This is a genomic window from Thiobacillus sp., from assembly GCF_030696885.1.
Taxonomy (GTDB): Bacteria; Pseudomonadota; Gammaproteobacteria; order Burkholderiales; family Thiobacillaceae; genus Thiobacillus.
This window is the reverse complement of sequence record NZ_JAUYRI010000008.1, coordinates 1-54917: the sequence shown is the minus strand read 5'-3', so window position 1 is coordinate 54917 and position 54917 is coordinate 1. Positions and strand designations below refer to the sequence as shown.

Here is a 54917-nt window from a genome sequence, read left to right as displayed (position 1 = left end):
ACTCACCGCCCACCACGTCAGTGAAACGCAGATCGCCGCAGGCGACACGCGCGGCCTGTGGCACACGATGATGCACCGGCAGATCGAACGCGCGCGCAAACTGCTGCAGGCCGGCGCGCCGCTCGGCCGACAGCTCAAGGGACGCGTCGGACTGGAGCTGCGCGTCACCATCCGCGGAGGCGAGACCATACTGCGCAAGCTGCATACCGATCCCGGCTGCGTGTTCCACGACCGCCCAGTACTGACGAAAAAGGACTGGCTTTTCATGCTCGCGCGCGGAATCTATTGACCATGGATGTCCACCAGTACTGCCAGGATCGCGCCGCCGCCAGCGGCTCCAGTTTCTACTACAGCTTCGTCTTTTTGCCGCCGGACACACGGCGCGCGATCACCGCGTTCTACGCGCTGTGCCGCGAGCTCGACGACGTGGTGGACGAATGCCACGAGCGTCAGGTGGCCGAGGCCAAGCTGGACTGGTGGCGCGATGAAATCGCGCGCTTTGCGGCAGGCGCGCCGCAGCATCCGTCCACCCGCGCGCTCGCCGACACGCCGCAGGGGCGTGCCATTCCGGCCGCGCTGCTGCTCGAAATCGTCGACGGCATGGCGATGGATCTCGACGCCGCGCGTTATCCCGATTTCAAGTCGCTTCACCTCTACTGCTACCGCGTGGCGGGCGTGGTGGGCGAAGTGGCGGCATCGATCTTCGACGGCGTGCGCAACGCGGACGAGCGCGAGATTCGTCGCTACGCCCACGAACTGGGATTGGCATTCCAGCTCACCAACATCATCCGCGACGTCGGCGAGGATGCGCGGCGCGGCCGCATCTATCTGCCGCAGGACGAACTCGCGCGTTTCGGCGTCGACGAATCCGATCTGCTGAATGGCCGCGACACACCGGCATTCCAGGCGCTGATGCAGTTCCAGTACGAACGCGCCCAGATGCACTACGACAGCGCGCTGGCTGCCCTGCCCGTCCGCGCGCGCCGCGCGCAGCGCCCGGGCCTGGTGATGGCGGCGATTTATCGAACCTTACTCGACGAAATCCGGCGCGACCGTTTTCCGGTGCTGCGCGCGCGCGTGGCGCTCACGCCGCTGCGCAAGCTGTGGCTCGCCAGCCGGACCTGGCTGTTTCCATGACGCCGCATGTGGCGGTCGTCGGCGGCGGCTGGGCCGGCTGCGCCGCGGCGCTGACGCTCGCCGAAGCCGGGGTGGCCGTCACCGTGTTCGAAGCCAGCCGCACGCTGGGCGGCCGCGCGCGCGCCGTCGAACTCGAAGGCCAGGCCCTCGACAATGGTCAGCACATCCTGCTCGGCGCGTATGAGCAGACGCTGGAGCTGATCGAACGGCTGCGTCCCGCCGCGGCGCCGGCGGGCCTGTGGCGCCTGCCGCTCACGCTCGAGCAGCCGCCTGATTTCAGCCTCGCCTGTCCGCGCCTGCCGGCACCGCTGCATCTCGCCGCGGGATTGTTTGGCGCGCGCGGCTTGAGCTGGGGCGACAAACTGGCCGCTGCGCGCTGGGCGCACACCCAGATTCGCGGCACCGAGGACACCCTCGACGGCAGCGTCAGTCAGTTCACTGCCACGCAGCCGGAAAAACTCAACCGCCTGCTGTGGCATCCGCTGTGTGTGTCCGCGCTCAACACGCCGCCTGAGATCGCCAGCGCGCAGGTCTTCCGCAATGTGCTTCGCGCCGCCTTCGGCGGGCGCAACCGCCACAGCGACCTGTTGCTGCCGCGCCAGGATCTGACCGCGCTGTTTCCCGCACCGGCCGCCGCGCGCCTGACCGAACGCGGCGGCAGTGTTCGGCTGGGCTGCCGGGTGACCACGCTCGCGGCCGCGGCGGATGCCGTCACGCTGGGGACGCGCGATGAGTCGGCGGTTTTCAGCCATGCCATCCTCGCCGTTGCGCCGCAACATCTGCCCGCGCTGGCGGCGCAGGTGCCCGCGCTGGAGCCCATTGCCCAGCAGGTGGCCACGTACGACTACCAGCCGATCGCCACTGCCTACATCCAGTACGACCCGGCATTCCGCCTGGCCAAGCCGCTCTATGCGTTGTCGGATGGTCCGGCACAGTTCGTGTTCGACCGCGGCCAGAGCCACGGCCAGTCCGGGCTGCTGGCGCTGGTTGCCAGCGCGGCCACGCAGCTGCCGGCGGACTGGGTGGACCAGGCCACGGCACAGGTGCAGCGCATTGCCCAGCCCGGTGCCGCACGCTGGCGCAAAAGCATCGTCGAGAAACAGGCGACGTATTCCTGCGTGCCCGGCCTGCCGCGCCCTGCCGTCACCACCCCGCACCCGCGCCTGTTCCTGGCGGGCGACTACACGGCCGGGCAGTATCCCGCCACACTCGAAAGCGCAACACAGAGCGGAGTACAATCGGCCGCCTCGCTCCTTGAAACGCTATGAAAGACTATCTTCCCGCTCCTGATCTGCTCGCCGGCCGCGTCATCCTGGTCACCGGCGCCAGCACCGGGCTGGGCCGCGCCGCCAGTCTGGCATTTGCACGCCATGGCGCCACGGTCGCGCTGCTGGCGCGCAACGAAGCCGGGCTGGATGCGGTCTACGATGAAATCGTTGCGGCCGGCGGGCCCGAGCCGGCGATGTTTCCCTACGATCTGGCTGCCGCCGACGATCGCAGTCTGGACACCCTCGCCGGCACGCTCGCGCAGCATCTGAAGCGACTCGACGGCGTGCTGCACAGTGCGCACCAGTTCTACAGTCTGACCCCGCTGGAACTGCAGACGCTGGAACAGTGGCAGACGCTGATGCGGGTGAACCTGATCGCGCCTTTCGCCCTCACCCGAGCTTGTCTGCCACTGCTGCGACAGTCGCCCGACGCTTCGGTGGTGTTCACCGGCGAAACGCACGGCCATCGGCCCAGTGCCTATTGGGGCGGCTACGCGGTGGCGAAATCCGGTCTCGAAACCCTGACCCGCATCTGGGCAGACGAACTGGACGCCGAACGCACGCTGCGCATCAATACCTTGATTCCCGGCCAGGTGGCCACCACGCTGCGCACGCGCACCCACCCCGGACTGCCGGCCGATGCCGTGCCGACAGCGGACGACCTGATGCCGTGGTATCTCTACCTGATGGGCATCGACAGCCGCGCGGTGCGAGGACAGATTATCGAATGCCAGCCCTGAACCACGCCCAGGAAACCACCAGCCTGCACATTGGCCGCTACGAAGTCCTCGATGAAATCGGACAGGGCGCGATGGGCACGGTGCACCGCGCACGCGACCCGCTGATCGAGCGGACGGTGGCGATCAAGGTGGTGCCGATCGCGCAGTTGCAGCAGGAAGGCGCCGACGCAGAATCGCGATTTCTGCGCGAGGCGCAAAGCGCCGGCCGGCTCTCCCACCCCAACATCGTGACCATCTACGATGTGGGCGAAGCCGACGGGCTGGCCTACATCGCCATGGAATACCTGCCCGGCGTCACCCTGCGCGACATCATGAACCGCGGGCCGCTGCCGCTCGACCTGGCGCTCGACACCGCCGCGCAGATGGCCAGCGCACTGGCGTTTGCCCACGAGCACGGGGTCATCCACCGCGACATCAAACCTTCCAATGTCGTCGTCACCGGCCGTCACGGGCGCGTCAAACTGACCGACTTCGGCATCGCCCACCTCGCCAACAGCGACCGCACCCAGACCGGGCAGATGCTCGGTTCGCCACGCTACATGTCGCCGGAACAGGCCATGGGGCGCGACATCGATGGGCGCGCGGACATTTTTTCGCTCGGCGCGGTGCTGTATGAAATGATCACCGGCCAGTATGCGTTCGACGGCGAAAGCCTGGCCGGGATTGTGTACCGTGTCATCAACGACACGCCGCCGCCCGCCGAGCAGCTGCGTCCCGGCCTGCCGGCCTGGCTGAACGAGTTGCTGGCGTGCATGCTGGACAAGCAGCCGGAAAACCGGCCCGACGCCCGTACGCTGGTCAAGGCCTTGCACGCGCTGAGCGTCGCCGCACCGGCGCCGTTGCCGGTCGTCGTGCCCCCTCCGCAGCGCGTGCCGCGCCTGCTGGCGGCGCTGGCCTTCGGCACCCCGCTTGGCGTGCTGCTGCTGATCGGCGTGGGCATCATCCTGGTCGACTATTTTCTGCCTGCACCTCCGACGGATACGCCGGCGTCCATGGATGCACCCTCAACGCCGCAAACCAGCACGGACGCCCGGCGCGCGCCCGGCATCGCCGACACCCCGTCTCCCGCTGCGTCGAACCCGCCAGCAAAGGCGGACCCCTACCTTGAGGGGCTCGACAAGAAACAGGTCGAACTGCGGATCCGGCGCACCGAGCTGCTGCTGCAATACACCGACCAGCATCCCGACGTGGTGCAGGTGGACCGGCAGCTCGAGCAGTTGCGCAGCGAACGCCGCCGTCACCTGCGGCAACAGCAGGCCCGCTGATCCCTTACCAGTTGGTTTCGTGCTCGGCGGTGGCCGACACCCGGTGAATGCTGAGGTCGGCGCCGGTGAATTCCGCTTCCGGATCCAGACGCAGGCGGGTGACCTGCTTCAGCAGCCCGTACACCACCAGGCTGCCGACGACGGCCACCGCCACCCCGCCCAGCGTGCCCACGATCTGCGCCGCCAGGCTGACGCCACCCATACCGCCGAGCGCCTGGCTGCCAAAAATGCCGGCGGCGATGCCGCCCCAGGCGCCGCACAGACCATGCAGCGGCCACACACCGAGCACATCATCGATCTTCCAGCGGTTCTGCGTCACCATGAACATCCACACGAACAGCCCACCGGCAATCACGCCAGTGGCAAGCGCGCCGATCGGATGCATCAGGTCGGACCCCGCGCAAACGGCCACCAGTCCGGCCAGCGGGCCGTTGTGGATGAAGCCGGGGTCGTTGCGGCCGATCACCAGCGCGGCGAGCGTGCCACCCACCATCGCCATCAGCGAGTTGACCGCGACCAGGCCCGAGACCGCCTCGATCAGCTGCGCCGACATCACATTGAAGCCGAACCAGCCCACCGTCAGGATCCATGCGCCCAGCGCCAGGAACGGAATATTGGACGGCGGGTGCGCCGAGACCATACCGTCCTTGGTGTAGCGGCCACGCCGCGCACCCAGCAGCAGCACCGCAGGCAGCGCGATCCAGCCGCCCATCGCATGCACCACCACCGAGCCGGCAAAGTCGTGGAAACGCGCGCCGAAACTGGCTTCCAGCCAATCCTGTAAGCCGTAGTTGCCATTCCAGACGATGCCCTCGTAAAACGGGTACACCAGCCCCACCAGCGCAAACGTTGCCGCCAGTTGCGGGTTGAAGCGGGCGCGCTCGGCAATGCCGCCCGACACGATCGCCGGGATCGCCGCCGCGAAGGTCAGCAGGAAAAAGAACTTGACCAGGTCGTAGCCATTTTTTGCCGACAGCACCTCGGCACTGGAGAAGAAGCTGACGCCGTAGGCGACGCTATATCCGATGAAGAAATAGGCAATGGTCGATACGGAAAAGTCAGTGAGGATCTTGACCAGTGCGTTGACCTGGTTCTTCTTGCGTACCGTACCCAGTTCGAGAAAGGCAAACCCGGCGTGCATTGCCAGCACCATGATCCCGCCCAACAACACGAACAATACGTCACTGCCTGATTTCAGCGCTTCCATTTGCCGGCTCCCGATTGAATGCCGGCTGTTTAAAGCAAGCGGCATTCCTGCCGCTTAAGCGCTTGATTTATATGGGAAGGACTTCAGCACAACGCGGTGGAAGGCACCACATCGGTGCAGAACGCACCACACGGGTGCATTACTTGACGTCGTGTGGCTTCGCGTCGGACGGGTCGGATTCGATGCGATCCAGTTCGGCGTCCATGTCGGATTCCGACATCGGCGCGTAATCGGGCTCGGCTTCGGTATCGGGCTTGGGTTTGGTGATCATCGACGCGACGATGATGCCCAACTCGTACAGAATCCACATCGGGATGGCGAGCATGAACTGCGAAATCACGTCGGGTGGGGTGAAGATCGCGCCAATGACGAACGCGCCGACGACGACGTAGGGCCGGATCTCGCGCAGCTTGGCAATCGACACCATGCCCATCTTCACCAGCAGCACCACCGCGACCGGGACCTCGAAGGTGATGCCGAACGCCAGGAACAGGGTCATCACGAAGTCGAGGTACTTGCCGATGTCGGTCATCACCGCCACGCCTTCGGGCGCGACGCCGACGATAAAGCCGAACACCACCGGGAACACCAGGAAATAGGCGAACGCCATGCCGAGCAGAAACAGGATCACGCTGGTGATCACCAGCGGCACGCCGAGGCGTTTTTCGTGCTGGTAGAGGCCGGGGGCGATGAAGGCCCAGGCCTGGTAGAACACCCATGGCAGCGCCAGCAGGAAGGCGGTCATCATCGTGACCTTGATCGGCACGAAGAACGGCGTGGTGACCTCGGTGGCGATCATCTGGCCGCCCTGCGGCAGGGATTCCAGCATCGGCTTGGCCAGCAGCGCATAGAGGTCCTGCGCCCACGGGAACAGCAGCACGAACAGCACCACCACCGCGATCACCGCGCGCAGCAGGCGGTCCCGCATTTCGATCAGATGCGAGATGAAGGAATCTTCCGGTGAACTCATGGGGTTTTTCCGGCAGCGTCGCCGTGCGCTGTTTCCACGACCGCTGCCGGCGGGGCGGTGGCCGCATTCTGGTCAGGCTCGTCGAGCGGCAGGCTTTGCTGCGGCATCTGTTCGGCCTCCAGCCGCTGCAGCGCGGACTGGGTGACGGGGCGCTCGCCCTCGGTCGTGCCCATCGCCTTCACCACCTTGTCGACGTTGTTCACCTCGTCGCGCAGGTACTCGTCGACCACGGTCGCCTGCTGCTGGACATCGGCTTCCACCGACTCGACCGATTCCCTGAAGCTCTGGCCGGCCTTGCGCAACTCATCGAGTTGGATTTCGTTGCTGATGTCCGCTTTCACCGTCGACACGTAGCGCTGCATGCGGCCGTACAGGTGCCCCGCCGTGCGCGCGACCTTGGGCAGGCGTTCGGGGCCGATGACGATCAGCGCCACGACGCCGATGACCATGAGTTCGGTAAAGCCGATGTCGAACATTTTAGGGGCTAGGGGCTAGGAGCTAGGGGCTAGGATTTAGGGCTGGGGACCTGGGAAGGAAGCCGCGCGCAGCGCGCCCCTCCCTAACCCCTAAATCCTAGCTCCTAACCCCTAATCTCAGGAATTCTGTTTGTCCTTGACCTCGGCGTCGATGGTGCGGCCGTCCTGATCGGTTTTTTCGCCGATCTTCGGAGAATCGTCCTTCATGCCGTCCTTGAAGCCCTTGACTGCGCCGCCCAGATCGCCGCCGATGTTGCGCAGTTTCTTGGTGCCGAAAATCAGCAGCACCACGACCAGAACGATCAGCCAATGCCAGATGCTAAAAGCGCCCATGCTATTTCTCCTTTAAATTAAGTGCGCGGAACGGGATCGCCGCCGCCAAATACGTGAACGTGAATATGGAACACTTCCTGACCGCCGCCGCGCCCGGTGTTGATCAGCGTCTTGAAGCCGGCGTCCAGTCCCTGTTCCTTCGCCAGACGCGGCGCCAGCAGCAGCATCCTGCCGAGCAGGCCCTCGTGCGCCGGCGTGCAATCGGCCAGGGTCGCAATGTGCACTTTCGGAATGATCAGGAAATGCACCCGCGCAAACGGATGAATATCGTGAAACGCCAGCACCTCGTCGTCTTCGTAGACCTTGCCGCTGGGGATCTCGCCGGCGACGATTTTGCAGAAAATGCACTCACTCATGGCGATTCGCTTTCTCGACCAAACCAGACAATCCTTCGCGTCGCGCCAACTCGTTCAACACGTCGGCCGGTTTCAGTCCCTTGTGCACCAGCAATACCAGGGTATGAAACCACAAATCGGCGACTTCGTAGATGATCTTTTCGGGCTGGTCGTCCTTGGCCGCCAGTACCACCTCGGTCGCTTCCTCGCCGATCTTCTTCAGGATGGCATCGGTACCCCTGGCATAGAGCTTTGCCACATATGAACTGTCGGGCGACGCCTGCTTGCGTGCTTCCAGCGTTTCGGCGAGGCGGTCGAGAATGTCGCTCATTTCTGATAGATCTCGTCAGGGTTCTTCAGCACCGGGGCGGTCGTGATCCAGTGATCGCCGCCTTGATCATCCTTGGCCAGCTTCTGGAAAAAGCATGATCGCCGGCCTGTATGACAGGCAATGCCGCCCACCTGTTCAATTTTCAGCAGCACCACGTCGTTGTCGCAGTCCAGCCGAATTTCGCTGACGGTCTGCACATGCCCGGATTCCTCGCCCTTACGCCAGAGTTTGTTGCGCGACCGGGAGAAATACACGCCGCGGCCGGTGCGCGCGGTCTCTCCCAATGCCTCGCGGTTCATCCATGCCACCATCAGTATTTCGCCACTGACGGCATCCTGGGCGATCGCGGGCACCAGGCCATTCGCGTCCCATTTCACGGCGTCGAGCCAGTCGCTCACAGCCTGACCTCAATGCCATGCTGCTTCATGTAGCGCTTTGCTTCGTCGATGCCGTATTCGCCGAAGTGGAAAATGCTCGCCGCCAGCACCGCGTCGGCGCGGCCTTCCTTGACGCCGTCGACCAGATGCTGGAGATTGCCCACGCCGCCGCTGGCGATGATGGGAATGTCGACCGCGTCGGATATCGCGCGCGTCAGCTCCAGGTCGAAGCCGCTCTTGGTGCCGTCGCGGTCCATCGAGGTCAGCAGCAGTTCTCCCGCGCCGAGGCTTTCCATCTTCTTCGCCCACTCGATCGCATCCAGCCCGGTCGCCTTGCGACCGCCGTGGGTAAAGACCTCCCAGTGGTCGCCCACGCGCTTGGAATCGATGGCGACGACGATGCACTGGCTACCGTAGCGGTCGGACGCGTCTTTGACCAGTTGCGGATTCAATACCGCCGACGTGTTGATACTGACCTTGTCAGCACCGGCATTGAGCAGGCGCTGCACATCGCCCACCTCGCGCACGCCGCCGCCCACCGTCAACGGAATAAAGACCTCCGCCGCCACCGCTTCGATAATATGCAGGATCAGGTCGCGCTCGTCGCTTGACGCCGTGATGTCGAGGAAGGTCAGTTCGTCCGCGCCCGCCTCGTTGTAGCGGCGAGCGATTTCGACCGGGTCACCGGCGTCCTTCAGCTCGACGAAGTTGACGCCCTTGACCACGCGGCCATGGGTGACGTCGAGGCAGGGAATGATGCGTTTTGCGAGCATGAGGGGGTTAAACGCCGAACACGCCACCCGCCAGTTCGTCGGCAAGCTTTTGCGCTTCAGCAAAGTCGAGCGTGCCCTGGTAGATCGCACGACCGGTGATCGCGCCGATGATGCCGTCCTTGGCGACGGTGGAGAGCGCACGCACGTCGTCGAGGTTGGTGACGCCGCCGCTGGCAATGACCGGGATCGACAGCGCCTGCGCCAGGCGCTGCGTCGCGTCGACGTTCACCCCGCTCAGCATGCCGTCGCGGCCGATGTCGGTATAGATGACCGCCTCGACGCCATAGCCCTCGAAGCGCTTGGCGAGATCGATGACGTCGTGACCGGTGATCTTGGACCAGCCCTCGACCGCGATCTTGCCGTCCTTGGCGTCGAGCCCGACCATCACGTGGCCGGGGAAGGCATCGCAGGCCTCGTGCAGGAAGCCGGGGTTCTTCACCGCCGCAGTGCCGATGATGACGTAGCGCACGCCGTCGTCGAGGTAGCGCTCGATCGTGGCCAGATCGCGGATGCCGCCGCCAAGCTGCACCGGCATGTCGTCGCCCACCGCATCGACGATGGAGCGGATAGCCGCGTCGTTGACCGGCTTGCCGGCAAACGCGCCGTTGAGGTCGACCAGATGCAGACGGCGCGCACCCAGTTCCTTCCAACGGCGCGCGGTGGCTGCCGGGTCCTCGGAAAATACGGTGGCACTGTCCATTTCGCCTTGTTCCAGGCGTACGCAATGGCCGTCTTTAAGGTCGATCGCAGGAATAATTAACATGGCTAATCAGCAGGGTCGTACTGGTAAAAATTAGGCGCAGGCAGCGCCGGACATATCACAGGCGGTATCGGACGCACCCGGATTCCAGGTTACAAAATTGCCCAACAAGGTCAGCCCATCGTTCTGACTTTTTTCCGGATGAAACTGGACCGCGAAGATATTCCCCGTGGCCACCGCACAGGTGAACGGAAAGGGATAGTGCGAGAAGCCGGCGATCACGTCAGGTGCGGTCGGCTGCACGAAATAGCTGTGCACGAAATAGAAACGCGCGCCCTCCTCGATCCCCACCCACAGCGGATGCGGGGCCGCCTGATGGACGTTGTTCCAGCCCATGTGCGGCACTTTCAATTTCCTGCCCTGATTGTCGATCATCGCCTCGTGCGGGAAATGCTGAACCGTGCCGGGCAGGATGCCGAGGCAAGCGGTATCACCTTCCTCGCTGTGCTCGAACAGCACCTGCATGCCCATACATATCCCCAGAAAGGGCTTGGTGCGGGCGGCGTCGACGATCACCTGGCGCAGGCCGCGTGCGTCAATTTCGCGCAGGCAGTCGGGCGCCGCGCCCTGCCCCGGAAACACCACGCGGCCGGCGTCGGCGATCACCGCGGGGTCGGAGGTGACTACCACGCTGGCCGCCGGCGCGACATGCTCGATGGCCTTGGACACCGAACGCAGATTGCCCATGCCGTAGTCGATGACGGCAATGTCCGCCTTCAAAACGCAGCTCCCTTGAGCTGCGATGGGCTCACCGCGCAGCCGCTTTTAACTTGAGCTGCGCTCACAGCGCGCCCTTGGTCGAGGGCAGCACGTCGCCCATCCGCGCATCCGGCTCCACCGCCATCCGCAGCGCGCGGCCAAAGGCCTTGAAGATCGTCTCGGCCTGGTGGTGCGCATTGATGCCGCGCAGGTTGTCGATGTGCAGCGTGACCCCGGCATGGTTGATGAAACCGCGGAAGAATTCGAGGAACAGATCGACGTCGAACTCGCCGATGCGCGCACGCGTGTAATCGACGTGGTATTCCAGCCCCGGGCGTCCCGACAGGTCGATCACCACGCGCGACAAGGCCTCGTCGAGCGGCACGTAGGCATGGCCGTAGCGGCGGATGCCCTTCTTGTCGCCGAGCGCCTGCGCGAAGGCCTGACCGAAGGTGATTCCGGTGTCTTCCACCGTGTGGTGGGCGTCGATATGCAGATCGCCGCGCGCCTCGATGTCGAGGTCGATCAGCCCATGACGGGCAATCTGGTCGAGCATGTGATCGAGAAACGGCACGCCGGTGGCCAGCTTGGCGCTGCCGGTGCCGTCAAGATTGAGACTGACCGTGATCTGGGTCTCGAGGGTGTTGCGGGTAACTTGGGCGGTACGCATGGCGTCGGGAAATAAGGCTGTAAAGGGATTCTAGCAGGCCGCTCAGGTTTTCAGCACAGCGCTTTCAATGCGGCAAGCAGTGCATCGCATTGCGTATCGGTGCCGATGGTGATGCGCAAAAACGGCGCGATACGGTCCGGGCTCCTGAAATGGCGCACGATGATGCTGCGTTCGCGCAGCGCAGCGGCCAGTTCTGCGCCGTCGTGCGCCGGGTGGCGAGCGAAGATGAAGTTGGCCGCGGACGGCAGTACCTCGAAGCCGAGCGCTTCCATGTCGGCCACCAGCCGGGTGCGCGTCGCCACCACTTTGGCGCAGATCGATTCGAAGTAGCTGCGGTCCTCGATCGACGCCAGCGCGCCGGCCTGGGCAAAGCGGTCGAGCGGATAGGAGTTGAAGCTGTCCTTGACCCGGTTGAGCGCCTCGATCAGGTGCGCCTGGCCGATCGCGTAGCCGACGCGCAGGCCGGCCAGTGCGTGCGACTTCGACAGCGTGCGCGTCACCAGCAGCTGCGGATAGCGCGCCGCCAGGCCCACCGCCGATTCGCCGCCGAAGTCGATATAGGCCTCGTCGATCACCACCACCGAATCGGGATTACCAGCCAGCAGGCGCTCGATTTCCGCCAGCGCCAGCAGGCGCCCGGTCGGCGCGTTGGGATTGGGGAAGATGATCCCGCCGTTGGGCACGCGGTAATCGTCGATCCGGATCTCGAACGCGTCCGTCAGCGGAATCGTTCGGTGGGCAATCTCGTACAGCCCGCAGTACACCGGGTAGAAGCTGTAGCTGATGTCGGGGAACAGGATCGGCTGATCGTGCTTCAGCAATGCCATGAAGGCATGCGCCAGCACCTCGTCGGAACCGTTGCCGACGAACACCTGATCGGGCGTCACGCCGTGATAGGCGGCGATGCCGGCGCGCAACCGGTCGGAACCGGGATCGGGATACAGGCGCAGCGTGTCGGCGGCCTCGGCGCGCACGGCGTCGAGCACCTTCGGGCTCGGCCCGTAGGGATTCTCATTGGTGTTGAGCTTGACCAGATTGGCCAGCTTCGGCTGCTCGCCCGGTACATAGGGCGTCAGGCCGTGCACCACGGCGCTCCAGAACTTGCTCATCGGGACGGACGGCTCATTTGTGCGTCAGACGGTACTCGGCCGAGCGCGCGTGCGCCTGCAAGCCTTCGCCGTAAGCCAGCGTGGCGGCGATTTTCCCCAGCGTCTGCGCGCCGGCCTGCGACACGTGGATCAGGCTGCTGCGCTTTTGGAAGTCGTACACCCCCAGCGGCGACGAAAAGCGCGCAGTGCGCGAAGTCGGTAGCACGTGGTTGGGCCCGGCGCAGTAGTCGCCCAGCGCCTCGCAGGTGTTCTTTCCCATGAAGATCGCGCCGGCGTGGCGCAGCTTGGGGAGCAGCGCATCGGGGTCGGCCACCGACAGTTCCAGGTGCTCCGGCGCGATGGTGTTGGAAATCGCCGCCGCGTCGTCAAGGTCGCGTGTCTTGATCAGCGCGCCGCGATTGGTCAGCGAGGTACGGATCACCTCGCTGCGCGGCATCTCTTCGATCAGCTTGTCGATCGCGGCCGCCACCGCATCGAGATAGGCGGCGTCGGGCGACAGCAGGATCGACTGCGCCATTTCGTCATGCTCGGCCTGCGAGAACAAATCCATCGCCACCCATTCCGCAGGCGTGTTGCCGTCAGCGATCACCAGGATCTCGGACGGGCCCGCAATCATGTCGATGCCGACGGTGCCGAACACGCGGCGCTTGGCCGCCGCCACATAGGCGTTGCCGGGGCCGACGATCTTGTCGACCTGCGGCACGGTCTGGGTGCCATAGGCCAGCGCCGCCACTGCCTGCGCGCCGCCAATGGTGAACACGCGGTCCACCCCGGCGATCGCGGCGGCGGCCAGCACCAGTTGATTCTGCTCGCCACCGGGGGTCGGCACCACCATGATGAGTTCGCCGACACCCGCCACCTTGGCCGGAATCGCGTTCATCAGCACCGACGACGGATACGCGGCCTTGCCGCCCGGCACGTAGAGGCCAACGCGGTCGAGCGGGGTGATCTGCTGCCCCAGCACGGTGCCATCGTCCTCGGTGTAGGTCCACGATTCCTGAATCTGCTTTTGGTGATAGCGACGCACGCGATCCGCCGCTGCTTCCAACGCCTGGCGGGTGTCGGTGGGCAAATGGTCGAGTGCGGCCTGCAGTTGCGCCGCATCGAGTTCCAGGCTGGCCAGTGTTGCTGCCGGCAGACGGTCGAAACGCTCGGTGTATTCGAGCACCGCGGCGTCACCGCGCGTTTTCACGTCGTGCAGGATGGCCGCCACCGTCTGCTCGATGGCGGCATCGGCCGCGTCGTCGAATTGCAACAGGCGGGTGAGACGCGCCTGAAAGTCAGGCTGCGTGCTATCGAGGCGGGTGAGCGTAACCACAGGATTGCGTTTCCAAAAGACTGGCGAAGATTGTACCGTTTTTTGGCGTGCCACCGTGGCCGGCAGGGCATTCGCCAGGTAAATTCATACCTGTTCCGGAAATTAGACAAAGTCCAGATTGATGATTATCATGACACGCATGCATTACACCCGCGATAACATGGCCGGCCTTTTGCGCGGCCACGACATCAATCCGACTCATCAGCGGATCGAGATCGCGCACGCGCTGTTTTCGCGGCAGGAGCATCTGTCAGCCGACCAGGTGATGGCGATCGTCAACACGCGCCACTCCGAAACCTCCAAGGCCACGGTCTACAACACGCTCAAGCTGTTCCTGGAAAAAGGCCTGGTGCGCGAAGTCATCGTCGACCCCAGCAAGGTGTTCTACGACCCCAATACCAGTCCGCACCACCACCTGTATGAAGTCGACAGCGGCAAGCTGTCCGACATCGATGCCACCCAGGTGCAGATTTCCGGCCTGCCGCCGCTGCCGGCCGGCATGGTGACTGAAGGCATCGACCTGATCGTGCGCGTCCGCCGCACCGACTGAAGCGCCCCACCCGTCATGAAACGGGTCCACATCGCCCCCACCTTGCTTGACGCCCAGCTGGCCGCCGATGCGCTGACCAGCCTCGGCATCGTCACGCACATCTTCAACGCCAATGTGGCCGGCGCGCTGGGCGAAGTGCCCTTCATGCAGGCGCAGCCCGAGATCTGGGTGGATGACGATACACAAGAAACGCGCGCTCGCGAGGCACTGGCCGGATTGCGCGATGCGCCGCTGCGCGATGAAAAGGCCTGTCCGCACTGCGGCGAGACGAATCCCGGTAATTTCCTGAGCTGCTGGCAATGCGGCAGCGCCCTGCCGGACTGAGTCAAGTCGACTGCGGGTCGGACTGCTGCGCTTCGCGGTGCTGCTGATACTGGCGCGCAAAGATCCGTTCCAGTTCGTCGATCGCTTCGGCCGCTGCCACGCCGTGGATCAGATGACGCGTCATCTGTGCGGATGCTTCATGGAAAATCTGGTTGCGTTCCAGCATCGGATAGGTCTGCATCAGGCGCTGAATTGCCTTGACCACATTTTCCTGCTCCGGCCGCGGAATCGGCAGGGGCTCGGCAGGCGGAGCAGCAGCGGTGTCGGCCCCCTCCTTGCCCGCCAGAAACTCAGCGTAGTCGAGCAAGGCCTGCTGCCGCGATTCCGACAAGCTCCTGAAAATGGATACCAGGCGCTTGCTGTCGCGCATCAGCGGCCGCGACCCTTGAACGGACGCTTCATCGAAACGATGTCGACATTGCACTGCTGAAATTTGGTTTCGACAAAGCTGATGAAGGCGTCGAGCAGCTTGCTGCGGAATTTTTCCGGCGCGTAGACCATCGAGAGTTCACGCGTCAGTCGCGGATTCAGCGGCACCGCGACCAGCGTGCCGAGCTGGATTTCCTTGGTGACGGTGGAGGCCGACATGATGGCAACGCCCAGATTGGCTTCGACCGCGCCCTTGATGGCCTCACGACTGCCCAGCTCCATTTCGATATGCAGGTCGTCCGGGTTGACGCCGTTGTTCTTGAAGAAATCGTCGACCACCTCGCGCGTGCCCGAGCCGTGCTCGCGCGACACATAGGGCTGCTCGGCGATATCGGTCGCGTTGACGCTCGAATGCGACGCCAGCGCATGACCTGGCGCACAGATCATCACCAGCTCGTCCTCGCAGCAGGCCAGCGTGGTCAGGTTGGGATTGTGCGAAGGCGCTTCGATCAAACCGACATCGAGCGAATGGTCGGCCACTTTCGCCGCCACGGTTTCAGAGTTGGCCACGGTGAGCCGCGCCTGAACCTGGGGGAAGCGCTCCTTGAATTCACCCAGGATGCGCGGCAACTGGTACTCGGCGATGGTGGTGGACGCACCGATCATCAAGGGGCCGGTCACCTGCCCGGTCAGCTCGCCAACGCGCGCTTCCATTTCGCCGGTCAGCGCCAGGATGCGTTCGGCATAGCCGAGCACCAGATCGCCCGCGGGCGTCATCGAAATCTTGCCGTGACTGCGCTCGAACAGTCGGGTATTGAAATGCTCTTCCAGCTGCTTGACCTGAAAGGTCACGGCCGGTTGGGTCATGTACAGAATATCCGCGGCTTTGGTGAAACTGAGCTGCTTGGCGACGGTGTAGAATACTTGCAGTCTGCGGTCGGCCATAAATTCCCGTCCCTGGGTCAAAAAAGATTTTTATTGAACCACAAACCCGCCCGTGTTGAAACCTGTCAGACGCCAACCCGCTGTTTTGACTCGACATCCGTCAACACCCGCCCTACACACCGCTCGCCGCCTCCGCCGATCCTGATCCCTACGTGAACCGCGCGTTCTACATCGTCCTGGTAGCGCAATTCCTGTCCGCGCTGGCCGACAACGCCCTGTTGTTCGCCGCCATCGGCCTGCTCGTGTTCTTTGCCTCGCCAGAATGGTTTTCGCCGCTGCTGCAGACTGTCTTCGTCGTCGCCTACATCGTACTGGCCCCCCTGGTGGGGCCGTTTGCCGACGCGCAGCCCAAGGGTCGGGTGATGCTGATCGCCAACACGGTCAAGTTCGCCGGCTGCCTGATCATGCTGGCCGGGCTGCATCCGTTGCTGGCCTATGCCATCGTCGGCGTCGGCGCGGCGATGTATTCGCCGGCCAAGTATGGAATCCTCACCGAACTGCTACCGCCCGAAAGGCTGGTCGTCGCCAACAGCTGGGTGGAGGGCACCACGGTGGCCGCCATCGTGCTTGGCGCCATCATCGGCGGCGCGCTGATCAACCCGCAACTGGCCGAGGGCATCCTGGTCAACCTCGGGCTGGACAGCCGGCTGATCGCACCGAAGTTCGCCATTGTCTTCATCACCAGCCTGTATCTGGCCGCCGCCCTCGTCAACCTGTTCATTCCACGCCTGCCGATCGACCACAAGCTGCCCAATAGCTCGCCGCTGTTCATCCTGCGCGACTTCGGGCACAGCTTCGTCCTGCTGTGGCGCGATCCACTCGGCCAGGTGTCGCTCGCCGTCACCACGCTGTTCTGGGGCGTCGGCGCCACCCTGCGCCTGCTCATCATCGCGTGGGCGGCACTCAACCTGAAATATGGGCTCGACCAGGCGACCCAGCTCACCGCCGCCACCGCGTTCGGCATCGCGATCGGCTCGGTGCTGGCCGGCCGCTTCGTCAGCCTGCAACGGGCCGTCAGCGTGCTGCCGGCCGGCATCGTCCTGGGCTTCGTGCCGATTGCGCTGATCTGGGTCGAAAGCCTGTTCCCCGCACTGCTGCTGTTGCTGCTGGCGGGCATTCTGGCAGGCTATTTCGTGGTGCCGATGAACGCCCTGCTGCAGCATCGCGGCCACCTACTGATGGGCGCCGGACATTCCATCGCCCAGCAGAATTTCAATGAGAACATCAGCATTCTGGTGCTGACCGGCGCCTACGCCCTGATGGTGCGTGCCGAATGGCACATCCACACCATCATCTGGGTATTCGGCCTGTTCATCAGCAGCGTGATGAGCCTGATCTGGCTGCGCCACCGCAACGACGTGGTGCACTAAGTGTCGCGACACTAGACGCTGGCGCGTTGCGGCTCCGGATGCCGGCTCAGCGCAGCGGGGCGGCCGATATGGAAGCCCTGGGCGTGCGAGAAACCGAGCTGCCTCACCTTGGCAAGCAGGGATTCGGATTCGATGCCCTCGGCCACCAGACGGTAGCCCGCGTCCTTGATCATGCGCGCGAGGTCTTCGACAAAGACAGCCTGACGCCCCGATTCTTCCAGGCTGCGCACCATCGAAATGTCGAACTTCACCAGATCCACCGGCATGCTCGACAGGTAACGCAATGAAGAATAGCCGCTGCCGAAATCGTCGAGTGCGATGATGAATCCCGCCTTGCGCAGGCGGGCCAGATTGGCCGAGGCCTGGGCGATTTGCGTGATCAGCGAGGTTTCGGTCACTTCCAGCACCAGTTTGTGCGTGATCAGCAGGGGCGCGAACTGCATCAGCGCGTCGTTGACGCGCTGACTGACGATGCCGGGGCCAGAAACGTTGAGCGAGACGCCCGCGCCATCGGGTACAAGCCCCGCCTCCAGATCGGCCCGCACCCGTTCCAGTACGGCAAGGTCGAATTCGCACTCGAGCCCACGTAGCTCAACCACAGGGAAAATGCTGGATGGCATGACAAGCCCCTGTTCCCCGCGGATGCGCACCAGCGCTTCGTAGTAATCGAAGCGCGACGTGGACAGATCCAGCACCGGCTGATAATGCATTTCAAGCCGGCTAGGGTCCGACATCGCCTCGTAGACCGCGCTGGTTTCGGCGCTCGACACCACCGCCTCCAGGCCTTCGCCCATTTCTTCCGAATAGACCGCGATCTTGCCCTGCCCCGGACGCTTGGCGTAGTACATCGCGATATCGGCCTGCCGGTGCAGATGCTGCAAACCGTCCACACTGGCATCGGCCTCCTCAACGCAAGCGATGCCGACGCTGACGCGCACCGGCTCCTTGACCCCATAGGCGTTAAAGTCATAACGCAGCACGTCTTCGACGCAACGCTCCGCCACCTGCCTGGCGCGTTCGGGATCGGTGGCAAACAAGACCGTGGCGAATTCGTCGCCGCCCAGCCGGTAGAGCCGATCGCCTGCCCTCAGGGCGCCGCCCAGCGACAGCGCCAATCCCTCGATCACGCGATCGCCCACCTGATGTCCATAGGTGTCGTTGATCGGCTTGAAGTGATCGCAGTCGAACAGCAGGAAGGCCACGCCCTGCGGCGTGTCGCGATGGCTGCGCAGCATGGCGCGCCAGTCGTCGTCGAACGCACGACGGTTGAAGATGCCCGTCAGCGGATCCTGGTGTGCCAGCGTCCACAATTCCTTGTTCTTGTGCGCCAGACTGACATGCATGTCGTCGAGCTGGTGCTGATAGTCGTTCAGCGAATGGCGGACGTTTTCCAGTTCGGTCACGGCCAGCATGCCACGATAGCTGTCGTCGAGCAGCTGGCCCTGGCTGCGGCCGCGCCGCATCGAATCGATATGGCTCGACAGCCGCCGCAAGGGCTTGGCAACCACGTACACCAGCGCGACATACCCGATCAGCGAAATGGCCGCGATGATGAGCGCGATTTCATAGAACGAGCGGGTAACCAGCACCTCCAGCTCGCGCGTCTCGGGATTGCCGGTTGACTCGAAGCGCATGGCGGAAACCAGGGTGTCGACCGGGATGCGCACCCCGTCGCCGGCTTCCAGATGCAGGCTCGACAGATCCAGATAACGGAAGGTACGCAGCTGCCTGAGCTCGCGCTCGAAATCGAACTTGAGCCCGGCGTAGCCGCTCAGGTATTTCTTTCCGGCATCCTGGTGGAACGGAAAAAAGAAATACAGGTAATGACGGCCGCTTTCGCGCTGCAGAAAAGACGACAAGTCCTGCGGGTCGATCTGCGGCGGCATGCTGGCCTCTTTCTCCGGGAACGCCGACAGATTGCGCCCCTGCAAGTCGTAGAGGTCGACCGCCACCATGCCTTCGGGCAGCACCCCTGCAGCCAGCGCACGCGAATTGCGCCAGTAGCCGTAGTAAATCGGGTTGTCCAGTTGCTGGCGCGCCTCATCCCATTGCGTGAGTGCCGCCGCTGCGTCCCGGGCGTGCCGGCTCAGCAGCGACACGGCCTCTTCCAGTTCCTGATGGGCGAGCGTCTGGTCGGTCTGAGCGATCCGATCGCGCAGGCGCGTGGCATCGTTGAAAACGAAGCTCGCGAGCACGCCGAGCGAAACCACCAGCACGCACAGTAGCAGCAGCGCGTAGTGGGCAATCGGCCGCGGTGCAAGCCAGGCACGCATCGACGCCAGCGGCATGCGTCAGCGCCCCGTCACGGTCTGCAGCACAACTTCATGCAGATCGAATTCGAACTGGTTGTCGAAAAAGTGCGAGGCACCCGGAATCACGCTGACTGCGATGCCGCGCCCCTGCAGATGTTCTACCCAGCCGACCCCCATGCGGTCATCCAGGCTGCCCATGATGACCCGGGCCGGAACCGGGGACTGCGCCACCGCGTCGAGGATGCGCTGCCGGCTGATGCTCATGTAGGACAGCAGACTGGCGGGTGGGCTGACATATTTCTTGCAATGGCCGAACTCGATTTCGGCCAGGCGGGTGTCCCCACGCGCCACGCGTTCGCGCAAGGCCTGGGCGAAGCGTGCGCGTTGCGCCGCACTCTGCTTGGCTTCCACATCGGTCAGGCTGATCATCAGCAACTGCTTCACGACAGGCGACGGATTCCGGCCCAGGTAGGCAAGCAACTGCAGATTGCCGTAACTGTGGCCGATCAGCGTGATGCGCGAATGCCCCTTCGACATCAGCCAGCGTACCCAGAATGCAATTTCCTCCGCGTCTTCCTCGAGCGTATGCAAATGCAGCGCCTCGCAGGGCAGGCTCTTGTTGCGCCGCGACACCCCCAGCGACAATGTCGGCGCCAGCACCGTGTAGCCCCCGCTCGCGAGCGCATCCATAGTGCTGGCCACGGTGGGAAAATCGCGGGTTTGCAGAAAGCCATGCAGGATGAGCACCGCCGGCAGCTGCTTGCGGCCCGGATGATAGCTCGCGCCGACCACCATTCCGGAGGGCAGTTTCGCTTCGACCTCGCCGCCCGCGCGCGCGAACGCAGGCGCGCTCAGCACGAGCAGCGCCACAACGGCCAGCAGCGGAAGGGGGGTCCAAATCATGATCGTCGCGGCGGGCGCGTATTTTTATGCTTATTGGGTATATCGTCCGCAATGCCGCGAACTTGAACCCGCCGCCGCCCAGGCGCCGGGGCCTTAAATGCCCCGGACCCGGCTTCAGGCCTTGGCTGCGCCGCTGCCGCCCTGCGCCTTCACCACACTCATTGCGCCGGCGATCAGCGAGCTCAGATCGGCCATGTTGGACGGCACGATCAGGGTGTTGCCGGTCTTGGCGATGCCGGCAAAGGCTTCGACGTATTTTTCTGCCACTTTCAGATTCACCGCCTGCATGCCGCCGGGCAACTCGACCGCGCGCGCAACGCGGGCAATCGCCTCGGCATTGGCGGCGGCAATCGCCTTGATCGCCTCGGCTTCGCCCTGGGCGACGTTGATCGCCGCCTGCATCTCGCCCTCGGATTCCTGGATCGCCGCATTGCGCGCGCCGGTGGCAATGTTGATCTGTTCCTGCATGCGGCCTTCGGACGAGGCGATCAGCGCGCGCTTTTCGCGCTCGGCGGTGATCTGCCGCTGCATCGCATGCAGGATTTCCTTCGGCGGGGTGAGGTCCTTGATTTCGTAGCGCAGCACCTTGACGCCCCAGTTGGTCGACGCCTCGTTCAATGCCAGCACCACGCCGCGGTTGATGTCGTCGCGTTCCTCGAAGGTGCGGTCCATTTCCATGCGGCCGATCATCGAACGCAGCGTGGTCTGCGCCAGCTGCGAGATCGCATCGATGTAGTCGCTCGCCCCGTAGGACGCCATCTTGGGGTCGGTGACCTGGAAATACAGGATGCCGTCGACCGCCAGCTGCGTGTTGTCACGCGTGATGCAGACCTGGCTCGGCACATCGAGCGGAATTTCCTTCAGCGAATGCTTGTAGGCCACGGTGTCGATGAAGGGAATCACCAGATTGAGGCCGGGCGCGAGCACTGCATGGAACTTGCCGAGGCGTTCGACCACCCAGGCGTTCTGCTGCGGCACCACGCGAACGCCCTTGGCGACGACGATCAGAATGACGGCCAGAATGACCAGTGCGACGATATCCATTTGCTCTCCCTATTGTGTTTATGTTGTGCGCCGGCCGGCGCCTAGTTGCCCAGCACCAGCGTATTGCCCCGAACCGCGCGGATCATCAGCGGGCGCGTACTGTCGACGCGGTCCGATTCGGCTTCGGCATCCCACAGCGCGCCGCGGTATTTGACCTGGCCGCGACCCGCCTGCCAGGATTCGAGCTGCACCGTCTGGCCGATGTCCATGTTCTGCACATTGGATTCCGGATGGGCTGTCGACTGTTTCCAGCGGCGCAGCGCCAGCGTGCCCAGCACGGCAATCGCGCCCGCCGTCAGCAACTGCACCAGCACGCCGGCACCGAGCCAGGCGGCCAGACCGGCCGCCGCGGCAGCGAGGCCGTACACCAGCAGATAGAAGGTCCCGCTGGTGAGTTCAACCCCCACCAGTACCGCCGCCAGAATCCACCACGCTACAAACGCCTGCATCTCATCTCCCCAGAATCACCGGCCGGTTCGCCAGCTCGTCGGGATTATGCCCGGACGGCGGGAAATGTGCCGTCAGGATTGCGTCGATCTGCGCGATGCCGTCGAGCGCGCCGCGCTCGAAATCGCCCTGCCGGAATGCGGCTTCCATCGAGTGTGCCACCGCCTCCCAGTCAGCTGGATCCACCTTCGCGGCGATACCACGGTCGGCAACAATCTCGATGTCGTGGTCGGCCAGCAGCAGATAGATCAGCACGCCGCTGTTGTGTTCGGTGTCCCACACGCGCAGGTGGGAGAACACCTCGATCGCGCGTTCGCGGCCGCTGGTGCCGCGCCACGCCAGCGTGGCGGGCAGGCTGTTCTCGATGGCGAAACGGATCTCGCCGCGGTGGCCCGTTTCGCTGGATGCGACCGCAGCTTCGATCGCATCGAGCGTGGCCTGCGGAAACGCACGCCGCCACGCCCCCGGCGGCATGAACAGATGTTTGAGCACACGCCTGAAATTCACCATGATCCCGAAGCGCCTCCTCCGCCGAACCCCCCTCCGCCGCCGCCCCACGAACCACCACCGCCGCCGCCGCCGAATCCGCCGCCTCGCCCCATCCCGCCGCCGCTGGTCCAGCCGCCGCCCTGGCGGAATCCCGAAGCCACGGCCGCGAACACGAACCCGCCAATGATCAGCAACAGCGGACTGAACCCGAGCAGGAATGCGCCTATCGCCCCACTGCCGAGCGCAGCCAGGCCACCCGCGGCCGGGCGGCTCATCAGCACCGACAGCAGCCAGCCCACCACCACGCCGCCGATGACGAGCAGGCCAAACACCGCATCATCGCCTTCGCCCTGGCCTGATGCGGGCGGCGGCAGTGCCTCGCCTTCGATCAGCCGCATCAGTTGATCGACGCCGGCATCGATGCCGGCGGCATAGGACTCGTCACGAAAACGCGGCGCGATGACCTCGGCGATCACCCGTCTGGCAACCGCATCGGGGATCGCGCCTTCCAGCCCGTAGCCGACTTCCAGCCGCATATCGCGGTCGTCCTTGGCGACAATCAGGATCACGCCGTCGTCGGCTTTCTCGCGGCCGATTTTCCATTGCTCGGCGACGCGGATGCCGAATTGCGCGATGTCCTCGCCTTCGAGCGTGGGGACCATCAGCACCGCGATCTGGCTGCCCTTCTGCGCTTCGAATGCGGCCAGTTTGTTTTCCAGCTGGCCGGTCTGTTCGGCACTTAGCGTCGCCGTCAGGTCGGTGACACGGCGCGTGAGTTCGGGCACCGCTACCTGGGCCCAGGCGGACAGCGCAAGCGCCGCCAGCAGAAAGCCGAATCCCACAAGGGGACTCCGACTTTCTGCGGGCCGAAGCCCGCGAAAGATCGTATGCGCCAGCCGCGTTACGGCGAGTCGCCTCATCGGCGTGTCAATACCCGTGCGACAGACTGCCACCCGAATCGCCGCTGGCGGGCGCCGGAGCGGGCGCCGGAGCGGGCGTGGGCGCCGGTGTCGGGGTCGGCGCCGGGGCACCGAAATCGACCGTGGGCGGCGCGGCGATCGCCGCCTCGTTTTCCACCGTGAAGCTCGGCTTGGTCTTGTAGCCGAACAGCATCGCGGTGAGGTTGGAGGGGAAGGAGCGCACGGTGACGTTGTAGGTCTTCACCGCATCGATGTAGCGGTTGCGCGCGACGGTGATGCGGTTCTCGGTGCCTTCGAGCTGGGCCTGAAGGTCGCGGAACAGGCCGTCGGCCTTCAGCTGCGGATAGTTTTCCGCCACCAATAACAAACGGGAAATCGCGCCGGTCAGCTCGCCCTGCGCGGCAATGAAGCGCTGGAACGCCACCTCGTCGTTGACCAGCTCGGGCGTGGCCTGGATGCCGCCGACACGGGCACGTGCCTGGGTCACTTCGAGGAAAACCTTCTCCTCGTGCGCCGCGTAGCCCTTCACCACGTTGACCAGATTCGGCACCAGATCGGCGCGGCGCTGGTACTGGTTCAGCACTTCGGCCCAGGTCGCCGTGATTTCCTCGTCGGTCGATTGAAAAGTGTTATAGCCGCAGCCCGACAGGGCCAGCGCCATGAACGTCACCATCAGCCATTTCAACATGTCGCGCTCCTCCTCAAGAGATATGCGAAGTACCGGAAACGGCCGGCACCCAGTCAGACAAGCTTACTTTAAAAGCGTGACCAGCTCTGCTTCGGCATGCGTGTCATCCACCCATAAACGGGCCACGCTGACCGGCAGCCTGAAGCGGCGCGGCCCCGCGCTGCCCGGGTTGACGAACAATACGCCAGCCCGGGTTTCCACGCGAGGCTGGTGCGAATGGCCCGACACGACGACATGCGTGCCCGCTGCGGAAGGATCGATGGCGAGTTCGTCGAGAATGTGCAGCACGTGGATGCGCACGCGTTCGAATTCAATATCCGCCGTGTAGGGGATCGTCGTCGCCCAGTCAGCGCGGTCATTGTTGCCGCGCACCACCGTCGTGGGCGCAATCTGCGCCAGCATGTCGAGCACGCCGCGCGGCTCGCCGCTGCGCGAGCCGATGTCGCCGGCATGGACGATGTGCGCGCAGCCCTGCAAGGCGGCGACAGCTTCGGGCCGCAGCAGGCCGTGGGTGTCGGCGATCAACCCGATCAGCGTGCGCGCCATGGTTTCCGATCAGGGCGCCACGCCCCAGGTGGCGAACAGCGGGTCGGATTCGGTCAGCGTGTCGGCGTAGCGGTCGTCCTTCGGCCGCTTGAGGCCGCGCTCGACGTAGGTTTCCACCTTCTTGAAGCCGGCCTGCTTGATCAGCGAGCCGACCCAGGCCATGCGCTCCATCGGGTGCAGTTGGGTCCACAGCTTGATGACCTTGGGCGGGAAATAGCGGTTCGACAGCGTCACCACGAACATGCCACCCGGCTTCAGCACCCGCCGCGCCTCGGCGACGATCTTGTGCGGCTGGATCAGGTATTCGAACGACACCGTGCACACCACCGCGTCGAAGCTGGCATCCGGAAACGGCAGCTTCGGATCGGCGTTGAGGTCGTGCACGATGCGTTCGGCGAGCTGCGGGTTGTCGGCCAGTTCGTCGGCGTTCATGCCGAGGCCGACGGCGGATTGCACCGTGTCCGGCAGATGCGAGCGCCAGCCCGCCATCAGGTCGAGCACACGCGCGTTTTCCGGCAGCACGGTGCGGTACAGCGCCTGGATGCGGCGCGCACATACAGCGTCGACGTGGGTGACTTTTCGGGGTTGCGCGTAGAACGCGGCGTCCGGTGTCTCGTCCTCGCGGGCGAACGCTTCCGGCCCCTCGAAGTCGGTCGGCGTCTGCATCTGCGCGTCCATGCCGCTCCATTCCAGCAACTGCTCCACCTTGCCGACCGGCTCGGTCGAGACGTCGCTCTTGCCGCTGTCGATGCTGAAGATGCGGCCCTGCAGCGGATGGCTGAAATTGGCGACGAAGTTGTCGCCATTCAACTTCATCACGCGGAACATCGGGCCGGGCGCGTCGTCGGCGTGCAGCAGCTGCGAAGGATAGAAACGCCCGAACTTCAGCGGCGCGATGTCGCTGCGGAACACGTCGTTCGGCACCTCGTGCTCGATCTTCGGGCCGACGTCGACCTGGGCATCGACCGGCGGCGTGTCGCCGGGCATCCAGATCACCACCTGATGGCGGCCAAGGTCGGAAAAATAATTGACGCGAAAACGCAGCGCGGAATGCAGGAGTTTCATTGCAGGTCTAGGGGCCAGAATTTAGGGGCTAGGGGGTAGGGATTGATACGTGCGGCGGGCGAGGCACAGGTCTTCCCAGGCGCGCGCCTTGTCGGGCAGGTTGCGCAGCAGGTAGGCGGGATGATAGGTCACGATCAGCGGGACGCCTTGATACTGATGCACGCGGCCGCGCAGGCGGGCGATGGCTTCGTCGGTCTGCAGCAGCGTCTGCGCGGCGAAGCGGCCGAGTGCGACGATGAGCCGGGGGCGGATGAGTTCGATCTGCGCCAGCAGGTAGGGCATGCAGGCGGCGATCTCATCATGCTCGGGATTGCGGTTGCCGGGCGGGCGCGATTTCAGCACGTTGGTGATGTAGACCCTGTTGCCGCGCGCGAGGCCGATCGCGCCCAGCATCGCGTCGAGCAGCTTGCCGGCCTGACCGACGAAAGGCTCGCCCTGCGCGTCCTCGTCGGCGCCCGGCGCCTCGCCGACGATCAGCCAGTCGGCGTTGCGGTCGCCGACGCCGAGCACGCCCTGGGTACGGGTGGTGGAGAGCTTGCAGCGGGTGCAGTTCGCGACTGCGTCGGCAAGCTGCTCCCAGTCGCAGGCCGGTGAGGCGTCAGCGGTAAGCTGTGAGGCGGGGGTCTCGCGCAGGCGCCAGACGGGGCCGATGCCGAGTTCGCTGAAGACGTCGTCGCGGCTCAGCATGACAAGTCTTTTCGCATGATGAGTGCATCCTCGCGGCCGTCGCGCGCCGGGTAGTAGCCGCGCCGCACCGCCAGGTCGACGAATCCGCTGCTGTGGTAAAGCCCGATCGCGGCGGTATTGGAGGTGCGCACCTCGAGAAAGAGCACGCTCGCCTTGTGGTCGCAGGCGCCCGCCAGGCAATGGGCGAGCAGACGACGGCCATGGCCGTGACCGCGCCAGGCCGGCGCGATGGCGAGGTTGAGCAGGTGCGCCTCACCGGCCGCCGCCATCATCGCGTAATAGCCCGTCAGTTCGCCGCCCGCCTCGCTCACCCACATGCTGTAGCCGGCCGTCAGCGAATCGGCAAAATGGCCCGGCGTCCAGGGGTAGTCGTAGCTGTCCAGTTCGATCCGGTGGATATGCGGCAGGTCGGCCTCGGCCATCGGGCGCATCCGATGCGCAACCGCCGTGTGGACCGCGCTCACGCCGGCTGCCTCGCGCGCCGCTCGTCCACCGTCAGCGCCACCTTGTCGCGCAGGTAAATCGGCGCGGCCAGCGCGGCGTCCATGCCCTCGCCGCGCTCGAAGGCACCGGCGGCGAGCGGCGCCATCGCCGCAGCGTCGGGCATCAGCGTGGCATCGATCCGCACCAGATCCGCTTCCAGGCGCGGCCGCAGCACCGCGCCCAGCGCGGCAAAGCCGTTGCCGGCGCCGACCCAGCTCTCGCCGGGCGGCACCGCCACCGATTCGGGCAGCGCCAGCTGCGGTTCGGTCACTGCGCGCCAGCCGGCCGCGTCACGCTCGTAGGCTGCCCAGTAGACCTCGGCCATGCGCGCGTCGAGCACGGTCAGTACCTTGTCCGCCTGCGCCTGTTCGGCGATCGATTCCAGCGTGGAGACGCCGACCACCGGCAGGTCGGCGCCGAACGCCAGGCCCTGCGTCACCGCGCAGGCAATCCTGAGGCCGGTGAACGAGCCGGGGCCGGCACCGTAGCCGATGCCGTCGAGCTGGCGCAAACCGAGGCCCGATTCGCGCAGCAGATCGTCCACCATCGGCAGCAGCAGCGAACTGTGCCGCTGTTCGGCCAGCACCCGCCGCGCCTGGATGCGGCCGTCGAGCCACAGCGCGGCCGAGCACCATTCGGTGGAGGTATCGAGAACAAGCAATTTCATCGGCGCAATTTTAGCAGGCCGCCGCCGCCCGCCCGGCGTTCAGGAACGGCCGCGGTAGACAACGCGGTAGATCGCGCCGGCATGGTCGTCGGAGATCAAGAGGCTGCCGTCGGGCATCACCAATACGTCGGCCGGGCGGCCCCAGGCGTCCTCATCATGCATCCAGCCGCTGACGAAGGGCTCATAGCTCACCGCGCGATCCTTCTCGATGCGCACCACGCTGACGCGGTAGCCGACCTTGCTGCTGCGGTTCCACGAGCCGTGTTCGGCAATGAAGACGGCGTTGCGATACTGCGCGGGGAAGGCCTTGCCGGTATAGAAGCGCATGCCGAGCGCCGCCACGTGGGCGCCGAGTTCCTGCACCGGCGGCACGAAGTCGGCACAGCGCCGGCCGCGACCGAATTCGGGGTCGGCGATTGCGCGACCGTGGCAATGCGGGTAGCCGAAGTGCTGGCCGGGCTTTGCCAGCCGGTTCAACTCGTCCGGCGGCACGTCGTCGCCCATCATGTCGCGCCCATTGTCGGTGAACCACAGTTCGCCGCTCTGCGGATGCCAGTCGAAGCCCACAGTGTTGCGCACGCCGCGCGCCACCACCTCGAGCTTGCCGCTGTCCACGTCGAGCCGGGTGATGGTCGCGTAGCGGTCTACGCCGGCGTCGCAGATGTTGCACGGTGCGCCCACCGGTACGTAGAGCTTGCCGTCGGGGCCGAAGGCGATGAACTTCCAGCCGTGATGCGTCTCGGTCGGCCACGCCGCGCTCACCGTTTCGGGCCGCGGCGGTGTGTTCAGGCGCGCTTCGATATTGGCGAAGCGCAGCACCCGGCTGACCGCCGACACGTACAGGTCGCCGTCGCGAAAAGCCACGCCTACCGGCATGTTGAGGCCCTCGGCGATCACCACCGGTGTGCGGTTTCCCTGTAGCGGAATCGCATAGACCTTGCCAGCGCGGCGGCTGCCGACGAAAAGCGTGTTCTTGCCGAGCGCCATCTGTCGCGCGTTGTCGACGCGGGCGAACAGCTCGATTTCGAAGCCAGGAGGCAGCTTCAGTTGCGCCAGCGGCAGCGTGTCCGCCTGCGCCGGGACCTGCCAGCCGAATGTCAGCAGGAAAAAAGCGATCCGTCGCACCATGTTCCATCGCAGCAGGTTCCATCGCTCCATGTTCCATTGCAGCATGGGAAGCTCCTTTCAGTCAGGTCGCAGCGGAATCAGGATCTCGAAGCGCACGCGCGACCAGGGATCACGCACTTCGGCCAGCCGGGTGATCCGGGCCGCCAGCTGCTGTCCGCCATCCATCAGGCGCGCGACATCCGCATTCTCGCGGCGCGGCACATAGCCGATCTTGCGGCCCTGCCATTCCACCCGAACGGCACGGGCATCGTGCGCATTGTCCGGCTCGCGCACCAGGGTGAGCGCATCGCCCACCCGCATCTGCGGCCACAGCGCCTTGCCGGCGTGGTACTGAAACCCGGCCAGCGGCGAATCCTGCAGCAGGATGTGCGCGGCGACCTGCGCATGAAGCGGCAGCGCCCACATCCAGACCAGACACAGCCACGCCAGCCGACGACGCATCAAGGACTCCGAATCACGGGTTCCGAATCGAGCATTCTAGTGGGAAATCCGCCTCCCTGATCCACCCGGGCTCGCTGGTTGCGGCTTTACTTTTTTCGCTGGACAAGCCGCCGTCCGCTTGAGGTAGGATGAATACATTCCCATCCCTCAACGCCGACACGCCATGCCGAGAAAAACCGCCGCGCAGACCAAGCTGTTCGTTCTGGACACCAATGTGCTGATGCACGATCCCACCAGCCTGTACCGCTTCGAAGAGCACGACATCTACGTGCCGATCGCCACGCTGGAAGAACTCGACATGCACAAGAAGGGCATGACCGAAGTCTCGCGTAACGCGCGCCAGGCCAGCCGCTTCATCGACGAGATCGTCAGCACGCTCGATTCGATCGAGGACGGTGTGCCGCTTGCCAAGCACAGCCACAACGCCGCCACCGGCAAGCTGTTTTTGCAGACGCAGGCGATTACGGGCGACATCCCGATGAGCCTGCCGACCTCCAAGGTGGACAACCAGATCCTCGGCGTGGTGCTGTTCCTGTCGCGCCACCATCCCAAGCGTCAGGTCATCCTGGTGTCGAAAGACATCAACATGCGGATCAAGGCGCGCGCGCTGGGCCTGCCGGCCGAGGACTACTTCAACGACAAGGTGCTGGAAGACACCGACCTGCTGTACGCCGGCGTGCGCGAACTGCCGCCGGATTTCTGGGACAGCCACGGCAAGGGCATGGAATCGTGGCAGGCCAACGGCCACACCCACTACCGCATCAAGGGGCCGCTGGTGGCGAGCATGCTGCCCAACGAGTTCGTTTTCCAGGAAGGTCCCAACCCGCTGTACGCCAAGGTGGTGCTGGTCGAAGGCAAGCAGACGGAGCTGGTCACGGTGCGCGATTACACGCACCACAAGAACAACGTCTGGGGCATCACCGCGCGCAACCGCGAGCAGAACTTTGCGCTGAACGTGCTGATGGACCCCGAAATTGACTTCGTCACCCTGCTCGGCCAGGCCGGCACCGGCAAGACGCTGCTCACGCTGGCCGCCGCGCTGGCGCAGGTGCTCGACAAGAAGCTCTACACCGAAATCATCATGACCCGCGTCACCGTGCCGGTGGGCGAGGACATCGGCTTTCTGCCCGGCACTGAAGAAGAGAAGATGACGCCGTGGATGGGCGCACTGGAAGACAACCTCGACGTGCTGAACAAGAGCGACGACGAAGCCGGCGACTGGGGCCGCGCAGCGACGCAGGACCTGATCCGTTCGCGCATCAAGGTGAAGTCGCTCAATTTCATGCGCGGCCGCACCTTCCTCAACAAGTTCCTGATCATCGACGAGGCGCAGAACCTGACGCCCAAACAGATGAAGACGCTGATCACCCGCGCTGGCCCCGGCACCAAGGTGGTCTGCCTCGGCAACATCTCGCAGATCGACACGCCCTACCTGACCGAGGGCAGCTCCGGCCTCACCTACGTGGTCGACCATTTCAAGGGCTGGCCGCACAATGGCCACGTCACGCTGCAGCGCGGCGAACGTTCGCGCCTGGCAGACTATGCTGCAGAAGTGCTGTGACCCTCATCCAAGGAGACGCGCGATGAAGCACTGGCTCATTCTGGCCGCGGGGCTGACCCTGGCCCTGCCCGCCCACGCAATCGACTGGAACGAAATGCTGCGGGGCGTGCTCGGCAAGCCGGCCGAACAGCCTGCCGCCAGTGGCGTCGACGCGCTGTCCAACGCCGACATCAACGCCGGCCTGAAAGAGGCGCTCGCCCGCGGTGCCGACGCGGCCGTCGCCCAGCTCGGGCAGAAGGACGGTTTCTTCGGCAATGCCGCGCTCAAAATCCCGCTGCCGTCCAGCCTGCAGAAAGCCGAGAAAGCCATGCGCATGTTCGGCATGGGCAAGCAGGCCGACGACCTGGTGCTGTCGATGAACCGCGCCGCCGAGGCGGCGGTTCCGGAAGCCCGGACCCTGCTGGTCGATGCGGTGCGCGCGATGACGCTGGAAGATGCCCGGGGCATCCTCACCGGCGGCCAGACCTCGGCCACCGCGTTCTTCCGCAATAAAACCGAAGCCACCCTCACCGAACGCTTCGGCCCCATCGTCAAGGCAACCACCGACCAGGTCGGTCTCGCGCAGCAGTACAACCAGTACGCCGGCATGGCCGCGCAATTCAACCTGATCGACAAGCAACAGGCCAGTGTCGAGCAGTACGTCACCCAGCAGGCGCTCGACCGGCTCTACACCGTGATTGGCGAGAAGGAAGCCGCACTCCGCGCCAACCCGATGCAGGCCGGCAGCGATCTGCTGAGAAAAGTATTCGGCGCCGTCAGCGGCCGATAGCCACCGCAACGCACCGATGAACGCCCGCCTCTGCGCCCTGCTCGCCGGATTACTTCTTGCGCTGCCATCCCACGCTTGGGACGTCGGTGAATTCAGGAACGGCATGTCGCGTGCGGAAGTCGAGGCCGCGCTCAAGACCTGGAAATTCGACCGCACCCTGACGATCGGCAGCGACGGCCTGTTTGCCTACGACTATCCCGCCAACCCGGCTGGCCGTCGCTTCCTGTTCACCTTCTGTAGTGACAGGCTGGTGGCGTTCGAGCAGGAAGTCACGCCCGCCTTCCGCCACTTCGTCATCATCGCGTCGAACTACGCCAACCTCTACGGCAACCCGCTCAAGGTCATCCCCTATTCCAGCGTCGTCGCCAACGGCGAAAAAAACCTGCTGGCCATGTTCTGGCGCAAGGGTGCGGATTACATGGGGGTCAAATACGTGCTGCACCCGACCAGCGAGCAACTCTCGATGAGCTGGCAGATCAGCAACAACTGCTGGCAGGCGCCACGCTGAGACGGTCAGGCGCGTTAAAAAATCCAGCGCGCGGTCGGTGCGCAGGTTATTCCGAGTTTCTTGCTTCTCTTTTGACGCGATTGCTCCCGGAACGGAAGCGCTAGCCCAGCATGCCCTCCCGCTCGACAAACGCGATGATGTCCGCCAGGCCTTGCCCGGTCTTGAGGTTCGAGAAGACAAACGGTCGTTCGCCACGCATTTTCTTGGTGTCGCGGTCCATCACGTCCAGCGAAGCGCCGACCATGGGCGCCAGATCGATCTTGTTGATGACCAGCAGATCGGACTTGGTGATGCCGGGGCCGCCCTTGCGCGGTATCTTTTCGCCGGCAGCCACGTCGATGACGTAAATCGTCAGGTCGGACAATTCGGGGCTGAAGGTGGCGGCCAGGTTGTCGCCGCCGCTTTCGACGAAGATCACGTCGAGGCCGGGGAAGCGCTTGTTGAGCCGGTCCACCGCTTCCAGGTTGATGCTGGCGTCCTCGCGGATAGCGGTGTGCGGGCAGCCGCCGGTTTCCACGCCGATGATGCGCTCGGGGGCCAAGGCCTCGTTATTCACCAGGAACTGCGCGTCCTCCTCCGTGTAGATGTCGTTGGTGACGACGGCGATGTTGTAGCGCTCGCGCAGCGCCTTGCACAGGGCCAGGGTCAGCGCGGTCTTGCCGGAGCCGACGGGGCCGCCGATGCCGACACGCAGCGGTTGCGAGCGGTGGGTCATGATCTGAACAATCTCGTGTATTGGGTTTCGTGACAGCTTGATGCAATGGCAAAAGCTGGCAAGTAGTTGCAGGTGGTTTCGAGGTCGGCCGCTGCGGCGGCGTCCGCCAGCGCCGGGATGCGCTGCCCCAGGACCAGCAGCATGCGCTGGCCGGCGGTTTGTCCGAGCGGGATGGCCTTCACTGCTGCCATCACCTGGTTCTCCGCCCAGGCCCACAGATAGCCGGCGACGGCATCCTGCGCGGGAATGCGCCAGGCCGCGGCCGCGCAGCTCCAGGCCAGCGGAAAACTCGGCTGCTTGAATGCCGCCAGCGATGCGGCCGGAAAGCCGCCCAGATCGGTGAGCAGGCGGGCCAGCGAATACCCCATTTGTGCCGTCTCGGCGCGCAGTTCGGCGGTCTCGCGGCTGGCCGTGAATTCGTCATCCAGTTGCGCGAGCCGGGCCGCGTCGTCCTGCGTCCAGGCGGCCAGCATGTGGGCCAGATACACCGCTTCGAAACGTGCAATGCCGAATTCCAGGCAGTCGCCGATCCAGGCCAGCGCGGTCGCCTCGTTCTTCACCGCGCCGGTTTCCACCACCCATTCCAGACCCTGCGAATAGGAGTAGGCGCCGACCGGCAAGGCCGGGCTGGTCAGTTGCAGCAACCGGATCAGGGCCGGGTTCATCGGCCGCCCCGCAACAGCATGTCGTGGATGCGCGGGCCGCGCCCTTCGCCGTCGGCGCTGTGGCCGTGTGGATGGGCATGGCCGCCGTGGCCGCCATAGGCGCCGCTCTCGGGGTCGAAGGGCGCTTCGTTTTCGACAACCGCCAGCCCCAGCCCGCGCACCATCTCGCCCAGCACAGGGTCGCGCGCAAAGCGCACCAGCCCCGGCTGCAGTTCCACCGCCACGTGGCGGTTGCCCAGGTGATAGGCGGCGCGCGCCAGCAGCAGGGCGTCGTCGCTGCGCACCTCCATCACCGCCTCGGGCGCGGCCGCCACCTCGACGATGCGGCCGTCGTTGGCAAGCAGGCGATCGCCGGCGCGCAGTACGCTGCCGCGTTCCAGGAACAGGCCGGCTTCTTCGCCGCTCGCGAGCTGTGTACGCAGCCGGCACTTGCAGCGCAGGTCGAAGGGCAGCACCAGGCGTTCGGTTGCCGGTGTATTTGCTGGAGCGCGTTGTTCGATGACGATCATAGTCAGAATAAGAAGTAGCGTTGCGCCATCGGCAGCACGGTGGCCGGCTCGCACACCAGCAGCTCGCCGTCGGCGCGCACCGCATAGGTTTCGGGGTCGACGTCGATGACTGGCGTGGCGCTGTTGTGGACCATGTCCCGCTTGCTCAGCGTGCGGGTGTTTTTCACCGCGACCAGCGGCTTGGCGAGGTTCAGCGCGGCCACCTCGGGGTTTTCCAGCGCGGCCTGCGAGACGAAGGTGACGGAGGTTTTCAGGGCGCCGCCGAAGCTGCCGAACATAGGCCGGTAGTGCACCGGCTGCGGCGTCGGAATGGAAGCGTTGGGGTCGCCCATGGCGGCGGCGGCGATCATGCCGCCCTTGACGATCAGGCTGGGTTTCACGCCGAAGAAGGCGGGCTTCCACAGCACCAGATCGGCCAGTTTGCCGGGCTCGATCGAGCCCACCATGTGGCCGATGCCCTGGGTGATGGCCGGGTTGATGGTGTACTTGGCGATGTAGCGCTTGACCCGGAAGTTGTCGTTGCGCGGGTTGGACTGAACCTCACCCTCTCCCCCAGCCCCTCCCCCGCTTCCGGGGGAGGGGGGTAAAAAGCCGCGCTGCAGCTTCATCTTGTGCGCGGCCTGCCAGGTGCGGATGATCACTTCGCCCACCCGGCCCATGGCCTGCGAATCCGACGACATCATGGAAAAGGCGCCGAGGTCGTGCAGGATGTCCTCGGCGGCGATGGTCTCGCGGCGGATGCGGCTCTCGGCGAAGGCGATGTCCTCGACGATCGAGGCATCGAGATGGTGGCAGACCATGAGCATGTCCAGATGCTCGTCGATGGTGTTGACCGTGTAGGGCATGGTCGGGTTGGTGGAACTCGGCAGCACGTTGGGCATGCCCGCCGCCCGGATGATGTCCGGCGCGTGGCCGCCGCCCGCGCCTTCGGTGTGGAAGGTGTGGATGGCGCGGCCTTTGAAGGCATTCAGCGTGGTCTCGACAAAACCCGATTCGTTGAGCGTATCGGTGTGGATGGCGACCTGCACGTCCATTTCGTCGGCCACCGTCAGGCAGGTGTCGATCGCCGCCGGGGTGGTGCCCCAGTCCTCGTGCAGCTTCAGGCCCATCGCCCCGGCGCGCACTTGTTCTCTGAGCGGCTCCGGCTGGCTGACGTTGCCCTTGCCGAGAAAGCCCAGGTTCATCGGGAAGGCGTCCGCCGCCTGCAGCATGCGATGGATGTGCCATGGTCCCGGCGTACAGGTGGTGGCGAAGGTGCCGGTGGCGGGGCCGGTGCCGCCGCCCAGCATGGTGGTGATGCCGGACATCAGCGCCTCCTCGATCTGCTGCGGGCAGATGAAGTGGATGTGGCTGTCGATGCCGCCGGCGGTGACGATCATGCCTTCGCCCGCGATGATCTCGGTGCCGGCCCCGATGGCAATGGTGACGCCCGGCTGCACGTCCGGATTGCCGGCCTTGCCGATGGCCTGGATGTAGCCGTTCTTCAGGCCGATGTCCGCCTTGACGATGCCGGTCACGGCATCGACGATCAGCGCGTTGGTAATGACCGTGTCGGCCACTTCGGCGGATACGCGCTGGCTCTGGCCCATGCCGTCGCGGATTACCTTGCCGCCGCCGAACTTCACTTCATCGCCGTAAATCGTGTAGTCCTTTTCCACCTCGATCCACAACTCGGTGTCGGCCAGGCGGACGCGGTCGCCGACGGTGGGGCCGAACATCTCGGCATAGGCCTGGCGGGCGATGCGAACAGCCATGACGATCTCCTTGCGGCCGGGTTAGCGGTGCGTGTTCTGAGCGCGGGCCGCAGCACGGCGACGATAGATCCGCGCCCCGCCGATGCCGATCACCAAGGCAATGAGCGTCATCGCCAGATGATCCGGTTCGCTCAGCAGATGCACGACGGCATCCAGCATGTTGCCGTGATGTTCGCCCGGATGCGCGTAGGCGAAGGGCGAAAAAATAAACAGAAGCATGGCGAAGGTTTTTTGTTTCATCTCGTTGTCTCCTTTAAAGCGAACCCATGATCCGGCCCTGAAACCCATAGACCTTGCGCGCGCCGGCGTAGGCCACCAGTTGCACCGTGCGGGTCTGGCCCGGCTCGAAACGCACTGCGGTGCCGGCGGCGATGTCCAGGCGCATGCCGCGCGCCGCTTCCCGGTCAAACGCCAGAGCGTCATTGACCTCGAAGAAGTGATAGTGAGAGCCGACCTGAACCGGCCGGTCGCCGGTGTTGGCCACCACCAGCGTAAGCGTGGGGTGGCCGGCGTTGAGTTCGATTTCGCCGGGTTCGATCTGCATTTCGCCTGGGATCATGCTGGCTCCTCAAAACGTGTGAAGAAATCGTAGCGAGCGGGTCGCAGCGAGGTGTGTCCGGAGCGCAGTGACCGGAATGTACGACGTTGTATATGAGAATAGCGAGCACCGCACAAACCTCGATCCGACACGCGCAGTAGATTTTTCATACGTTTCTAGATGATCGGGTGATGGACGGTCACCAGCTTGGTGCCGTCGGGGAAGGTGGCTTCGACCTGGATATCCGGGATCATCTCGGGCACGCCCTCCATGACCTCGTCGCGCTGCAGCAGTGTGGTGCCGTAGCTCATCAGTTCGGCCACGCTCTTGCCGTCGCGCGCACCTTCCAGAATGCCGGCGGTGATGAAAGCCACCGCCTCGGGATAGTTGAGCTTGAGGCCGCGCGCGCGGCGGCGTTCCGCCAGCAGCGCGGCGGTGAAGATGAGCAGCTTGTCTTTTTCGCGCGGGGTCAGTTCCATATCGATTCTTTCAGGTGTTCCAGATGCGCGGCGTGTGTGCCTTGCGTCCGATCAGCGCCGGGCACAGCGTCTGCCACACGGCAGTCAACCACTGGCGCGCCGCCTCCGACGAATGCCCCAGGTAACGTGCCACCAGGATGTCCGGCAAGGCGGTAATCCCATGCCGGGCGCCGGCCTCGTGCACGGGAATGTCCCGACACGTCGTAAGCAATCCCGGCTCGATGCCGGGCGCCACCGCGAGGAAGGTCCCGCTGACGCTGAATCCGGCCAGCCCGGCCGCCGCGTTCAGCAGGTCGCCCCCGCCCTCCAGCCGACCCCGTTCCAGCCAGACGGGCCGCCCGGCCCGCCGGATCCGGGTATCGAGATGCACGGATCCGGCGGTGAATTGTTCTCCCGACGCGCGACGCCCCAGGCACAGCACGTCCATGCCGATGAAGCGCGCATCGGCGGCGAGGTCGACAGTGCTGCGCAGGCTTGCGTGCGCCGCGTCGAACACGATGGTTTCCTGCGGCAGCCATTCCAGCACGCCCTGCGCTTCCACCGTGAAACCCAGGCGCTGGCTGGCCCAGGCGCCGGCGCTGCGATACCACTTGCCGGCACCCGGCGTGGTCAAAAGCGCATGGGCACCCGGTCCGACCGTCACGTCGATTTCCAGATCGTCGCCGCCGGCAATGCCGGACGGCGGATGCAGCACGATGGCATGGCAGACGGCCTCGCCTTCCGGATAGAGCGCCTTCTGGATGCGCAGCGGGCCCACGTGTTCGCGGCGGACGAGAATGGTGCCCGCCTCGCGCCGCTGGAAACCCAGGGACAGGCGCGCATGCCAGGTCGAGGAAAGCGGTTCGGCGAGGTCCATCGCCCCATCATACGGAGAGCAATTCGCGCACGCCATCCTGGTCCATGTCGGCGCCGGCGCCGCGCTTGATGAATTCGCCGCGTTCCATCAGCAGGTACTGGTCGGCGAGCGAGCGGGCGAAATCGTAATACTGCTCGACCAGCAGGATGGCCATGCTGCCTTCTTCGGCCAGCATGCGGATGGCGCGTTCGATGTCCTTGATGATGGACGGCTGGATGCCTTCCGTGGGCTCGTCCAGGATCAGCAGCTTCGGCCCGAAGGCGAGCGCCCGGCCAATCGCCAGTTGCTGCTGCTGGCCGCCGGAGAGGTCGCCGCCGCGCCGCTTCAGCATCGCTTTCAGCACCGGGAACATTTCATAGATGCGTTCCGGGATCGGCGTGCCGCCGGGCTTCGTCGCCAGCCCCATGCGCAGGTTTTCTTCCACGGTCAGGCGCGGAAAGATCTCGCGCCCCTGCGGCACGTAGCCGATGCCGGCTTTCACCCGGGCGTGGGAGGCCGCGTTGGTGATGTCCCTGCCGTCGAAGGTCATGCTGCCGGTCTTCGCCGGCACCAGTCCCATCAGGCACTTCAGCAGCGTGGTCTTGCCGACACCGTTGCGGCCGAGCAGACAGGTGACCTGGCCGGTGGGCGCCTCGAAGGAAAGGTCGCGCAGGATGTGGCTGCCGCCGTAATACTGGTTGAGGTTCTCCACACGCAGCATGGTTCAGCGCCCCAGATACACTTCGATGACGCGCGGATCGGCCTGCACCGTTGCGAGGTCGCCTTCTGCCAGCACCGAGCCTTCGTGCAGAACGGTCACCTTGCCGCCCAGCTGTTCGATGAAGGCCATGTCGTGCTCCACCACCACCAGGCTGTGCTTGCCGGCCAGCGACTTGAACAGTTCTCCGGTGCGCTCGGTTTCGTCGTCGGTCATGCCGGCCACGGGTTCGTCGAGCAACAGCAGCTGCGGCTCCTGCATCAGCAGCATGCCGATTTCCAGCCACTGTTTCTGGCCGTGCGAGAGCAGTCCGGCCGGACGGTCGGCTTCATGGTCGAGGCGGACTTGCTTCAGCGTGTCGGTGATCCGGTCGCGTCCCTCCTGCGACAGCCAGGCGAACAGGCTGGCCCAGGCGCGCTTGTCGGTCTTCATCGCCAGCTCCAGGTTCTCGAACACCGTATGGTTCTCGAAGATGGTCGGCTTCTGGAACTTGCGGCCGATGCCGGCGTGGGCGATTTCCGGTTCGGTCATGCGGGTCAGGTCCAGGGTCTGGCCGAAAAAACAGGTGCCGGCATCTGGCCGGGTCTTGCCGGTGATGACGTCCATCATCGTGGTCTTGCCGGCGCCGTTGGGGCCGATGATGCAGCGCAGTTCGCCGGCGTCGATGGTCAGATTGAGATTGTTCAGCGCCTTGAAGCCGTCGAAGCTCACCGAGATCGCCTCCAGGTAGAGAATGACCTTGTGGGAAAGGTCGACGCCGGGCTGGAGAATATGCCCCACCACCTGCGTGCCGTCTTCCCCGCCCCGGTTGTCGGTGTCGTAGTCGGTCAGATTCGTGCTCATGCCGCGACCCGCGCCCTAATGCGTTTCCACAAGCCCACCACGCCCTCGGGCAGCCACAGCGTCACCCCGACGAACAGCGCCCCGAGGAAGAACAGCCAGTACTCCGGGAAGGCGACGGTGAAGAAGCTCTTGAAGCCGTTGACCAGGCCGGCGCCGATGATCGGGCCGATCAGGGTGCCGCGCCCGCCCACCGCCACCCAGATGGCGATTTCGATGGAATTGGCCGGCGACATTTCACCGGGGTTGATGATGCCCACCTGCGGCACGTAGAGTGCACCCGCGATGCCGCACAGCATCGCGGAAAAGGTCCAGATGAACAGCTTGTAGTGCAGCGGGTTGTAACCGATGAACATGACGCGCGACTCGGCATCGCGGATCGCCGCCAGCACCCGGCCGAACTTCGACGTGGCCAGGTAGCGTCCCGCCAGCAGCGCCAGCATCAGCGCCAGCGCGGACAGCGCGAACAGCGTCGCCCGCATTTCCGGCGAGGTGATGTCGTAGCCCAGGATGCGCTTGAAGTCAGTGAAACCGTTGTTGCCGCCGAAGCCGGTTTCGTTGCGGAAGAACAGCAGCATCGCGGCGAAGGTGAGCGCCTGGGTGATGATGGCGAAGTACACGCCCTTGATGCGCGAGCGGAAAGCAAAATAGCCGAACACGAACGCCACCAGCGACGGCACCGCCAGCACCAGAATCAGCGTCAGCACAAAGGAATCGGAGCCGGCCCAGTACCAGGGCAGTTCCTTCCAGTCCAGAAACACCATGAAGTCCGGCAGATGCGACTGGTAGGAGCCGTCGGTTCCGATGCCGCGCATCAGGTACATGCCGAAGGCGTAGCCGCCCAGCGCGAAGAACATGCCGTGCCCCAGCGACAGGATGCCGGCATAGCCCCAGACCAGGTCCATCGCCACCGCGACGATGGCGTAGCACATGATCTTGCCGCCGAGGGTGATCACGTAGTTGGAGACATGGAAGGGATGACCCTCGGGCACGAACAGATGCAGCGCCGGCATCAGCACCAGCGTAATGGCGGCGAAGAGGCCCATGGCGATCCAGCCCGAGCGGGGCATGGCGGCGAGGACGCGGATGGTGAACGGGGTGCGCATGTCAGTTGTCCACGAAGCGGCCCTTGAGGGCAAACAGGCCCTGCGGGCGTTTCTGGATGAAGACGATGACGATGACCAGCACCACGATCTTGGCGATCACCGCACCGGACCAGCCTTCGAGGAATTTGGTCACAACGCCCAGGCCCAGCGCCGCCCACACCGCGCCGGCCAGTTGCCCAACGCCGCCCAGCACCACCACCAGGAAGGAATCGACGATGTAGCCCTGCCCCATGTCGGGGCCGACGTTGGCGATCTGCGACAGCGCCACGCCGCCGAGGCCCGCGATGCCAGCGCCGAGGCCGAACGCCATCGTGTCCACGCGCCCGGTCGGCACGCCGACGCAGCCCGCCATCGGCCGGTTCTGGGTGATGGCGCGCACGAACAGGCCGAGCCGCGTCTTCTGCATCAGTACCCACACCAGCGCCAACACGAACAGCGTGAAGCCGATGATGACGATGCGGTTCCACGGCAGCACCAGCCCCGCCATGATCTCGACGCCGCCCGACATCCAGACCGGATTGGCGACTTCCACGTTCTGCGCACCAAACAGCATGCGCGCTGCCTGAATCAGAATCAGGCTCAGGCCCCAGGTGGCGAGCAGGGTTTCCAGTGGCCGGCCATACAAGCGGCGGATCACCGTGCGCTCCAGCAGCATGCCCACTAGCGCGGCGGCGAGGAAAGCGGCCGGGATGGCTGCCAGCACATACCAGTCGATATAGTCCGGGAAATACGCGCGAAACAGGGTTTGCGTGAAAAACGTGGCATAGGCGCCGATCATCAGCAACTCGCCGTGCGCCATGTTGATGACGCCCATCACGCCATAGGTGATGGCCAGCCCCAGCGCGGCCAGCAGCAGGATGCTGCTGAGCGAGAGGCCGCTGAATATCTGACCGAGGATTTCGCCAAAGGCCAGGCGCGCCTCGATCGCATCGACCGCCTGCGCGGCGGCTTCGCGCACCGCGGCATCCGGTTCATTGGCTTCATCCAGCAGCGGCAGAAGCAGTCCACGAGTCGCCGGACTCGCGCTGTCCGCCAGCAATTCAACCGCCGCCAGCCGGGCCGCCGCATCGGGGTTTTCAAGGTTGGCCAGCGCGTGCGCCTGCTTCAGCAAGGCCTGAATTCCCGCGTCGGTTTCCTTCGCCATCGCAGCGGCCAGGATGGGCGCCATGCCGATACCGGCGTTGCTCTGCAGTTCCGTTGCCGCCGCCAGGCGCACGGCGCGGTCGGGGTCGTACAGCTTCAGCGCGGCCAGCGCGTTGGCGAGCTCGGAGCGCAGGCGGTTGTTGACGGTGATGGATTCGTAGGTTTCTGGAACCGGGTCGATGACGGCGCCGGTGGCGGCATCGACCGCCTGCTCACCGTCGAAAATGAATACGGCCTCGTCGGCAACCAGCAGTTCGTCGTCGGCCATCGCCTTCAGCACTTTGGCGGCGTCCGCGCTGGCGCTGGCGCCGAGCTGCCGGATGGCGGCGATCTTGTCGTCGGACTCTTCCGCCGCGAGTTGACGTACTAGCGCAGGGTCGAGCGCGGCAAAGGCGTTCGACGCGGGCAGCAACAACAGCAGGAGCGTGAGCAGGAGGCGTTTCATGGTGGGGCCGGTATCCGTCATTCCGCTGGGTGCGAACCGTTTCGCGCCCAGCGGAATGACGCCCTCTCGCGAGGGCGCCAGAGGCGTGCTTACTTGCTGTCGGGCACGTCCTTCTTCTTGTCGTTGCCGGGGATGTAGGGGCTCCACGGCTGGGCACGGATCGGGCCCTTGGTTTTCCACACCACGTTGAACTGACCGTCACCCTTCACTTCGCCAATGAACACCGGCTTGTGCAGGTGGTGGTTCTTCTCGTCCATCTTGACGACGAAGCCGGACGGCGCCTTGAAGGTCTGGCCGGCCATTGCGGCGATGACCTTGTCGACGTCGGTGGACTTGGCTTTTTCGACCGCCTGCTTCCACATGTGGATGCCGATGTAGGTGGCTTCCATCGGGTCGTTGGTCACCACAGTGTCAGCGTTGGGCAGCTTTTGCGACTTGGCCCAGTCGCGGTACATCTTGATGAACGCGGTGTTGGTCGGGTTCTTGATCGACTGGAAGTAGTTCCAGGCGGCCAGGTGGCCCATCAGCGGCTTGGTGTCGACGCCGCGCAGTTCCTCCTCGCCCACCGAGAACGCCACCACCGGCACGTCGGTCGCCTTCAGGCCGGCGTTGCCCAGCTCCTTGTAGAACGGCACGTTGGAGTCGCCGTTGATGGTGGACACCACAGCGGTCTTCTTGCCTTCGCCGGCAAACTTCTTGATCTTGGCGATGATGGTCTGATAGTCGCTATGACCGAACGGCGTGTACTCCTCCATGATGTCCGCGTCCTTGATGCCCTTGCTGTGCAGGAAGGCGCGCAGGATCTTGTTGGTGGTGCGCGGGTAGACGTAGTCGGTGCCCAGCAGCACAAAACGCTTGGCGGAGCCACCGTCCTTGCTCATCAGGTATTCCACCGCCGGGATCGCCTGCTGGTTCGGTGCCGCGCCGGTGTAGAACACGTTCTTCTCCAGTTCCTCGCCCTCGTACTGCACCGGGTAGAACAGCAGGCCGTTCAGCTCCTTGAACACCGGCAGCACCGATTTACGCGACACCGAGGTCCAGCAACCGAACACCACATCGACCTTGTCCTTGGACAGCAACTGACGCGAGCGCTCGGCGAACAGCGGCCAGTTGGAAGCCGGGTCGACCACCACCGGCTCCAGCATCTTGCCCATGACACCGCCCGACTTGTTGATCTGGGCGATCGTCATCAGCGCGGTTTCCTTCAGCGCGGTTTCGGAAATGGCCATGGTGCCGGACAGCGAATGCAGGATGCCGACCTTGATGGTTTCGGCGGCATGCACGGAGAAGCTGGCAAGGCCTGACAAGGTCAGCAGGCTGGAGAGCACAGTCATTTTCAGAAAATTACGACGGGTTTGCATGGTGAACTCCTGTGTGGAAATAAAGGGAAATGCGTCAAAGCGAGACGCGCGGCACTAGCTGCGCGCCTGCCGATCGATCAGAACTGGAACTGCATGGCGACGGTGAAGGCATCCACGTCGCTTGCGCCGGTCACTTCCGTGTTCGAGTACACAGCGCCGATCTGAGCGTTGTAGCCGTCGATGATGTAATTGACGCCTACGTCGTACTTCTTGGTGTCGACGTTGTTGTCGGGCGTGAACTTCTGGTAGCGCACGAACGGCTGCACCTGCCCCCAGCCCACCTTCTGGTCGAAGATGTAGCCGACGCCGGCCGAATACGCGCGTCCCTGTTCCATCAGGTACACGTCATCTGTGTCGTAGTCGTAGCCCGCCGCCTCGATCGACAGCGCGCCCGGCCCCACGCCTTTTTTCTCCAGCAGGAAATCGATGCTGTAGGAGGCGTAGTCTCCGGTTGCCAGGGCCGAGTAGGCGCCGTTCTTCTGGGCGCGTCCGGCGATGCCGATGGCCAGGATGTCTTTGCCGCCCAGGTAGTTGCCGGTGCCGTAGTAGCCCGGCTCCGCATCCCAGAAGTCCATCTGCAGCCGACCCGCATACATCAGGCCATCTGACCCAGTCCTGTGCGTAGAGGTTGAAGTGGCCACCGGCGCGATCTTGAAGGTGGTATTTCCCTCAAAAGCGCCGAAGGCATAGGCAAGCTTTCCGTCCATCACACTGCCCACCACCGCCACACCGTCGTCACGCCCGATGTAGCCACCATTGAAGCCGTAGCGCGAAGCGATGCCCGACCAGTAGCCGCCGCCCAGCGAGTAATACGGGCCGGCCATGTTGGCGCGGTCGCTGGGAGAGAGAAAACGTCCGGCCCAGATCGTCACGCCGGGCGTGATCGCGATCTGGACGTTGGCATCGATGGCCTGAAAACCTTGGCCGGCGATGTCCTTTTCTGTGTTGAGCATGCCCTTGATGTACTTGTTCAACGAGCCCGACAGATAGATGCGGGCGCTGTCCAGGCTGAAGTTCTGCGAGCGGGACGTGCCGTTGGGCGCTGCATCTTCCACGCTGCTGAAGCTGCCGCGCATTCCGAGGCCGATGCTGACCGACTTGTCCTCGCCAAACGTGATCGTGCCGCCCGAATAGGCAGGCATAGCCGGCAGCATCAGTGCTGCGGCCACAGCCGCTATCAGCGGATTTCTTTTGATTTCAAGTGCCATTTCCCATCCCCTTTGATTGAATTATCGTCACTAAACCGAAGCGGCCGATTGCACGCTGGCCGCCCGATCGCCCTAAGCCTTTGAACACGGGCTCAGGTTAGCGAGCAGCCTGGGGGGATGAAATAAGTCATCTTACGTAGGTGGACCGAGTGACCGATGCCCCGGGCAGGTGCTACCTTTTGCCGCGTTGAATGACACACGCGAAAGCGTCCGGGACGGGTGATGATCGATTTTGCGAAAACAAAAACGCATTGCAGCGGCGGCATCCTGCTGCTGGCTGCCCTGCTGCTCTGCGGCTGCGGCGAGCTTGCCTACAAGCGCGGCGCTACTTCAAGCGATCTGGAAGCGGCAAAAAAATCCTGCCGCGAAAAAGGGCCGAACCCGGCAACGGTCGAGCAATGCATGGCCGATCATGGCTGGGTCGTTCAGAACCTGAGCAGGATGGAGCCCCTGGATGCAGACCCCGTCGTGGAAGCCTCAGTCATCCCCAGCGACCGCAGAATCGAAAACGCAGCCGGCGCCACCCAACCCGCGACAGCCGTGAAACGAAAGCCCGAGATGACGGACACCTTCAAGGTGAGCTCATGGTGGAAAACCGGCAGCGGCGCCGTCAGTCTGAAAACCGACACGGAGGCATGCGTGGCGAAACTGGGTGAAGCCCACCGTCCAGACAGCCAGACCCAATCGGCCACCCAGGGCCTGCTACTGTGCATGAAGGGCAAGGGATGGAGCGGGTTGCGGGCGAAATAGCACGTCGCGTAATCGTGAAATCCAGGCTTGCCTGACAAATAGGGAAAGGTGGTTCTTTCCCTGCCCAACAGAAAATCGGCTATGAACAGACGGTCAGGCCAAACTCCGCGGCCGTCGGGTCATCGGCCTGAGCGGCCTGTCATGCTGACCGCTTCATATGACCGGTCTTCGCCACTTACCGGTCAAAGCAACGTTTGAATTAAGGGGCGCGCTTTAGCGCGTCCCGCTTGAATGATTTGTTGGGCATGATGGGCTGTGGCTATTCATTACACCACCCCGCGATTCGTTAGACCAAAGAGGCTACTGATTGACGCGCAGGCATTCTCGGCCTGCGATTTCGGTACCTTGCGCACAATAAAAATTGACTCGCCCTTGTGGTTCGAAAGCTCGACAGAGTAGTAAGTAGCGAAGCTAGCTTTTCTATTCATTTGCGCGTGAACGCTTGAGTAGTCGCGAATTGAAATGGGGCGGTAGAAACGCCTGACTGGCGATGACAATGGCGAAAACGTGGCGATGCCTGTTGCGGAATCAATAGTCACTCGGCGCGGAGCGAGATAAGTTTTCAGCAGCCCCAGAATCGAGATTAATACTAGAAGAGCAGCCAAGAATCCTGCGGCTGCAGGAGGCTTGTTGATACCAACAAGGCCGGCTAGCGCGAGGGAGCTGAAAAGGAAAGCGTCAGTTCGCCTTCCTTCCGAATAGGGGAACTCAATCGAATTCATAGGTGTGGTGCCCAACGTAGAGCTAACCGGCGGCGCTTTAGCGCCGTCCAGCGGCCGAAGGGAGCGAGGTTGAGCGCCGGGTTAGGTGGCACGTGAGCGGCTCCCTATCCATCTGACACTGAATCGAAGTACGGTGAACCATGCTGTTACAAGCACACATAAGGCGGCGGCAATGAGCGGAAAAAATAGCAGATTAAAAGCGAGGTCTACTGATGAGTAGCGTTCATTAAAAAGCGCGTGTGTGGACGACTGTGCAACCAAAGCTATTACGACAGCGCCGTTGAGGAACACAAGGCGCCTGGTGAGCGAGCCGATTAAGGTTGCGGCCCCAAGTAAACTTGCCAGTAGTGGAATGAGGCCCCACCGATAGGTGGCATACCATGGATTCTTCAGTGGTCCACAGCCACAGCCCGGATTTCGATAGCTCGAATCGTTAGTGCACGCGTCCATATTGGCAAACACCGTGACTTTGCCGCCGCACGATAGCTGCGCTTGCTGTAAATGGCTCTTGGGCTCCACAAGGTCGGCGAAGAGGAAGAGCAGCACAATGGCCAAGCCTGCCATCATGTTTCGTCGAAGTATGTGCGCGGTTTTCATGCCACCTAACGTTTGAGGTAAGGGGCGTGCCGCTTGCGGCGCGTCCCGTGGAGGCCGAAGGCCGGAACGAACTTGACCGAGGGGTTAGCCCTATACACCTGGATGACAAACACGGTCTGTAACTCTCCGAAATAATAGGGCATCTGTTTCGTGCCGGGCGCCGTCAACCTCAATGGCAGGCAGCTTGATCTTGAACTCCTCCCGCCCAATACCCGCCGGTTCTAATACGAAGCCGTAGTTACGCCAGCCCAAGCTCCCAAAAAGGGATCTGGCCAGCGGCGGGTTGAAAGTATCTTCAACTCCTGTGAACGTACTTGTAGCAGGGAACGTATACCGGGTCTGGTAGCCGTAGGACGATCGCATGATCTCCTTTGATTCGGCCGGCGCGGACGCGCCGATTTTGGGGTTTGATGTCGGTTCGGTTGTGCCGTCTTTGTTGAGCTTGAAATATATCTGGTAACTGAGCTGTGGAATTACTGCCGTGCTAATCGGTTGATCGCTGACGGATAGGATTTGAAATGCGGGCGCCGTGAACCTCACAGATTTACCTGGGGCTGGGGTGAACGAGAAACACAACTTTACGGGGCCGCTTGCTGAGTAGTTGCAATCCCATACTCGGACAACGAGATCTGACGTTGCTTTGTACTCGATCGCTCGATCACCTGACCATGGCCCAGCCTCTTGTCCATTGGTAATGCGTGACGGTCGAAAGAAGGTTTCGTCTTGGCATACCGACAAGCAACCACCGAGCAGCGGTGCGACAAGGACAGCGGCAAGTAAGCGCATGGGGGCTAACAGTTAATATAGAGACCCATGGGTCCGGACGTTTTTTAATAAAGAGACAGGCGTTTCCATAGTCTATCTTCTTGATTCTTATATGGATGTTTGTCCGGCTGTCTCTTTATTACGTTATGCAAAAGGAGACGCAGGGCTTCCGGATTATGCTCCTGATTTTTTCCCTCAACCACTAGGAGCGAACCTCATGGGGTCAACCGACACCCCCCCGCCTGCTTGATCAAGTTTCCATCGTCTGCCGCCGCCGGCATCTCAGTCCCCGCACCGAAGACAGCTACCGTTTCTGGATCCGGAAGTTCATCTATTTCCACGGGAAGCGCCACCCGAACACGATGGGCGGGCCAGAGGTGGAGGCCTTCCTGAACCATCTGGCGAGTGAGCGGCATCTTTCTGCGTCCTCGCAAACCCAGGCGCTCAACGCCCTGGTCTTTCTCTACGATTCCGTGCTAGAGCAGCCATTGGGCGAGATGGCCGGGCTCAAGCGGGTGCAACGCCGTCACCGGGTGCCGGTGGTTCTCGCGCGCGAGGAGGTGAAAGCCATCCTCGGGCAGATGACCGGGGTGGTCAGACTGATGGCGGAGCTGATGTATGGCGCGGGCTTGCGCGTCAACGAATGCATGACGCTGCGGGTCAAGGACATCGATTTTTCGGGTGGGGTGCTGAACGTCCGTTCCGGAAAAGGGGCCAAGGATCGCACCACACTCTTGCCTGAACGGCTGCATGCCCCGCTCAAGCAGCAGTTGCTCCGGGTGGCGGAGCTGCACAAGCAGGACTTGTCGCATGGCGCCGGGTTGGCTCCACTACCCAGTGCGCTCGCCCGCAAATATCCCTCGGCGTCGACTTCGCTGGCCTGGCAGTTCGTCTTTCCGTCTGCGGTATTGCGTCCGTGGGGTGAAAGCGGGAGGCTGGCACGCTGGCATGCGTCGGATTCGACGGTGCAGCGGGCCTTTCGGGAAGCCAGGGATCGAGCCGGGATCCACAAGCATGCGAGCGTGCACACCCTGCGTCATTCCTTTGCGACTCATTTGCTGGCATTTGGTACCGACATCCGGACGATACAGCTGCTGCTTGGTCACCGCAGTTTGCAGACGACGATGATCTACACGCATGTGATCGAGGTGACGCGGAACGTTGCCAGCCCGTTCGACAGCCTTTGAATCTTGCGCTCCTGGTCGCGACTGGAGGAAGAGCGTCCTCCATGTCGCTTAGGGCCAAGTTCACTGGCTGCTCTTGGCCATGAAGCTGACGTCAATGCGAGGGCGTCACGACGGGCCGCTTTGGCCGACCACCGGACGCTCGCCCCGGACGCACCGAATGACCGGAATGGGTTGCGGACTCAGCCTGAGTTTCTACCGCTCAACTAAATTACTGATCTGCCATTTCTCATGGCCCTGAGGCCCCCGCTAATTGCTTTCTCATCACACCTGCACCGGCATCTGCAGCCGCCGCATCGCCAGCGCCGCGGCGGCCGTCCGGGTTTCCACACCCAGCTTCTCGAACAGATTGTCCATGTGCTTGTTGATGGTGCGGTGGCTGATGCCCAGGATGTCGCCGATATCGCGGTTGGTCTTGCCGTGGATCACCCAGTACAGCACTTCGGCTTCGCGCAGGGTGAGCTTGAACGAATCCACCAGGACTTTTGTGATGGCGACGTCGCTTTCCTCGTGTAGAACCAGCAGGCACTCGCCTTCTTCGGTGCGCCCGTGCAGGGCGCAGACCATGCGGCCTTCGTCTCCCCTGATTTCCAGGGGGGCGGGGGGTTGGGGTTTGGTGAGCGCGGTGTGCAGCCATGCGTGGATGCGCGCGACCAGACCGTGTTCATCCTCGCCGGCATATTTATGCAGAAGGGTTCGCGCCAGCGGGGTTTGCCACAGCAGCGCGCCATCGGTGGGCCGCATCGATACGCAGGCCTGGCCGTAGGCATCCAGCACGCTGCGCGCCTGCTGCGTCTGGCGGGCGCTCTGCACGTGGGCGGCAATGCGCGCCAGCACTTCGGCGGGACGGATGGGCTTGGTGACGTAGTCGGAACTGCCTGCGGCAAACGCCGCCACCACGTGCTCGGCGTCGGTCAGCCCGGTCATGAAGATGATCGGAATCGGCTCGGTGACCGGGTCGGCCTTCAGGTGGCGGGCCACCTCGAAGCCATCCATGCCGGGCATGACGGCGTCGAGCAGAATGACATCGGGCAGGCTCTGGCGCGCGCGCTGCAGCGCGCTTTCGCCGTTGGTGGCGACCAGCACCGCGTAGCCGGCTTCGTCCAGCGCGTCGTAGAGCAGGGACAGGTTCTCGGGCACATCGTCCACGATCAGGACGACGTCCTCGTTCATGCGGTCAATTGCCGGCATCGGTGCTCTTTCGCAGGATTTCTTTCATCGCCTCGAACTGGAATCGCCGGGCCAGCACCCGCATCACCTGGACGAACTCGGCATGAACCGGGTCCAGCTGTTCGATTTCGTCGAGATTTTTCAGGATGCCGCGCATGTAGCCCAAGTCGATCATTTCCCGCAGATTGCTCACCTGCTCCGCATCGGGCGGCACCATGGGCTGGCTGGGAAGGCCGGGCGGCGGGGCGGACTGGCGCGGGATGTCCGCACGGATCCATTCCAGGTTCAGGCGCTTGCCGAGCCAGTCCAGCAGTTCGTCGACGCGGAAGGGTTTGGTGATGAAGTCTTCGCCGGCGATGCCGGCATCGTTGTCCGCGCCTTTCTCGAAAGCGTTGGCCGAGATGATGGCGATCTCGGCATCCGTCATTCCGCCCGAGCGGAGCCGGCGCAAGGTCTCCCAGCCGTCCATGCCGGGCATCGCCAGGTCCATCAAAATCACGTGGGGCAAAAAACCGGGAATGGCCGCCAGGCAATCATGCCCGGAGGACACCTGGGCCACCTCGAACCCCAGCGGGGTCAGGATATTGACCAGCAGTTCCCGATCCACCGCTTCGTTGTCGACCACCAGGATGCGGCGGCGCATGCCCACGTAGCCGATGCGTTGCGCCAGGGGGTGATCCTTAACGTGCTGTTCCGCATGCAGCCGCGGCAGGAAGAGCCGCACATCGAACCGGCTCCCCTCCCCCGGCCTGCCCACCACGCTCAGTTCGCCCCCCATCAGGTCGGTGAGCATGCGGGCGATGGTCAGCCCCAGGCCGGTGCCGCCCGTTGCGCCGACGTGGGCCGCGCTGCCGCGTGAGAACGGCTCGAAGATGTTGCCGACTTCGTCCGGCGTGATGCCGGGGCCGGTGTCCTCGATGGAGAAAAAAGCCATTTCGCGCTGATGGCGCAGGCGCAGCGTCACGCTGCCGCTGACGGTGAACTTGACCGCGTTGCCCAGGATGTTGAGCAGGATCTGGCGCAGCCGTTTTTCGTCGGCGCGCACCATGGCCGGCAGCGGCCCTTCCGGCAGATAGTGAAAATCGAGCCCCTTCTGCCGCGCCTGCTGCTCGAACATGCCGACGAGCTGCTGGATGAAATCGGCAAAGTCCAGCGGACGCACGTTCAGCGTGAGCTTGCCGCTTTCGATGCGGGCGATATCCAGCGTGCCCTCGATCAGCGACAGCAGGTGGTCGCCGCTGCGGCGGATGACGTTGATCGCCTGGCGCCGGTTGGGCGGGATCGTCTCGTCCTGATCCAGAATCTGGGCATAACCGAGGATGCTGTTGAGCGGCGTGCGCAACTCGTGGCTGATCGATGTGATGTACCGACTCTTGGCCTGGTTGGCGTGCTCTGCCACCTGCTTGGCGTTCTGCAGCAGTTCGTCGGTGCGGCGATGGGAATCGATTTCCTGCATCAGGAGCTGTGTCTGGCGATTGGATTCCTGCTGCGCCACCTGGCGGCTCTTGTGGGTCAGCACCAGCCACCAGGCGACGACGCCGGACACCAGCAGCAACGCGGCAAACGCGCGCTGGTAGGACTGCTGCAGGGCGGGCAGCAGCGAGGCCGCCGCTTCGCCCAGCGCCAGCACCTCCTGGTAGTAAAGCAGGCCCACCAGCAACACCAGGAAGGGCACCACGCCCGCCATCAGGAGCAGGTAATGGCCCAGTCCGGCATCCAGATAAGGCTGCGCCCGCTTGGGCAGGCAGCGTTCCAGCAAGGCGGCCCACTGCTCACCCAGGCGGGCCTGCGGTTTGCACAAATCGTGGCAGCGCGCGTCCAGCGTGCAGCAGAGCGAACAGATGTGATCCTGATAGGCTGGGCAACGTGCCATGTCCTCGACTTCGTAAGCCTTGCCGCAGATGCAGCAGCCGAGGGTGGACGCGGGCGTGGCACCGGGTGCCGGCATGTCGTGGCGCGCGATGTAGTAGCGCCCGCCGGTGAGCCAGGCGATCAGCGGCGAACAGATCAGCGCCGCGCCCAGTGCGATGAAGATGGCGAAGGGCTGCACCGCGTCGCCGAACAGGCCGACGTAGGCTGCGACCGATAGCCCCGAGGCGATGCCCATGGCGCCCACCCCCACCGGGTTGATGTCATACAGATAGGCACGGCGGAATTCGATGCCGGGCGGCGACAGGCCGAGCGGCTTGTTGATCACCAGGTCGGCCACCACCACCATCATCCACGCCACCGCCACATTGGAATACAGCCCCAGCACCCGACCCAGCGCCTGGAACACGTCCATCTCCATCAGCATCAGCGCGATCAGGATATTGAACACCACCCACACCACCCGGCCGGGATGGCTGTGGGTGAGGCGGGCGAAAAAATTGGACCAGGCCAGCGAGCCGGCATAGGCGTTGGTGACATTGATCTTGAGCTGGGAAATCACCACGAACAGGACAGTGGCCGCGACCGCCCAACCATAATCGGGAAACACATAGCTGTAGGCGATGAGGTACATCTGGTTCGGGTCCACCGCCCGATCCACCGGAACCAGGTGGCTGATGGCGAGCCAGGCCAGCAGCGCGCCACCCAGCATCTTGAGCACGCCCGGCACCACCCAGCCGGGGCCGCCCACCAGCACGCTGGCCCACCAGCGGCGACGATTGGCCGGGGTGCGCTCCGGCATGAAACGCAGGTAGTCCACCTGCTCGCCCATCTGCGTGATCAGCGCCAGCCCCACCGCCATGGCCGCGCCGAACAGATGGATGTCGAAGCCGGCGGTGCCGTTGCCGGCATAGCCGACGATGCCGGCAAACGCGCCCGGCTCCTTGGCCAGCAAAAAAACAAAAGGCAGCACCAGCATCACCAGCCAGATGGGCTGGGAGATCGTCTGCAGGCTGCTAATGACGGTGACGCCATGGGTGACCATGGGAATCACCACCAGCGCGCAGATCAGGTAGCCCCACGCCGGCGGAATGCCGAACGCCAGCTCCAGAGCGTAGGCCATGATGGCCGCCTCCAGCGCAAAGAAGATGAAGGTGAAGGACGCATAGATCAGAGACGTGAGGGTGGAGCCGAGATAGCCGAAGCCCGCGCCGCGCGTCAGCAAGTCCATGTCCAGCCCATAGCGGGCGGCGTAGATGCTCACCGGCAGGCCCACCAGAAAGATGATCAGGCCGGTGGCGAGAATGGCCAGTGCCGCATTGAGAAAGCCGTAGTTCACCAGCAGCGTCGCGCCCACCGCTTCCAGCACCAGGAAGGCCGCCGCCCCGAAGGCGGTGTTGGCCACTCGCGACTCGGTCCATTTGCGATAGCTGCGCGGCGTAAAGCGCAGCGCGTAATCTTCCAGGGTTTCGTTGGCGACCCAGGTGTTGTAGTCGCGGCGGACCTTGACGACGCGCTGGCGCGCCTTGGGCGGAGCGTTCTGCGCGATCGGTTCCATTCGTCAGCGGGCCCGTGCCGGGAACCTGCACGGGCGCCGGCAGCCAGAACGGCGTTCTGTGAGCCTGGTTGCGCGGTCCTGGCCGGCCATGGTTTTCTCCCAACATGCGGTGCGGTTCGATCGGATGCCCAGAACCCTTTAAGCAAGCGATGTTCCAGCTTGCTGGCAGCTGACCAAGCCTTTGTTTTGATTGGGGAGACAAAATTCGAACGGTCATGCGGCCTTCGACTACGCACCACGCTTGAACAGACCGCACCATGCGCGGGCACGAAGGCGTTAATGACAGCGCGCGCGCCTTGCGTTATTTCCGTTCTTGCCAGTGGCACGCCTGCTTACGCCATCAGCAAACCTTGACGCGCGAACAGCCAGAGCTGTTGCCATGTCGGTTCGCGCAAGCGCTCCAGCGGCAGGTCCACGCCCGATCGCGCCAGCGACGCCTGCATCTGGAGCGTGAGTTCATCGACCGTGCGGCGGCCATCCAGCCAGCCCAGCAACAGCCGGCCCGCCGGGTCCAGATCGATCGCGACATGGCGTGCGCCGCTGACCACCCAGCCGGGCGTGCTGGCCTGCTGTCGCGCCAGCGCATGAGCGGCGGGACGTTCGCCCGGCTCGGCGGCCGTTGGGCCGGTCCACACCGTGACCATGACGCCCTGGGTGGCGACCAGCTGGAACAGGGCTTCGCTGAAGGCGCGCTCATCGGTGTCGTCCGCCACGCCGTAGTCGGCCATCACCTGGCGGGCCGCGCCGAGTAGGTCCGGATAGCCCGATGCACCGGGATACGCGGCAGACAAAACCATCACCGCCGCCTTCATCCAAGGCAGGGCGACATGAAAGGTATTGCCGGCAGGATTGACGAAGGCCTGTTCCGTTGCCGCCTCAAGGTCGATTTCCTCGTTGCTGGCGAGATCGGAATAAAAGGCCAGCCCGCTTAAGGCTGCGGCCTGCGGCGGCTGGGCGCAGGGCGCATCGGTGCGTGCAATCAGGGCACGGCGAAAGCGCGTGCCGAGCGCGTCGTCGAGCGCAGATTCGGCGTCCAGCCAGCGGCCGGCCATGCTCTCTGGAATCAGGCCCCAGGCGTCCTCGAGCTCGACTACAGCGCGGCGCGGGCCGGCTTCGCCGACATAGCGCAGGTCGTGCTGATCGAGTTGCGCCGCGAATTCGCCGAAGGTCATCGGCACGTTGAAGTCGGCGAGATATTCGTGGAACAGATAGGACGGCGCGGCCGACTTCAGATAGGCGACTTCCTTCAGCAAATCGGGATCGCTCCATTCGACCGACAAGTCGTCCAGCACGCGCAGCGCCTGCTGGAAACGCTCGGGGGCCGCGAGGTCGGCCGAGGTGCGCGCGGTCAGCGCGGCGCGCAGCGGCTGCAGCTTTTCCCAGCCGGTCGACACATTGAAGCTGACGTAGGCCACACCCTGCGGCGACAAATGGTGCCGGCAGACGTCGAGCAAGGCCTGCTGAACGGCAGGCGGCACCCAGGAGAATACGCCGTGGGCAATGATGTAGTCGAATTCGCCCAGATCGTCCGGCAGCGCGGCGAGATCGCCATGCAGGATCCGTGCATTGGACAGCCCCAGCGCCTCGATGAACGCCGCACCCGCCTCGGCCTGCACGCGCGACAGCTCAATGCCGACGCACTCGGATTCGGGCCAGCGCCACGCCAGCGGAATCAGGTTGCCGCCCTGCGCGCAGCCGAGCTCGAGAATGCGTGCGCGGGCAGGATCCGGGGCAACGAAGCCATGCAGTCTCGCCACCGCCGCCAGAAAATCCGGCTGGGTTTCGGGCAGCGGCAGGCTGTCGTAGGGGAGTTCGTCGTAGCTTTGCAGGGTATCCATGCAAAAGATTGTAGCGTCGGCCATACTTAGGGCGTGTTAACACTAATTTCACGCCCGCGACGAGGCCGATTCGAGATGCAGGCCGCGAAGCGAGACGCGCTGCAGTGTCGTTCACTGCAAGCGGCTTGCGACAAAGGCATGCGCCCGAATCGGCCCGTCCCTTCGGGTTGCCGCGAGAAAGCGCGTCTGCGGCGTTGCGCCGCTTGGCAAGGGGTGGCCCTTGC

At 64.2% G+C, this 54917-nt stretch carries 61 protein-coding genes (1 of these 61 running past the window's edge); 13 read left to right on the top strand and 48 right to left on the bottom strand.

Annotated elements, in window-relative coordinates:
• The 5 genes in view from hpnC to Q8R61_RS03575 are tightly spaced (at most 2 nt apart) and all read left to right on the top strand, a layout consistent with a single transcriptional unit that may run on beyond the window.
• A protein-coding gene (gene hpnC, locus Q8R61_RS03595) for a squalene synthase HpnC (protein ID WP_371133546.1) crosses the window boundary here: on the top strand, nt 1-289 show its 3' end. It extends 476 nt beyond the left edge of the window; only the last 289 of its 765 coding nucleotides appear in the window; the start codon falls outside the window, past its left edge; its stop codon occupies nt 287-289.
• 2 nt (nt 290-291) lie between these two features.
• Nucleotides 292-1137 carry a presqualene diphosphate synthase HpnD gene (hpnD, locus tag Q8R61_RS03590; RefSeq protein ID WP_305534298.1) on the top strand — a complete coding sequence of 282 codons (846 nt, stop codon included), beginning with the start codon at nt 292-294 and terminating at the stop codon, nt 1135-1137.
• Nucleotides 1134-2405 carry a hydroxysqualene dehydroxylase HpnE gene (gene hpnE, locus Q8R61_RS03585; RefSeq protein ID WP_305534297.1) on the top strand — a complete coding sequence of 424 codons (1272 nt, stop codon included), beginning with the start codon at nt 1134-1136 and terminating at the stop codon, nt 2403-2405. The genes hpnD and hpnE overlap by 4 nt, the downstream gene beginning before the upstream one ends.
• Nucleotides 2402-3145: an SDR family NAD(P)-dependent oxidoreductase gene (locus Q8R61_RS03580; RefSeq protein ID WP_305534295.1), complete on the top strand. Its 744-nt coding sequence runs from the start codon at nt 2402-2404 to the stop codon at nt 3143-3145. The genes hpnE and Q8R61_RS03580 overlap by 4 nt, the downstream gene beginning before the upstream one ends.
• On the top strand, nt 3133-4410 hold the full coding sequence (locus Q8R61_RS03575) for a serine/threonine-protein kinase (RefSeq protein ID WP_305534293.1): 1278 nt from the start codon (nt 3133-3135) through the stop codon (nt 4408-4410). Before Q8R61_RS03580 ends, Q8R61_RS03575 begins: the two co-directional genes overlap by 13 nt.
• Nucleotides 4411-4414: 4 nt before the next feature.
• Here Q8R61_RS03575 and Q8R61_RS03570 read toward each other — a convergent pair whose 3' ends face one another.
• The 13 genes from Q8R61_RS03570 to hisD form a co-directional block, all read right to left on the bottom strand.
• A complete protein-coding gene (locus Q8R61_RS03570; RefSeq protein WP_305534291.1) occupies nt 4415-5617 on the bottom strand; it encodes an ammonium transporter in 1203 nt (400 codons plus the stop codon).
• A gap of 139 nt (nt 5618-5756) precedes the next feature.
• Nucleotides 5757-6587, bottom strand: a complete 831-nt coding sequence (tatC, locus tag Q8R61_RS03565; RefSeq protein ID WP_305534289.1) for a twin-arginine translocase subunit TatC — start codon at nt 6585-6587, stop codon at nt 5757-5759.
• A complete protein-coding gene (tatB, locus tag Q8R61_RS03560; protein ID WP_305534287.1) occupies nt 6584-7063 on the bottom strand; it encodes a Sec-independent protein translocase protein TatB in 480 nt (159 codons plus the stop codon). Before tatB ends, tatC begins: the two co-directional genes overlap by 4 nt.
• A 117-nt stretch (nt 7064-7180) precedes the next feature.
• A complete protein-coding gene (tatA, locus tag Q8R61_RS03555; RefSeq protein ID WP_305534285.1) occupies nt 7181-7396 on the bottom strand; it encodes a Sec-independent protein translocase subunit TatA in 216 nt (71 codons plus the stop codon).
• 17 nt (nt 7397-7413) lie between these two features.
• Complete coding sequence (locus Q8R61_RS03550; RefSeq protein ID WP_305534283.1) at nt 7414-7752, bottom strand: histidine triad nucleotide-binding protein; 339 nt, start codon at nt 7750-7752, stop codon at nt 7414-7416.
• Nucleotides 7745-8062: a phosphoribosyl-ATP diphosphatase gene (locus Q8R61_RS03545; RefSeq protein ID WP_305534280.1), complete on the bottom strand. Its 318-nt coding sequence runs from the start codon at nt 8060-8062 to the stop codon at nt 7745-7747. The genes Q8R61_RS03550 and Q8R61_RS03545 overlap by 8 nt, the downstream gene beginning before the upstream one ends.
• Nucleotides 8059-8460 carry a phosphoribosyl-AMP cyclohydrolase gene (gene hisI / locus Q8R61_RS03540; protein ID WP_305534278.1) on the bottom strand — a complete coding sequence of 134 codons (402 nt, stop codon included), beginning with the start codon at nt 8458-8460 and terminating at the stop codon, nt 8059-8061. The genes Q8R61_RS03545 and hisI overlap by 4 nt, the downstream gene beginning before the upstream one ends.
• Nucleotides 8457-9212, bottom strand: a complete 756-nt coding sequence (gene hisF, locus Q8R61_RS03535; RefSeq protein ID WP_305534276.1) for an imidazole glycerol phosphate synthase subunit HisF — start codon at nt 9210-9212, stop codon at nt 8457-8459. The genes hisI and hisF overlap by 4 nt, the downstream gene beginning before the upstream one ends.
• A 7-nt stretch (nt 9213-9219) precedes the next feature.
• Nucleotides 9220-9975, bottom strand: a complete 756-nt coding sequence (gene hisA / locus Q8R61_RS03530; protein ID WP_305534274.1) for a 1-(5-phosphoribosyl)-5-[(5-phosphoribosylamino)methylideneamino]imidazole-4-carboxamide isomerase — start codon at nt 9973-9975, stop codon at nt 9220-9222.
• 30 nt (nt 9976-10005) lie between these two features.
• Complete coding sequence (gene hisH / locus Q8R61_RS03525) at nt 10006-10692, bottom strand: imidazole glycerol phosphate synthase subunit HisH (RefSeq protein ID WP_305534272.1); 687 nt, start codon at nt 10690-10692, stop codon at nt 10006-10008.
• A gap of 61 nt (nt 10693-10753) precedes the next feature.
• Complete coding sequence (gene hisB, locus Q8R61_RS03520; protein WP_305534270.1) at nt 10754-11341, bottom strand: imidazoleglycerol-phosphate dehydratase HisB; 588 nt, start codon at nt 11339-11341, stop codon at nt 10754-10756.
• 50 nt (nt 11342-11391) lie between these two features.
• Nucleotides 11392-12450, bottom strand: a complete 1059-nt coding sequence (gene hisC / locus Q8R61_RS03515) for a histidinol-phosphate transaminase (protein ID WP_305534268.1) — start codon at nt 12448-12450, stop codon at nt 11392-11394.
• Between the two features lie 13 nt (nt 12451-12463).
• Nucleotides 12464-13768, bottom strand: coding sequence for a histidinol dehydrogenase (gene hisD, locus Q8R61_RS03510; RefSeq protein ID WP_305534261.1), 1305 nt, complete (start codon nt 13766-13768; stop codon nt 12464-12466).
• 139 nt (nt 13769-13907) lie between these two features.
• On the opposite strand from hisD, the gene Q8R61_RS03505 reads away from it, so the two are divergent.
• Together Q8R61_RS03505 and Q8R61_RS03500 are read left to right on the top strand one after the other, a co-directional pair.
• The gene (locus tag Q8R61_RS03505) at nt 13908-14318 is read left to right on the top strand and encodes a Fur family transcriptional regulator (RefSeq protein WP_305534344.1); all 411 of its coding nucleotides are present in this window, start codon (nt 13908-13910) and stop codon (nt 14316-14318) included.
• Nucleotides 14319-14333: 15 nt separating this feature from the next.
• Nucleotides 14334-14642: a putative signal transducing protein gene (locus tag Q8R61_RS03500; RefSeq protein ID WP_305534259.1), complete on the top strand. Its 309-nt coding sequence runs from the start codon at nt 14334-14336 to the stop codon at nt 14640-14642.
• A gap of 1 nt (nt 14643) precedes the next feature.
• Here the strand turns inward: Q8R61_RS03500 and Q8R61_RS03495 are convergent, their stop codons facing one another.
• Together Q8R61_RS03495 and Q8R61_RS03490 are read right to left on the bottom strand one after the other, a co-directional pair.
• Complete coding sequence (locus Q8R61_RS03495; protein ID WP_305534257.1) at nt 14644-15012, bottom strand: hypothetical protein; 369 nt, start codon at nt 15010-15012, stop codon at nt 14644-14646.
• Complete coding sequence (locus Q8R61_RS03490; RefSeq protein ID WP_305534255.1) at nt 15012-15956, bottom strand: LysR family transcriptional regulator; 945 nt, start codon at nt 15954-15956, stop codon at nt 15012-15014. Before Q8R61_RS03490 ends, Q8R61_RS03495 begins: the two co-directional genes overlap by 1 nt.
• Before the next feature lie 152 nt (nt 15957-16108).
• Between Q8R61_RS03490 and lplT the strand changes: the two genes are divergently transcribed.
• Nucleotides 16109-17326, top strand: coding sequence for a lysophospholipid transporter LplT (gene lplT, locus Q8R61_RS03485; protein WP_305534253.1), 1218 nt, complete (start codon nt 16109-16111; stop codon nt 17324-17326).
• A gap of 11 nt (nt 17327-17337) precedes the next feature.
• Here lplT and Q8R61_RS03480 read toward each other — a convergent pair whose 3' ends face one another.
• The 14 genes from Q8R61_RS03480 to Q8R61_RS03415 form a co-directional block, all read right to left on the bottom strand.
• Nucleotides 17338-19614 carry a bifunctional diguanylate cyclase/phosphodiesterase gene (locus tag Q8R61_RS03480; RefSeq protein WP_305534251.1) on the bottom strand — a complete coding sequence of 759 codons (2277 nt, stop codon included), beginning with the start codon at nt 19612-19614 and terminating at the stop codon, nt 17338-17340.
• A 3-nt stretch (nt 19615-19617) separates the two neighbouring features.
• On the bottom strand, nt 19618-20481 hold the full coding sequence (locus Q8R61_RS03475) for an alpha/beta hydrolase (RefSeq protein WP_305534249.1): 864 nt from the start codon (nt 20479-20481) through the stop codon (nt 19618-19620).
• Nucleotides 20482-20595: 114 nt separating this feature from the next.
• Nucleotides 20596-21525 carry an SPFH domain-containing protein gene (locus tag Q8R61_RS03470; RefSeq protein WP_305534247.1) on the bottom strand — a complete coding sequence of 310 codons (930 nt, stop codon included), beginning with the start codon at nt 21523-21525 and terminating at the stop codon, nt 20596-20598.
• 41 nt (nt 21526-21566) lie between these two features.
• Nucleotides 21567-21974 (bottom strand): NfeD family protein, encoded by a 408-nt coding sequence (locus Q8R61_RS03465; protein ID WP_305534245.1) that lies wholly within the window; start codon nt 21972-21974, stop codon nt 21567-21569.
• A gap of 1 nt (nt 21975) precedes the next feature.
• A complete protein-coding gene (locus Q8R61_RS03460; RefSeq protein ID WP_305534244.1) occupies nt 21976-22482 on the bottom strand; it encodes a TPM domain-containing protein in 507 nt (168 codons plus the stop codon).
• A complete protein-coding gene (locus tag Q8R61_RS03455; RefSeq protein ID WP_305534242.1) occupies nt 22476-23303 on the bottom strand; it encodes a YgcG family protein in 828 nt (275 codons plus the stop codon). Before Q8R61_RS03455 ends, Q8R61_RS03460 begins: the two co-directional genes overlap by 7 nt.
• Before the next feature lie 85 nt (nt 23304-23388).
• Nucleotides 23389-24069 (bottom strand): LemA family protein, encoded by a 681-nt coding sequence (locus tag Q8R61_RS03450; RefSeq protein WP_305534240.1) that lies wholly within the window; start codon nt 24067-24069, stop codon nt 23389-23391.
• A gap of 63 nt (nt 24070-24132) precedes the next feature.
• A complete protein-coding gene (locus tag Q8R61_RS03445; RefSeq protein WP_305534238.1) occupies nt 24133-24615 on the bottom strand; it encodes a metallophosphoesterase in 483 nt (160 codons plus the stop codon).
• A gap of 9 nt (nt 24616-24624) precedes the next feature.
• Nucleotides 24625-25680, bottom strand: coding sequence for a class I SAM-dependent methyltransferase (locus tag Q8R61_RS03440; protein ID WP_305534236.1), 1056 nt, complete (start codon nt 25678-25680; stop codon nt 24625-24627).
• Between the two features lie 21 nt (nt 25681-25701).
• The gene (locus Q8R61_RS03435; RefSeq protein WP_305534234.1) at nt 25702-26367 is read right to left on the bottom strand and encodes a uracil-DNA glycosylase family protein; all 666 of its coding nucleotides are present in this window, start codon (nt 26365-26367) and stop codon (nt 25702-25704) included.
• A complete protein-coding gene (gene rimI / locus Q8R61_RS03430) occupies nt 26361-26831 on the bottom strand; it encodes a ribosomal protein S18-alanine N-acetyltransferase (protein ID WP_305534232.1) in 471 nt (156 codons plus the stop codon). The genes Q8R61_RS03435 and rimI overlap by 7 nt, the downstream gene beginning before the upstream one ends.
• Nucleotides 26828-27517, bottom strand: a complete 690-nt coding sequence (gene tsaB / locus Q8R61_RS03425; protein WP_305534230.1) for a tRNA (adenosine(37)-N6)-threonylcarbamoyltransferase complex dimerization subunit type 1 TsaB — start codon at nt 27515-27517, stop codon at nt 26828-26830. Before tsaB ends, rimI begins: the two co-directional genes overlap by 4 nt.
• Nucleotides 27518-27556: 39 nt before the next feature.
• Nucleotides 27557-28645: a sorbosone dehydrogenase family protein gene (locus Q8R61_RS03420; RefSeq protein ID WP_305534342.1), complete on the bottom strand. Its 1089-nt coding sequence runs from the start codon at nt 28643-28645 to the stop codon at nt 27557-27559.
• Between the two features lie 57 nt (nt 28646-28702).
• Entirely contained in the window at nt 28703-29086 is a 384-nt protein-coding gene (locus Q8R61_RS03415) for an HIRAN domain-containing protein (protein ID WP_305534228.1), read from the bottom strand.
• 163 nt (nt 29087-29249) lie between these two features.
• Between Q8R61_RS03415 and Q8R61_RS03410 the strand changes: the two genes are divergently transcribed.
• Genes Q8R61_RS03410 through Q8R61_RS03400 form a run of 3 tightly spaced genes read left to right on the top strand, consistent with a single transcriptional unit; the run spans nt 29250 to nt 31924 of the window.
• Complete coding sequence (locus tag Q8R61_RS03410; protein WP_305534226.1) at nt 29250-30647, top strand: PhoH family protein; 1398 nt, start codon at nt 29250-29252, stop codon at nt 30645-30647.
• 22 nt (nt 30648-30669) lie between these two features.
• A complete protein-coding gene (locus Q8R61_RS03405) occupies nt 30670-31416 on the top strand; it encodes a DUF4197 domain-containing protein (protein WP_305534224.1) in 747 nt (248 codons plus the stop codon).
• A 16-nt stretch (nt 31417-31432) separates the two neighbouring features.
• On the top strand, nt 31433-31924 hold the full coding sequence (locus Q8R61_RS03400; protein WP_305534222.1) for a hypothetical protein: 492 nt from the start codon (nt 31433-31435) through the stop codon (nt 31922-31924).
• 100 nt (nt 31925-32024) lie between these two features.
• On the opposite strand, the gene ureG is transcribed toward Q8R61_RS03400, so the two are convergent.
• From ureG to Q8R61_RS03330, 14 genes are all read right to left on the bottom strand, one after another.
• Nucleotides 32025-32639 carry an urease accessory protein UreG gene (gene ureG / locus Q8R61_RS03395; protein WP_305534220.1) on the bottom strand — a complete coding sequence of 205 codons (615 nt, stop codon included), beginning with the start codon at nt 32637-32639 and terminating at the stop codon, nt 32025-32027.
• On the bottom strand, nt 32636-33304 hold the full coding sequence (locus Q8R61_RS03390) for an urease accessory protein UreF (protein WP_305534218.1): 669 nt from the start codon (nt 33302-33304) through the stop codon (nt 32636-32638). The genes ureG and Q8R61_RS03390 overlap by 4 nt, the downstream gene beginning before the upstream one ends.
• Nucleotides 33301-33813: an urease accessory protein UreE gene (ureE, locus tag Q8R61_RS03385; RefSeq protein ID WP_305534216.1), complete on the bottom strand. Its 513-nt coding sequence runs from the start codon at nt 33811-33813 to the stop codon at nt 33301-33303. The genes Q8R61_RS03390 and ureE overlap by 4 nt, the downstream gene beginning before the upstream one ends.
• A gap of 2 nt (nt 33814-33815) precedes the next feature.
• A complete protein-coding gene (ureC, locus tag Q8R61_RS03380; protein ID WP_305534214.1) occupies nt 33816-35567 on the bottom strand; it encodes an urease subunit alpha in 1752 nt (583 codons plus the stop codon).
• 21 nt (nt 35568-35588) lie between these two features.
• The gene (locus Q8R61_RS03375; protein WP_305534212.1) at nt 35589-35807 is read right to left on the bottom strand and encodes a hypothetical protein; all 219 of its coding nucleotides are present in this window, start codon (nt 35805-35807) and stop codon (nt 35589-35591) included.
• Between the two features lie 13 nt (nt 35808-35820).
• A complete protein-coding gene (locus Q8R61_RS03370; protein ID WP_305534210.1) occupies nt 35821-36126 on the bottom strand; it encodes an urease subunit beta in 306 nt (101 codons plus the stop codon).
• 155 nt (nt 36127-36281) lie between these two features.
• Nucleotides 36282-36584 carry an urease subunit gamma gene (locus Q8R61_RS03365; RefSeq protein ID WP_305534208.1) on the bottom strand — a complete coding sequence of 101 codons (303 nt, stop codon included), beginning with the start codon at nt 36582-36584 and terminating at the stop codon, nt 36282-36284.
• Between the two features lie 10 nt (nt 36585-36594).
• A complete protein-coding gene (locus tag Q8R61_RS03360; protein ID WP_305534206.1) occupies nt 36595-37440 on the bottom strand; it encodes an urease accessory protein UreD in 846 nt (281 codons plus the stop codon).
• A 7-nt stretch (nt 37441-37447) separates the two neighbouring features.
• Entirely contained in the window at nt 37448-38140 is a 693-nt protein-coding gene (gene urtE, locus Q8R61_RS03355; protein WP_305534205.1) for an urea ABC transporter ATP-binding subunit UrtE, read from the bottom strand.
• 3 nt (nt 38141-38143) lie between these two features.
• Nucleotides 38144-38980 carry an urea ABC transporter ATP-binding protein UrtD gene (gene urtD / locus Q8R61_RS03350; protein ID WP_305534203.1) on the bottom strand — a complete coding sequence of 279 codons (837 nt, stop codon included), beginning with the start codon at nt 38978-38980 and terminating at the stop codon, nt 38144-38146.
• On the bottom strand, nt 38977-40083 hold the full coding sequence (urtC, locus tag Q8R61_RS03345) for an urea ABC transporter permease subunit UrtC (RefSeq protein WP_305534201.1): 1107 nt from the start codon (nt 40081-40083) through the stop codon (nt 38977-38979). The genes urtD and urtC overlap by 4 nt, the downstream gene beginning before the upstream one ends.
• A 1-nt stretch (nt 40084) precedes the next feature.
• Nucleotides 40085-41671 (bottom strand): urea ABC transporter permease subunit UrtB, encoded by a 1587-nt coding sequence (gene urtB, locus Q8R61_RS03340; protein ID WP_305534199.1) that lies wholly within the window; start codon nt 41669-41671, stop codon nt 40085-40087.
• A gap of 89 nt (nt 41672-41760) precedes the next feature.
• Nucleotides 41761-43005, bottom strand: coding sequence for an urea ABC transporter substrate-binding protein (gene urtA / locus Q8R61_RS03335; protein ID WP_371133548.1), 1245 nt, complete (start codon nt 43003-43005; stop codon nt 41761-41763).
• 104 nt (nt 43006-43109) lie between these two features.
• A complete protein-coding gene (locus Q8R61_RS03330) occupies nt 43110-44240 on the bottom strand; it encodes a porin (RefSeq protein WP_305534195.1) in 1131 nt (376 codons plus the stop codon).
• Nucleotides 44241-44462: 222 nt separating this feature from the next.
• Between Q8R61_RS03330 and Q8R61_RS03325 the strand changes: the two genes are divergently transcribed.
• Entirely contained in the window at nt 44463-44990 is a 528-nt protein-coding gene (locus tag Q8R61_RS03325) for a hypothetical protein (RefSeq protein WP_305534193.1), read from the top strand.
• Between the two features lie 266 nt (nt 44991-45256).
• Here the strand turns inward: Q8R61_RS03325 and Q8R61_RS03320 are convergent, their stop codons facing one another.
• Together Q8R61_RS03320 and Q8R61_RS03315 are read right to left on the bottom strand one after the other, a co-directional pair.
• Nucleotides 45257-45712, bottom strand: a complete 456-nt coding sequence (locus Q8R61_RS03320; RefSeq protein ID WP_305534191.1) for a hypothetical protein — start codon at nt 45710-45712, stop codon at nt 45257-45259.
• An 81-nt stretch (nt 45713-45793) separates the two neighbouring features.
• Nucleotides 45794-46309 carry a hypothetical protein gene (locus Q8R61_RS03315; protein WP_305534189.1) on the bottom strand — a complete coding sequence of 172 codons (516 nt, stop codon included), beginning with the start codon at nt 46307-46309 and terminating at the stop codon, nt 45794-45796.
• Between the two features lie 1007 nt (nt 46310-47316).
• Between Q8R61_RS03315 and Q8R61_RS03310 the strand changes: the two genes are divergently transcribed.
• The gene (locus Q8R61_RS03310; protein WP_305534340.1) at nt 47317-48261 is read left to right on the top strand and encodes an integron integrase; all 945 of its coding nucleotides are present in this window, start codon (nt 47317-47319) and stop codon (nt 48259-48261) included.
• 261 nt (nt 48262-48522) lie between these two features.
• Here the strand turns inward: Q8R61_RS03310 and Q8R61_RS03305 are convergent, their stop codons facing one another.
• The 3 genes from Q8R61_RS03305 to Q8R61_RS03295 form a co-directional block, all read right to left on the bottom strand.
• Nucleotides 48523-49449 carry a response regulator transcription factor gene (locus tag Q8R61_RS03305; protein WP_305534187.1) on the bottom strand — a complete coding sequence of 309 codons (927 nt, stop codon included), beginning with the start codon at nt 49447-49449 and terminating at the stop codon, nt 48523-48525.
• A complete protein-coding gene (locus Q8R61_RS03300; RefSeq protein WP_305534186.1) occupies nt 49436-52855 on the bottom strand; it encodes an ATP-binding protein in 3420 nt (1139 codons plus the stop codon). The genes Q8R61_RS03305 and Q8R61_RS03300 overlap by 14 nt, the downstream gene beginning before the upstream one ends.
• Before the next feature lie 332 nt (nt 52856-53187).
• Entirely contained in the window at nt 53188-54693 is a 1506-nt protein-coding gene (locus Q8R61_RS03295) for a class I SAM-dependent methyltransferase (protein WP_305534185.1), read from the bottom strand.
• Nucleotides 54694-54917: the final 224 nt, after the last annotated feature.

Bases quoted from the DNA above. Each gene is read 5' to 3' on its own strand.
- hisF (WP_305534276.1), bottom strand. From the start codon at position 9,212: ATGCTCGCAAAACGCATCATTCCCTGCCTCGACGTCACCCATGGCCGC.
- Q8R61_RS03490 (WP_305534255.1), bottom strand. From the start codon at position 15,956: ATGGCCGACCGCAGACTGCAAGTATTCTACACCGTCGCCAAGCAGCTC.
- urtC (WP_305534201.1), bottom strand. From the start codon at position 40,083: ATGCGCACCCCGTTCACCATCCGCGTCCTCGCCGCCATGCCCCGCTCG.
- Q8R61_RS03580 (WP_305534295.1), top strand. From the start codon at position 2,402: ATGAAAGACTATCTTCCCGCTCCTGATCTGCTCGCCGGCCGCGTCATC.
- urtE (WP_305534205.1), bottom strand. From the start codon at position 38,140: ATGCTGCGTGTGGAGAACCTCAACCAGTATTACGGCGGCAGCCACATC.
- Q8R61_RS03400 (WP_305534222.1), top strand. From the start codon at position 31,433: ATGAACGCCCGCCTCTGCGCCCTGCTCGCCGGATTACTTCTTGCGCTG.
- Q8R61_RS03365 (WP_305534208.1), bottom strand. From the start codon at position 36,584: ATGGAACTGACCCCGCGCGAAAAAGACAAGCTGCTCATCTTCACCGCC.
- hisA (WP_305534274.1), bottom strand. From the start codon at position 9,975: ATGTTAATTATTCCTGCGATCGACCTTAAAGACGGCCATTGCGTACGC.
- Q8R61_RS03390 (WP_305534218.1), bottom strand. From the start codon at position 33,304: ATGAACCCGGCCCTGATCCGGTTGCTGCAACTGACCAGCCCGGCCTTG.
- Q8R61_RS03545 (WP_305534280.1), bottom strand. From the start codon at position 8,062: ATGAGCGACATTCTCGACCGCCTCGCCGAAACGCTGGAAGCACGCAAG.
- hisC (WP_305534268.1), bottom strand. From the start codon at position 12,450: ATGAGCAAGTTCTGGAGCGCCGTGGTGCACGGCCTGACGCCCTATGTA.
- urtD (WP_305534203.1), bottom strand. From the start codon at position 38,980: ATGAGCACGAATCTGACCGACTACGACACCGACAACCGGGGCGGGGAA.
- Q8R61_RS03360 (WP_305534206.1), bottom strand. From the start codon at position 37,440: ATGGACCTCGCCGAACCGCTTTCCTCGACCTGGCATGCGCGCCTGTCC.
- tatA (WP_305534285.1), bottom strand. From the start codon at position 7,396: ATGGGCGCTTTTAGCATCTGGCATTGGCTGATCGTTCTGGTCGTGGTG.
- Q8R61_RS03500 (WP_305534259.1), top strand. From the start codon at position 14,334: ATGAAACGGGTCCACATCGCCCCCACCTTGCTTGACGCCCAGCTGGCC.
- tatB (WP_305534287.1), bottom strand. From the start codon at position 7,063: ATGTTCGACATCGGCTTTACCGAACTCATGGTCATCGGCGTCGTGGCG.
- urtB (WP_305534199.1), bottom strand. From the start codon at position 41,671: ATGAAACGCCTCCTGCTCACGCTCCTGCTGTTGTTGCTGCCCGCGTCG.
- Q8R61_RS03320 (WP_305534191.1), bottom strand. From the start codon at position 45,712: ATGAATTCGATTGAGTTCCCCTATTCGGAAGGAAGGCGAACTGACGCT.
- Q8R61_RS03460 (WP_305534244.1), bottom strand. From the start codon at position 22,482: ATGGTGAATTTCAGGCGTGTGCTCAAACATCTGTTCATGCCGCCGGGG.
- Q8R61_RS03305 (WP_305534187.1), bottom strand. From the start codon at position 49,449: ATGCCGGCAATTGACCGCATGAACGAGGACGTCGTCCTGATCGTGGAC.
- Q8R61_RS03410 (WP_305534226.1), top strand. From the start codon at position 29,250: ATGCCGAGAAAAACCGCCGCGCAGACCAAGCTGTTCGTTCTGGACACC.
- Q8R61_RS03495 (WP_305534257.1), bottom strand. From the start codon at position 15,012: ATGCGCGACAGCAAGCGCCTGGTATCCATTTTCAGGAGCTTGTCGGAA.
- Q8R61_RS03300 (WP_305534186.1), bottom strand. From the start codon at position 52,855: ATGGAACCGATCGCGCAGAACGCTCCGCCCAAGGCGCGCCAGCGCGTC.
- Q8R61_RS03405 (WP_305534224.1), top strand. From the start codon at position 30,670: ATGAAGCACTGGCTCATTCTGGCCGCGGGGCTGACCCTGGCCCTGCCC.
- Q8R61_RS03415 (WP_305534228.1), bottom strand. From the start codon at position 29,086: ATGCGTCGTCGGCTGGCGTGGCTGTGTCTGGTCTGGATGTGGGCGCTG.
- Q8R61_RS03315 (WP_305534189.1), bottom strand. From the start codon at position 46,309: ATGAAAACCGCGCACATACTTCGACGAAACATGATGGCAGGCTTGGCC.
- hisB (WP_305534270.1), bottom strand. From the start codon at position 11,341: ATGCGTACCGCCCAAGTTACCCGCAACACCCTCGAGACCCAGATCACG.
- urtA (WP_371133548.1), bottom strand. From the start codon at position 43,005: ATGACTGTGCTCTCCAGCCTGCTGACCTTGTCAGGCCTTGCCAGCTTC.
- hpnD (WP_305534298.1), top strand. From the start codon at position 292: ATGGATGTCCACCAGTACTGCCAGGATCGCGCCGCCGCCAGCGGCTCC.
- Q8R61_RS03480 (WP_305534251.1), bottom strand. From the start codon at position 19,614: ATGCCGCTGGCGTCGATGCGTGCCTGGCTTGCACCGCGGCCGATTGCC.
- tatC (WP_305534289.1), bottom strand. From the start codon at position 6,587: ATGAGTTCACCGGAAGATTCCTTCATCTCGCATCTGATCGAAATGCGG.
- tsaB (WP_305534230.1), bottom strand. From the start codon at position 27,517: ATGAAATTGCTTGTTCTCGATACCTCCACCGAATGGTGCTCGGCCGCG.
- Q8R61_RS03470 (WP_305534247.1), bottom strand. From the start codon at position 21,525: ATGGATATCGTCGCACTGGTCATTCTGGCCGTCATTCTGATCGTCGTC.
- Q8R61_RS03445 (WP_305534238.1), bottom strand. From the start codon at position 24,615: ATGGCGCGCACGCTGATCGGGTTGATCGCCGACACCCACGGCCTGCTG.
- Q8R61_RS03375 (WP_305534212.1), bottom strand. From the start codon at position 35,807: ATGAAACAAAAAACCTTCGCCATGCTTCTGTTTATTTTTTCGCCCTTC.
- ureE (WP_305534216.1), bottom strand. From the start codon at position 33,813: ATGATCGTCATCGAACAACGCGCTCCAGCAAATACACCGGCAACCGAA.
- Q8R61_RS03295 (WP_305534185.1), bottom strand. From the start codon at position 54,693: ATGGATACCCTGCAAAGCTACGACGAACTCCCCTACGACAGCCTGCCG.
- Q8R61_RS03440 (WP_305534236.1), bottom strand. From the start codon at position 25,680: ATGAAACTCCTGCATTCCGCGCTGCGTTTTCGCGTCAATTATTTTTCC.
- Q8R61_RS03505 (WP_305534344.1), top strand. From the start codon at position 13,908: ATGCATTACACCCGCGATAACATGGCCGGCCTTTTGCGCGGCCACGAC.
- Q8R61_RS03570 (WP_305534291.1), bottom strand. From the start codon at position 5,617: ATGGAAGCGCTGAAATCAGGCAGTGACGTATTGTTCGTGTTGTTGGGC.
- ureC (WP_305534214.1), bottom strand. From the start codon at position 35,567: ATGGCTGTTCGCATCGCCCGCCAGGCCTATGCCGAGATGTTCGGCCCC.
- Q8R61_RS03475 (WP_305534249.1), bottom strand. From the start codon at position 20,481: ATGATTTGGACCCCCCTTCCGCTGCTGGCCGTTGTGGCGCTGCTCGTG.
- Q8R61_RS03370 (WP_305534210.1), bottom strand. From the start codon at position 36,126: ATGATCCCAGGCGAAATGCAGATCGAACCCGGCGAAATCGAACTCAAC.
- Q8R61_RS03330 (WP_305534195.1), bottom strand. From the start codon at position 44,240: ATGGCACTTGAAATCAAAAGAAATCCGCTGATAGCGGCTGTGGCCGCA.
- ureG (WP_305534220.1), bottom strand. From the start codon at position 32,639: ATGACCCACCGCTCGCAACCGCTGCGTGTCGGCATCGGCGGCCCCGTC.
- Q8R61_RS03420 (WP_305534342.1), bottom strand. From the start codon at position 28,645: ATGGTGCGACGGATCGCTTTTTTCCTGCTGACATTCGGCTGGCAGGTC.
- hpnE (WP_305534297.1), top strand. From the start codon at position 1,134: ATGACGCCGCATGTGGCGGTCGTCGGCGGCGGCTGGGCCGGCTGCGCC.
- Q8R61_RS03450 (WP_305534240.1), bottom strand. From the start codon at position 24,069: ATGTTGAAATGGCTGATGGTGACGTTCATGGCGCTGGCCCTGTCGGGC.
- Q8R61_RS03465 (WP_305534245.1), bottom strand. From the start codon at position 21,974: ATGCAGGCGTTTGTAGCGTGGTGGATTCTGGCGGCGGTACTGGTGGGG.
- Q8R61_RS03435 (WP_305534234.1), bottom strand. From the start codon at position 26,367: ATGCTGAGCCGCGACGACGTCTTCAGCGAACTCGGCATCGGCCCCGTC.
- Q8R61_RS03325 (WP_305534193.1), top strand. From the start codon at position 44,463: ATGATCGATTTTGCGAAAACAAAAACGCATTGCAGCGGCGGCATCCTG.
- Q8R61_RS03550 (WP_305534283.1), bottom strand. From the start codon at position 7,752: ATGAGTGAGTGCATTTTCTGCAAAATCGTCGCCGGCGAGATCCCCAGC.
- Q8R61_RS03575 (WP_305534293.1), top strand. From the start codon at position 3,133: ATGCCAGCCCTGAACCACGCCCAGGAAACCACCAGCCTGCACATTGGC.